This is a genomic window from Bacillus sp. JNUCC-22 (genome assembly GCF_018861275.1).
Classification (GTDB): Bacteria; Bacillota; Bacilli; order Bacillales; family Bacillaceae; genus Bacillus; species Bacillus velezensis.
The window spans coordinates 2,259,941-2,317,611 of sequence record NZ_CP076408.1 but is presented as its reverse complement, the minus strand read 5'-3'; the positions used below and the strand labels follow the sequence as shown (position 1 = coordinate 2,317,611).

At 48.9% G+C, this 57,671-nt stretch carries 46 protein-coding genes (2 of these 46 running past the window's edge); 36 read left to right on the top strand and 10 right to left on the bottom strand.

From position 1 onward, the window contains the following. The 7 genes from JNUCC22_RS11155 to JNUCC22_RS11125 form a co-directional block, all read left to right on the top strand. Positions 1-4,220, top strand: the final stretch of a protein-coding gene (locus tag JNUCC22_RS11155) for an SDR family NAD(P)-dependent oxidoreductase (protein WP_216061728.1). It extends 11,395 nt beyond the left edge of the window; 4,220 of the gene's 15,615 nt are visible here — the last part of the coding sequence; its start codon lies beyond the left edge, outside the window; its stop codon occupies positions 4,218-4,220. Between the two features lie 4 nt (positions 4,221-4,224). Then, positions 4,225-11,943: an SDR family NAD(P)-dependent oxidoreductase gene (locus JNUCC22_RS11150; protein WP_216061727.1), complete on the top strand. Its 7,719-nt coding sequence runs from the start codon at positions 4,225-4,227 to the stop codon at positions 11,941-11,943. A gap of 22 nt (positions 11,944-11,965) precedes the next feature. Then, a complete protein-coding gene (locus JNUCC22_RS11145) occupies positions 11,966-18,118 on the top strand; it encodes a type I polyketide synthase (RefSeq protein WP_216061726.1) in 6,153 nt (2,050 codons plus the stop codon). After that, entirely contained in the window at positions 18,115-24,330 is a 6,216-nt protein-coding gene (locus tag JNUCC22_RS11140; protein WP_216061725.1) for a beta-ketoacyl synthase N-terminal-like domain-containing protein, read from the top strand. Before JNUCC22_RS11145 ends, JNUCC22_RS11140 begins: the two co-directional genes overlap by 4 nt. A gap of 81 nt (positions 24,331-24,411) precedes the next feature. After that, positions 24,412-25,566, top strand: a complete 1,155-nt coding sequence (locus tag JNUCC22_RS11135) for a cytochrome P450 (protein WP_216061724.1) — start codon at positions 24,412-24,414, stop codon at positions 25,564-25,566. Between the two features lie 57 nt (positions 25,567-25,623). Then, positions 25,624-26,871, top strand: a complete 1,248-nt coding sequence (locus tag JNUCC22_RS11130; protein ID WP_007409381.1) for a hydroxymethylglutaryl-CoA synthase family protein — start codon at positions 25,624-25,626, stop codon at positions 26,869-26,871. A 59-nt stretch (positions 26,872-26,930) separates the two neighbouring features. Continuing rightward, on the top strand, positions 26,931-27,677 hold the full coding sequence (locus JNUCC22_RS11125) for a polyketide synthase (protein WP_015240152.1): 747 nt from the start codon (positions 26,931-26,933) through the stop codon (positions 27,675-27,677). 36 nt (positions 27,678-27,713) lie between these two features. On the opposite strand, the gene proC is transcribed toward JNUCC22_RS11125, so the two are convergent. After that, positions 27,714-28,553 carry a pyrroline-5-carboxylate reductase gene (gene proC, locus JNUCC22_RS11120; RefSeq protein ID WP_216061723.1) on the bottom strand — a complete coding sequence of 280 codons (840 nt, stop codon included), beginning with the start codon at positions 28,551-28,553 and terminating at the stop codon, positions 27,714-27,716. A 396-nt stretch (positions 28,554-28,949) separates the two neighbouring features. Here proC and JNUCC22_RS11115 point away from each other — a divergent pair, with 396 nt between their 5' ends. The 5 genes from JNUCC22_RS11115 (at position 28,950) to JNUCC22_RS11095 (ending at position 33,506) form a co-directional block, all read left to right on the top strand. Then, positions 28,950-29,909, top strand: a complete 960-nt coding sequence (locus JNUCC22_RS11115; protein ID WP_216061722.1) for an MBL fold metallo-hydrolase — start codon at positions 28,950-28,952, stop codon at positions 29,907-29,909. Positions 29,910-29,914: 5 nt separating this feature from the next. After that, the gene (locus JNUCC22_RS11110) at positions 29,915-30,691 is read left to right on the top strand and encodes an SDR family NAD(P)-dependent oxidoreductase (RefSeq protein ID WP_039063282.1); all 777 of its coding nucleotides are present in this window, start codon (positions 29,915-29,917) and stop codon (positions 30,689-30,691) included. A gap of 16 nt (positions 30,692-30,707) precedes the next feature. After that, positions 30,708-32,057, top strand: a complete 1,350-nt coding sequence (gene dsdA, locus JNUCC22_RS11105) for a D-serine ammonia-lyase (protein WP_039254614.1) — start codon at positions 30,708-30,710, stop codon at positions 32,055-32,057. A 75-nt stretch (positions 32,058-32,132) separates the two neighbouring features. After that, complete coding sequence (gene coaA, locus JNUCC22_RS11100) at positions 32,133-33,092, top strand: type I pantothenate kinase (protein WP_003153290.1); 960 nt, start codon at positions 32,133-32,135, stop codon at positions 33,090-33,092. Positions 33,093-33,116: 24 nt separating this feature from the next. Continuing rightward, on the top strand, positions 33,117-33,506 hold the full coding sequence (locus JNUCC22_RS11095; protein WP_029326115.1) for a VOC family protein: 390 nt from the start codon (positions 33,117-33,119) through the stop codon (positions 33,504-33,506). Position 33,507: 1 nt separating this feature from the next. On the opposite strand, the gene JNUCC22_RS11090 is transcribed toward JNUCC22_RS11095, so the two are convergent. The 5 genes from JNUCC22_RS11090 to JNUCC22_RS11070 all read right to left on the bottom strand — a co-directional run bounded on the left by JNUCC22_RS11090 (position 33,508) and on the right by JNUCC22_RS11070 (position 36,814). Beyond that, positions 33,508-33,675 carry a DUF4083 family protein gene (locus tag JNUCC22_RS11090; RefSeq protein ID WP_007612383.1) on the bottom strand — a complete coding sequence of 56 codons (168 nt, stop codon included), beginning with the start codon at positions 33,673-33,675 and terminating at the stop codon, positions 33,508-33,510. A gap of 98 nt (positions 33,676-33,773) precedes the next feature. Beyond that, positions 33,774-34,847 carry an AI-2E family transporter gene (locus tag JNUCC22_RS11085; RefSeq protein WP_216061721.1) on the bottom strand — a complete coding sequence of 358 codons (1,074 nt, stop codon included), beginning with the start codon at positions 34,845-34,847 and terminating at the stop codon, positions 33,774-33,776. Between the two features lie 73 nt (positions 34,848-34,920). Continuing rightward, positions 34,921-35,127: a YqzH family protein gene (locus JNUCC22_RS11080; protein ID WP_003153294.1), complete on the bottom strand. Its 207-nt coding sequence runs from the start codon at positions 35,125-35,127 to the stop codon at positions 34,921-34,923. A gap of 100 nt (positions 35,128-35,227) precedes the next feature. Continuing rightward, complete coding sequence (locus JNUCC22_RS11075; protein ID WP_007409390.1) at positions 35,228-35,572, bottom strand: YolD-like family protein; 345 nt, start codon at positions 35,570-35,572, stop codon at positions 35,228-35,230. A 15-nt stretch (positions 35,573-35,587) separates the two neighbouring features. After that, positions 35,588-36,814: a DNA polymerase IV gene (locus JNUCC22_RS11070; protein ID WP_216061720.1), complete on the bottom strand. Its 1,227-nt coding sequence runs from the start codon at positions 36,812-36,814 to the stop codon at positions 35,588-35,590. 215 nt (positions 36,815-37,029) lie between these two features. On the opposite strand from JNUCC22_RS11070, the gene JNUCC22_RS11065 reads away from it, so the two are divergent. From JNUCC22_RS11065 to JNUCC22_RS11045, 5 genes are all read left to right on the top strand, one after another. Continuing rightward, positions 37,030-37,500, top strand: a complete 471-nt coding sequence (locus tag JNUCC22_RS11065) for a GNAT family N-acetyltransferase (RefSeq protein ID WP_007612374.1) — start codon at positions 37,030-37,032, stop codon at positions 37,498-37,500. Positions 37,501-37,511: 11 nt separating this feature from the next. Continuing rightward, positions 37,512-37,856, top strand: coding sequence for an antibiotic biosynthesis monooxygenase family protein (locus tag JNUCC22_RS11060; protein WP_007409393.1), 345 nt, complete (start codon positions 37,512-37,514; stop codon positions 37,854-37,856). After that, a complete protein-coding gene (locus tag JNUCC22_RS11055) occupies positions 37,853-38,821 on the top strand; it encodes a GNAT family N-acetyltransferase (RefSeq protein WP_216061719.1) in 969 nt (322 codons plus the stop codon). Before JNUCC22_RS11060 ends, JNUCC22_RS11055 begins: the two co-directional genes overlap by 4 nt. Positions 38,822-38,892: 71 nt before the next feature. Further along, complete coding sequence (locus JNUCC22_RS11050) at positions 38,893-39,255, top strand: iron-sulfur cluster biosynthesis family protein (RefSeq protein ID WP_216061718.1); 363 nt, start codon at positions 38,893-38,895, stop codon at positions 39,253-39,255. Beyond that, entirely contained in the window at positions 39,230-39,469 is a 240-nt protein-coding gene (locus JNUCC22_RS11045; RefSeq protein ID WP_003153307.1) for a DUF2552 family protein, read from the top strand. The genes JNUCC22_RS11050 and JNUCC22_RS11045 overlap by 26 nt, the downstream gene beginning before the upstream one ends. 39 nt (positions 39,470-39,508) lie before the next feature. Here the strand turns inward: JNUCC22_RS11045 and JNUCC22_RS11040 are convergent, their stop codons facing one another. Then, positions 39,509-40,423 (bottom strand): alpha/beta hydrolase, encoded by a 915-nt coding sequence (locus JNUCC22_RS11040; protein ID WP_216061717.1) that lies wholly within the window; start codon positions 40,421-40,423, stop codon positions 39,509-39,511. A 122-nt stretch (positions 40,424-40,545) separates the two neighbouring features. Between JNUCC22_RS11040 and JNUCC22_RS11035 the strand changes: the two genes are divergently transcribed. Continuing rightward, on the top strand, positions 40,546-40,770 hold the full coding sequence (locus tag JNUCC22_RS11035) for a YqkE family protein (protein WP_007409396.1): 225 nt from the start codon (positions 40,546-40,548) through the stop codon (positions 40,768-40,770). A gap of 32 nt (positions 40,771-40,802) precedes the next feature. On the opposite strand, the gene JNUCC22_RS11030 is transcribed toward JNUCC22_RS11035, so the two are convergent. Further along, positions 40,803-41,723 (bottom strand): aldo/keto reductase, encoded by a 921-nt coding sequence (locus JNUCC22_RS11030; protein ID WP_032873204.1) that lies wholly within the window; start codon positions 41,721-41,723, stop codon positions 40,803-40,805. A gap of 62 nt (positions 41,724-41,785) precedes the next feature. Next, positions 41,786-41,908, bottom strand: coding sequence for a Z-ring formation inhibitor MciZ (gene mciZ / locus JNUCC22_RS11025; RefSeq protein ID WP_003153315.1), 123 nt, complete (start codon positions 41,906-41,908; stop codon positions 41,786-41,788). A 78-nt stretch (positions 41,909-41,986) separates the two neighbouring features. Here mciZ and JNUCC22_RS11020 point away from each other — a divergent pair, with 78 nt between their 5' ends. Both JNUCC22_RS11020 and JNUCC22_RS11015 read left to right on the top strand, forming a co-directional pair. Continuing rightward, a complete protein-coding gene (locus tag JNUCC22_RS11020) occupies positions 41,987-42,541 on the top strand; it encodes an NUDIX hydrolase (protein WP_003153317.1) in 555 nt (184 codons plus the stop codon). Then, positions 42,541-43,704: a TIGR00375 family protein gene (locus tag JNUCC22_RS11015; RefSeq protein ID WP_072589352.1), complete on the top strand. Its 1,164-nt coding sequence runs from the start codon at positions 42,541-42,543 to the stop codon at positions 43,702-43,704. Before JNUCC22_RS11020 ends, JNUCC22_RS11015 begins: the two co-directional genes overlap by 1 nt. Before the next feature lie 10 nt (positions 43,705-43,714). Here JNUCC22_RS11015 and JNUCC22_RS11010 read toward each other — a convergent pair whose 3' ends face one another. Next, on the bottom strand, positions 43,715-44,068 hold the full coding sequence (locus JNUCC22_RS11010) for a helix-turn-helix domain-containing protein (protein WP_063094863.1): 354 nt from the start codon (positions 44,066-44,068) through the stop codon (positions 43,715-43,717). A 176-nt stretch (positions 44,069-44,244) separates the two neighbouring features. On the opposite strand from JNUCC22_RS11010, the gene JNUCC22_RS11005 reads away from it, so the two are divergent. The 16 genes from JNUCC22_RS11005 to sigF form a co-directional block, all read left to right on the top strand. After that, positions 44,245-45,234, top strand: coding sequence for a type I asparaginase (locus tag JNUCC22_RS11005; protein WP_003153321.1), 990 nt, complete (start codon positions 44,245-44,247; stop codon positions 45,232-45,234). Between the two features lie 37 nt (positions 45,235-45,271). Continuing rightward, positions 45,272-46,699, top strand: coding sequence for an aspartate ammonia-lyase (gene aspA / locus JNUCC22_RS11000; protein WP_003153322.1), 1,428 nt, complete (start codon positions 45,272-45,274; stop codon positions 46,697-46,699). 141 nt (positions 46,700-46,840) lie between these two features. After that, positions 46,841-48,247 carry a Na+/H+ antiporter NhaC gene (nhaC, locus tag JNUCC22_RS10995; protein WP_216061716.1) on the top strand — a complete coding sequence of 469 codons (1,407 nt, stop codon included), beginning with the start codon at positions 46,841-46,843 and terminating at the stop codon, positions 48,245-48,247. 12 nt (positions 48,248-48,259) lie between these two features. Next, positions 48,260-49,573, top strand: a complete 1,314-nt coding sequence (locus JNUCC22_RS10990; protein ID WP_007409402.1) for an NAD-dependent malic enzyme — start codon at positions 48,260-48,262, stop codon at positions 49,571-49,573. Between the two features lie 112 nt (positions 49,574-49,685). Next, a complete protein-coding gene (locus tag JNUCC22_RS10985; RefSeq protein WP_003153325.1) occupies positions 49,686-49,976 on the top strand; it encodes a hypothetical protein in 291 nt (96 codons plus the stop codon). Between the two features lie 56 nt (positions 49,977-50,032). Further along, positions 50,033-50,260 carry a hypothetical protein gene (locus JNUCC22_RS10980; RefSeq protein WP_216061715.1) on the top strand — a complete coding sequence of 76 codons (228 nt, stop codon included), beginning with the start codon at positions 50,033-50,035 and terminating at the stop codon, positions 50,258-50,260. Positions 50,261-50,336: 76 nt separating this feature from the next. After that, complete coding sequence (spoIIM, locus tag JNUCC22_RS10975) at positions 50,337-50,981, top strand: stage II sporulation protein M (RefSeq protein ID WP_174737799.1); 645 nt, start codon at positions 50,337-50,339, stop codon at positions 50,979-50,981. A 112-nt stretch (positions 50,982-51,093) separates the two neighbouring features. Beyond that, positions 51,094-51,543 (top strand): ferric iron uptake transcriptional regulator, encoded by a 450-nt coding sequence (fur, locus tag JNUCC22_RS10970; protein ID WP_003153330.1) that lies wholly within the window; start codon positions 51,094-51,096, stop codon positions 51,541-51,543. Between the two features lie 115 nt (positions 51,544-51,658). After that, positions 51,659-51,886 (top strand): YqzK family protein, encoded by a 228-nt coding sequence (locus tag JNUCC22_RS10965; RefSeq protein WP_003153331.1) that lies wholly within the window; start codon positions 51,659-51,661, stop codon positions 51,884-51,886. Between the two features lie 7 nt (positions 51,887-51,893). After that, on the top strand, positions 51,894-52,784 hold the full coding sequence (xerD, locus tag JNUCC22_RS10960) for a site-specific tyrosine recombinase XerD (RefSeq protein WP_007612347.1): 891 nt from the start codon (positions 51,894-51,896) through the stop codon (positions 52,782-52,784). A gap of 167 nt (positions 52,785-52,951) precedes the next feature. Then, positions 52,952-54,136, top strand: a complete 1,185-nt coding sequence (gene deoB / locus JNUCC22_RS10955; protein ID WP_015240135.1) for a phosphopentomutase — start codon at positions 52,952-52,954, stop codon at positions 54,134-54,136. Between the two features lie 11 nt (positions 54,137-54,147). Continuing rightward, entirely contained in the window at positions 54,148-54,966 is an 819-nt protein-coding gene (locus tag JNUCC22_RS10950) for a purine-nucleoside phosphorylase (protein ID WP_003153340.1), read from the top strand. Positions 54,967-55,103: 137 nt separating this feature from the next. Further along, positions 55,104-56,273 carry a D-alanyl-D-alanine carboxypeptidase family protein gene (locus JNUCC22_RS10945; RefSeq protein ID WP_216061714.1) on the top strand — a complete coding sequence of 390 codons (1,170 nt, stop codon included), beginning with the start codon at positions 55,104-55,106 and terminating at the stop codon, positions 56,271-56,273. Positions 56,274-56,368: 95 nt separating this feature from the next. Further along, positions 56,369-56,722 carry an anti-sigma F factor antagonist gene (gene spoIIAA, locus JNUCC22_RS10940; RefSeq protein WP_007409411.1) on the top strand — a complete coding sequence of 118 codons (354 nt, stop codon included), beginning with the start codon at positions 56,369-56,371 and terminating at the stop codon, positions 56,720-56,722. Then, the gene (gene spoIIAB, locus JNUCC22_RS10935) at positions 56,719-57,159 is read left to right on the top strand and encodes an anti-sigma F factor (RefSeq protein ID WP_003153347.1); all 441 of its coding nucleotides are present in this window, start codon (positions 56,719-56,721) and stop codon (positions 57,157-57,159) included. Before spoIIAA ends, spoIIAB begins: the two co-directional genes overlap by 4 nt. 11 nt (positions 57,160-57,170) lie before the next feature. Continuing rightward, positions 57,171-57,671: the 5' portion of an RNA polymerase sporulation sigma factor SigF gene (sigF, locus tag JNUCC22_RS10930; RefSeq protein ID WP_003153348.1), read on the top strand. 267 nt of this gene lie beyond the right edge of the window; the window shows 501 of its 768 coding nt (coding positions 1-501); it begins with the start codon at positions 57,171-57,173; the stop codon falls past the right edge of the window.

Genomic DNA, 57,671 nt, shown 5'->3' with positions numbered 1-57,671 from the left:
CGTCACTTACTGCGCCGAATCCGCAGGCTCAGACGGATGTGCTGAAAAGCGCTTATCAAAAAGCCGGTATTCACCCGTCAACCATCACTTATATAGAAGCGCACGGAACAGGGACGGCACTCGGCGATCCGATTGAGATCAATGCATTGAAAAAAGCTTTCCAAACAGACGGGGCTCCGGGCGGATATTGCGGGATAGGCTCAGTGAAGACAAATATCGGACATTTGGAGCTCGCAGCAGGTATTGCGGGCGTTATCAAAGTATTGATGCAGCTGAAACATCGGACGCTCGCCAAAAGTCTGCATTGCGAGAACATCAATCCCCATATCAAATTGAAGGACAGCCCGTTTTACATTGTGACAGAAACAAAGGAGTGGGAAGCGCTGCGTGATGAAAACGGCCGGGTCCTGCCCCGCCGGGCGGGTGTAAGCTCATTCGGTTTCGGAGGTGTCAATGCGCATATCGTTATTGAAGAATACATGGGCAAAAGTGAGACGGAACAGCAGGAAACCCCTGAGAAAGCGTCATCTCTTTTTGTTTTGTCGGCTAAAAATGAAGAGCGGCTGAAAGAAAGAGCGCGTCTCCTTCGCGATTTTATCCAAAACGGATCATCCCGCCATATCGATCTTGCAGATGCCGCATACACACTGCAGACCGGACGGGATGCGATGGAAGCGAGGCTGGGAATCATCGCAGGCTCCGCAGAGGAACTGACTGAAAAACTGAACGCGTTTCTGTTGGGAAAAAACAGCGAAGATATCATCAGCGGCCGTAAAAAACGCGAGAATAACACGATTTCCATGTTCTCAGACGATAAAGACGCTGCTGACCTCGTCAGCGCCTGGCTTGAGAAAAAGAAATACAGGAAAGTGCTGCGGCTCTGGGCAAACGGATTTGACACGGATTGGGAGCAGCTGTATACGGACAGTAAGCCGCGCCGCATCAGCCTGCCCTCCTATCCGTTCAGAGCAGACCGCTATTGGGTGCCGAAACGGGAGCAGCTGCCGCTTTCGAATCAAAAAACAGTATTATTGCAAAAAACATGGAAACCGTGCGAGGCAGTGTCTTCATCCGAGCCGTTCAACAGCAAAATAGCGCTCATCGTCTCCGAGGATACAAAAGACCTTGCCGCCGAGGTGAAAAAACAGCTGAATGATGCTGACATTGTGCAGGAAAATCAGCTCATCTCTTTCTTACAGGATCCGAATGCGGCCATCTATTCGGGGTTTATTGACTTCACCGGCTGCGGCTCCCGACAAAAGCGGCAGGACATCAGCTGGGTGGCATCGCTGCAGCAGCTGATTGAATACGGCCGCGGACAAGAAAACATGAAAATGCTTTATCTTACAAAAGGGCTTGAATCCTTCAAAAATAAGGCGGCCGCTATGCATGGTATTGAAAAAGCGGGGCTTTATCGCATGCTGCGGCATGAATACAGCCATATTCTCACCTGTCACGCCGATATTGATCCTGAAGAGCCGCTGGAGCAGACAGCCGCTTTTATTAAACAAGAAATTGAATCAGACTTAACGGAATCTGCTGTTTGCTGCAGGGACGGCATGCGCTTCAGCTATGTTCTTCGGCAGACTGATCAGATTGAACCAGAAGCCGTGCAAACAGACCGGACTGCGTTACCAAAAGACGCCGTCCTGATGATAACCGGAGGAACGCGCGGACTCGGCGCTTTATGCGCCAAGCATTTCGTTTCCGCATACGGTGTGAAGAAACTGCTTCTGACAGGCAGAAAGGAGCTGCCGCCGAAAACCGAGTGGGATCTTGAGCAAACAGACCCTGTCGTTTCGGAAAAAATACAGCTTATCCGGCAGCTGGAATCACAAGGTGTAAAAGTGTGCGTCTCAGCAGTTGATCTGACGGATAAGCAGGCCGTCGGACGGCTTATAAAAGAGGTAACCACAACGCTCGGACCTGTCGGAGGCATTCTGCATTGCGCGGGAATTGCGGACCGTGAAAACCCTGCTTTTCTCCGCAAATCCAAAGACAGTATCGCGCGGGTGCTCGCGCCGAAAGCAGACGGCCTTCACAGTCTGTATGAGAGTGTAAAGGATGATGCGCCGGCATTTTTCGTCCTGTTTTCATCTGTCTCAGCAGCCGTCCCGATTCTTGCGGCGGGACAGAGCGATTATGCGATGGCTAATTCTTACATGGACTATTTTGCAGAAAACAATGAGAGCGGCATCATTAGCATACAATGGCCGGCATGGGATGAGACGGGCATGAGCAGGGATATAAAAAGCGGGATTTATGAGCAAACGGGATTGCTGCGGCACTCTGACGCTGAAGGTCTCAAGATGCTTGATTACATTTTAAGAGAAAGACCCGGAGCTGTCGTGCTGCCGGCACAAGTGAAACATGATTGGGACGCCAAAGCGCTGGAAAATGCCAAGCCAGCCGCCCATAAAGGAATGAAAGCAGCTTCCAAACCTCCTGAAACAAAAAAACGGGACCATAACCGGACTGATATTCAATCTTGGCTAAGGTCGCTTTTGGCAAAAGAGCTGAGTATCGATGAAACGCATATGGATATCGATGTGCCTTTTCAGGAATACGGAATGGATTCTATCTTTCTGGCGCAAGTGCTGACAAAGATCGATCAAAAACTGCCGTCCGTTTCAATTGATCCGACTGTCCTTCTGGAACACCCTACCATAGAACAGCTCGCGGATTATTTAGCCGTACATTGTCCGGAAGCTTTTTCGGCAGATGCAGCAGTTCCCGCGGAGAAGGTCCCTTTGCAGAAGACGCCGAAACGGAGCAAAAAAAAGGCAGATAAGCCCGGGAAACGGGGAAAGGTTGCGATCATCGGCATGGCCTGCCATTTTCCGAAAGCGGGGGATATAAAAGAATTTTGGAAGAATCTCCGCAGCGGAACGGATGCCGTCACTGAAGTTCCGCCGGACAGATGGAACGCCGGGGAACACTATCAGCCGGGTGAATATCAAGAAGGAAAAAGCATCAGTAAATGGGGCGGTTTTATTCACGATATTGATCAATTTGACCCGGAGTATTTCAATATTTCAGAAACGCTGGCACCGATGATAGACCCGCTGCAAAGGCAGTGGCTCGAAGTGAGCGCGGAAGCTTTGGCCGATGCCGGTTATCAAAAAGAGGATCTCTGGGGCCGCCGTATCGGCGTTTTTGCCGGTGCAAGGGCAGGTGCGTTTCATCAGAAATTCCAATATTTGCAAAAAGATGCGATTATTGGCGCGGGGCAAAATTTTATTACCGCACACATGGCGCACATTTATAACTTTACAGGGCCCAACCTGGTCGTAGATACGGCCTGTTCCAGTTCGCTAACGGCAATTCATTTGGCCGTACAGGCCATTCAAAATGGAGAAGCGGAAGCGGCCTTTGCGGGCGGGGTTGACATTTTGCTTGATGAAAAACCTTTTCTCACAATGAGCGCGGCGAGAATCTTATCGCCAAATGGCCGTTCAAAATCTTTCGATGCCGATGCGGACGGAACAGGAATCGGAGAGGGCTGCGGAGTGCTGATGCTGAAGCCGCTTGAAAAAGCGATAGAAGACGAAGATAAAATATACGGCGTTATTGACGGCTCTGCGATTAATAATGACGGCAGCACAATGGGCGTGACGACGCCGAATCCCCGGGCGCAGCAGGACTTGATTGAGCAGGCGGTTCAATCAGCGGAAATCGAGCCGGACACCATGACATACGTAGAGACGCACGGAACCGGTACATTGATCGGCGACCCGATTGAACTAAAAGGATTAACCAATGTCTTGTCTGCTTATTCCGATGAAAAACAATTTTGCGGTGTAGGAAGCGTCAAAAGCAATATCGGCCACTTGCTGAGTGCGGCGGGCGCGGCGGGAATCATCAAAGTTTTGCTGGCGATTGCCAATGAAGAACTGCCGCCGACTTTGCATTGCCATAAACCGAATCCCCGCTTTCAATTTAATGATTCGCCGCTTTATCCTGTGCTTGAGCTGAAGCGGTGGGACGGAAAAAAAGAGATACTCAGGGCCGGGGTCAGCGCGTTCGGTTTGGGCGGGAATAATGCCCATATCATTGTCAGCAACGAAGGAATACCGAAAGAGCGAAAAGCGACCATGGAACCGAAAGGCGGCCAGACAGTATACCGAAAACAGCGGTATTGGCCTGAAAAAGCACAGTTGCCTGAAGCGGAAGAAAATGAGGCGGGCACAGAAGCAATGTTTGAAATAAGCGAGGTGTGATAGATTGGCAGTTGCCACCGATCAAGTCAAAACGTTCCTGCAGAAAATCAGCCATACGAATTATATCGTCCGGGATCATCGCGTTCATCAAATCCGCGTTCTCCCGGGCGTGACTTTAATAGATATGCTGTATCGGCTCGCCGCCGGTTACCTCGGTGAACGGCCTATAGAATTAAGACAGATTATTTTTAAGCAGCCTGTTGTAACATCTGAAGAGTTTGATAAACACCTGTATGTGACCTTTACGCCGGCGCGTGACAGCTGGAAAGTTGAGATCACGAGCGAAAAAGCAAAAAACGGCACACCGCTTGGCGGAAACCGGGATGAGAATATGGAATGCCAGCTTTATTTGCAAGAAGACACGCCCCGGGCAAAAGAACTGAATATTGAAGCGTTCATGAAAAACGCAAGCCGAAAATGGGACATGCATGACATTTACGGAATTGCAAGAAGAAGCCATATTGAGCATGGCGAGTTTATGAAAAATGAAGGGGCCGTTTATCAGCTTCAGGATAAAGAAGAATTAATGGAGCTCACTCTGAGTGATTTGGCTGAAGGATTCCGGGAGAAATTTAAGGCGCATCCGGCTTTTTTAGATGCGTCCACCCTTGCCGGCTCTTCCTTTGCATTGTCGGCCCAAAAGCAGAATGACACACCTTATATTCCTTTTATGATCAATCGTTTTTGCATACATCAGCCGTTTCCGAAAACGATTTACACTTATTCTGCGAAAAACAGCCGCACTGAAAGCGGCGCATCAGACAGCGAACCTGATGTTTATTCGGCCGACTTCACGATTTACGACAGGGCAGGGAACGTATTGGCCGAATGTGAGAAACTGACAGTGAAAAGGGTCAGACAAGCGAATATGATTACCCATCTGATAGACAAAGAGAAGCCGCCTCAGCAGAACAGAAGCGGCCGTGGAGAGCCCGAAAGTCCTGTGGCCGCAGAAGACGTGCCTGAACAGCAAACGCCGGACCAAAACATGGTGACTTACATAAAGTCGGAAATCGCCAGGCTGATCAATCGTCCGGCACAGGATATTGATGTGCGGAAAGGCTTTTATGATATGGGGCTTGACTCGGCGCATTTGCTGAAGCTTGTAAAGATATTAGAGCAGACTTTTCAGCAGCAGTTTTATCCGACACTGCTTTTTGAATATTCATCTGTCCGCCGCCTTGCGGATTACCTTATCAATGAAGCGGGCTGTGTGCTGAAAGATTCGGCCGAAGAACGGCATACATCAGACGCTGACATTGCTGATGAGGTTCTGTTTTTTGAACCCGCCTGGAAAGATCAGCCGCTGGAAACGGCGGTGCAGAACGGGCAAAAACACACCCGTCATCTCATTATCGCTGCCGATGCAGGACCCCGTCTCACCGGTGAACTCGGCACATATTGCCCGGAAGCGGAAGTGATAGAACTGAAAAGGGAGCATGAGGCTGCAGATGAGCAGTTTGGAACAGATGCTGAGCGCATATTTCGTATGCTTAAACGGGAACTGACAGACCATCCGAAAGAACATACATTGATTCAGCTTGTATGCGCCGTTGAGAATGGAGCGGCATTGTCTTCCGCTCTCGGGGCTATGCTGAAAACGGCACATCTGGAAAATCCGGCTCTTTGCACTCAGGTGATCACCTTCTGTGACAAGAATGAGAGATTGCCAAGTGAGACGGCCGCAATCATTAGAACAGAAGCAGACTGCTCTTATGCAGGCTGCACAGACATTCGGTATAAAGACAATATGCGGCAGATCAGATTGTTCGAACGTATTGAGAAACTGGACGGGCAGACACAGTCTCCTTGGAAACAAAACGGCGTATATGTCATTACAGGAGGCCTCGGCGGTCTTGGATTTCTGCTTGCCCGTCACCTTGCAGAAAAAGAAAAGGTGAAGCTCGCACTCATCGGCCGTTCGCCGGAACAATCTGAGAAGATCAGCAGACTGAAAGCATTGGGCGCAGAAGTTCTTTACGTTCAAGCGGACATCGGCAATAAAGCCGAAACAGAGCGGGCATTTGCTCAGATTAGAGAAACTTTCGGCCGGCTGACGGGCATTTTTCATTGCGCCGGTGTTTTAAAAGATCAATTTATCATCCAAAAAGACAGTTCTGACTTGAAGCAGGTGTTCCTGCCGAAAATCAGCGGCCTGATTCATGCGGACGAAGCTTCACGGCATGAACCGCTTGAATTTTTCGCCGTTTTTTCCTCATTCTCGGCGTTGGCCGGAAATGCGGGCCAGACAGATTATGCCGCGGCGAACGCTTTTATGGATGAATATATGAAATATCGCGATTGCAAAGCGGAAAAAGGCGAACGGAACGGGGCTTCTATGACGATCAACTGGCCGCTTTGGGAAGATGGCGGCATGCAGGTTGACAGCTTGATGAAAGAGATCATGAATGATGCAACCGGCACCAGCCCGCTTCCGGCCGGGGAAGGGATGGCTTCACTTGAATATATGCTGCGTCTCGGCAAGCTGCAATCCGTTATTTTATACGGGAATGAGCCGGCTGTAACTGAAAGCATGGGCCGATTGGGTCCGGTGGCAGACAAGAACCGCTCTTCATTATCCCATGCAGCTGTCAAGAGAAGAAGCCGAAAACAAGAGAGACACACAGAAGAGCAAGATATTGCGGTAATCGGATTGGCGGGAAGATATCCGCAGGCGGGAAGCATTGATGAATTTTATCAAAATCTGCGCTCAGGTAAAGACTGCATCACAACAATGCCGAAGGACAGATGGAAAGGTTATCCTTTCTCATATGAAGCAGATCAGTTCTACCGTTACGGAGGATTTTTAGATCGCATAGACAGCTTTGATCCGCTGTTTTTCAATCTGACTCCGCGCCAGGCTGAAATGATGGACCCGCAGGCGCGGCTGTTTTTAGAGACGGCTTGGGAAGCTTGTGAAGATGCCGGTTTTTATCAGGACAGAACGGCGCGCGGGCCATCTTTCCAAAAGAGAAAACGCGTCGGGGTATTCGCAGGTGTGTTTTGGAGCCATTATGAGCTGTTCGGGGCTGAAATTACACAGCGGGGCACACCGCTGTCTATGGGCGTGACGCCTGCCTCTGTTCCGAATATTGTGTCTCACTGCCTGAACTTTACAGGACCGTCAATGGCTGTTGATACGATGTGCTCTTCTTCGCTCACATCCATACATTTGGCATGTGAAAGCATTAAAAGGGGGGAGTGCGAATTTGCCATTGCCGGGGGGGTGAATGCGGTCACACACCCGCATAAATATGCGTTTTTGGCGAATGCCGGATTTCTGTCTTCAGAAGGCGTCTGCAAAAGCTTCGCCGACGGCGGTGACGGCTATGTACCGGGAGAAGGCGTCGGCGCGGTGTTACTGACAACCGTTCAAGAAGCAGAAAGAATGGGCTGTCCGATATATGGCGTCATAAAAGGCTCCGCTTTAAACCATGTCGGAAAAACATCCGGTTTGACAGTGCCTGATCCGGCATCACAGGCGGAAGTCATTACAGATTCCTTTCAGAGTGCCGGCATTGATCCGGAGACACTGAGCTATATTGAAGCCCACGGAACAGGCACGTCTCTGGGTGATCCGATTGAAATTGAAGGGCTGAGCCGCGCATTCCGCAAATGGACAAACAAGAAGCGGTTTTGCGCCATTGGCTCTGCTAAATCAAATATCGGCCATTTAGAAGGAGCCGCCGGAATCGCCGGATTAACAAAGGTGCTTTTGCAGCTGAAGCATGGAGAAATCTTTCCGTCATTGCACACGGACACGCTGAATCCCCATATTCCGTTTCCGGACACGCCGTTTTATGTGGCGGACCGGCTGGAAGAATGGGAACGGCCGTCACATTCTGACCAGCCGAGAAGAGCGGGTTTAAGTTCTTTTGGCGCCAGCGGGAGCAATGCCCATTTTGTCATAGAAGAATATCTGCCGCCGCAGGCTGAAAAGAAATCGGTAAATATACGGGAAGACGAGCCGGTTCTGTTTCTGCTTTCGGCAAAAAATGAAGAACGCCTATTAGAATATGTCAAACGGTATGACCGCTTTTTACGGGAAAAAGAAGTCAACCTTAAAGACCTGGCCTACACGCTTCAAGCTGGCAGAGAAGCGATGCCTGAACGGCTGGCATTGATCGTTACATCCGTTTGCGGCCTGCAAGCGAAACTGAAGGATGTGCTTGAACGGAAAACAGAAATTGAAGGATGTTTCCGCGGACGTGCTCAAGATGATATTTCATCAAGTGGAATGGCCGAGCTGCTGAAAAACAAGCAATATTCCAGATTGCTCACTGAGTGGGCAAAAGGAGCCGCCGTTGACTGGAGCCTGTTATACGAAGGAGAGAAGCCGAAACGGGTCAGCCTTCCTGTATATCCGTTCGCGAAGGAGCGGTATTGGGTGCCTGTGCCCGCGGATATCCGGAAACAGACAGACGAACCGGCGGAAAACCAAAAGATCATTCTTCAAAAAGACTGGAAGCAGCAAGATCCGGCGGAATCTGAAGCATTATCAGGAACAGTAATGATACTTGCAACTGATAAGACGCGTCGATTGGCCGATGCTCTTTTTAAAGGAAACAGCCATATTGAAACGATCTGCTTCATCCATCAGGCAAAAGACGGCGCCGATTATTACGCCGCCGCATCGGGGCGAAACCTTTACGGCAGAGTGCGGGAGTCTCTTCAAAACAAACAGATACTCGGGGTCGTCGACATAACCGCATATGACGCGGAATATGAACGGCAGGAAGAGATAGAACACGGAAAGCTTGCCTTTTTACAGCAGGCTCTTGAATCATTCCGTCATAGCGGCGCTGTGTTCAGCCAAGTGACACACCGCCTCCAGCCTTTCAAGGAAAGTAAATCTCTGATGCAAGGGGCGAAAACGGCGGGGCTGTACCGGATGCTGGGCGCTGAGTATGCCAACATTCATTCTTTTACGATAGATAGCGATTGTGAGATTGAGCATACAGAAGAATTAAGCAGACAGATTGAGACTGAATTTTTACAGCCGCGGGCCAAAAGCGTCAGTGAATGCTGCTACAGGCTGAATCGTCGTTATGTGCCGTTTCTGAAGCAGGGTATGAATGTTTCGGCGGCGCCTGAGCTTTCCTATTCGTCTGATGATGTGCTGTTAATAACGGGCGGATCGCGCGGGATCGGCGCAATTGCGGCGGAGCATGCCGTTTCACGCGGATGCAGGAAACTGGTCATCATGGGGCGGGAGCCGCTTCCCGATTCCTCAAAGTGGGCAGACATGAAAAAGGATGGCATTCTCCCGGAAAAAGCCGAGCGGATGCAGAGGTTAGCCGAGCAGGGCGCGGAGATCCGCTATTACAGCGTTTCTCTTACGGATCAAAAGGGGCTCCGGAAAATGACGGACGGCATCCGCGGCACGATGGGACCGATTACCGGCATTTTTCATTGCGCGGGTGCAATGGGAGAACACCCCGCTTTTTATAACAAAACCGAAACTGAAATCGAAAGCGTTTGCAAGCCGAAAGTAACAGGGCTTCGCGGTCTCTATGAAGCTGTTCAGAATGAGCCGCTGTCGTTTTTTATTTTGTTCTCATCCGTTTCGGGCCTGATCCCTTCGCTTGCTGCGGGGCAAAGTGACTACGCGATGGCTAATTCATTTATGGACTCTTTTGCAAATCATCAAGCAGGTAAAGGAAACGTGTTTGTTAAAGCCGTTCAATGGCCCGTCTGGAAAGAAACCGGCATGGCTGAAGGCCTGCCGGAAACACCTGCTTATCAAAAATCAGGACTTTCCAGGCTGTCTGCCGAAGACGGACTGAAGTTTTTAGATTACATCATCTTAAACGGACAAAGCTGCGGAATTCCTTGTGTTCCCGAAGACAGTGAGCCTGATTTTGGTGATCTTCTGAAGGTGAAGAAATCTGAAGCTCCCGTGAAAAAAAGCACTGCCGGTGACCAAAAGGTGAAGGACATGATTCGTCAATGGGTGCGCACCGTTTTCAGCGAAGAACTGAAAATGACGGATGAGCAGATAAAAGATGATATGCCGTTTGATGAATACGGGATTGACTCAATACTCTTTGCGGAATTGGTTCAATCATTGCAAAAACGGATCAGCATTAAGTTAACACCGTCCTTAATGCTTCAATATCAAACGATTACAGAAATGGTTGACTATTTCGCAGCGCATCATGAAGCCGATTTTGTGACAAAAGAAAATGGTTTCGTTCAAGACAGGGACGTAGAGCCTGATTTAACCGCCGCTGCTGAAGAGGGAACATCCACGAAGCCGAAAGCGGATACCGAAGACGATATTGCCGTCGTCGGCATGTCCTGCAGTTTTCCGGGGGCGGGCGGAACGGATGCTTTTTGGGAGCTGCTGATGAAAGGAAACACCGCCATCCGGCCTGTCCCCGCATCGCGCTGGCATGCAACAGCAAATGCAAAGGATTATGCGGGGTGGATTGATGATATCGACATGTTTGATGCGGGCTTTTTCGGCATCTCTGAAAAAGACGCGGCAATTATGGACCCGCAGGCGCGGATCATATTAGAAGAAGCGGTTCATTCCGTTTATGATGCCGGGTACGGCCAAAAGGATTTATCGGGCCGGAAAGTCGGCGTGTACATCGGCGGCAGGGCGCAGCCTTCAGCCGGTATGGAACATATCCTGCAGGCGCCTAACCCGATTTTGGGGGCGGGGCAAAACTATTTGGCGGCCAACATTTCACGATTTTTGAATGTCACAGGGCCGAGCCTTGTCGTGGATACAGCATGTTCCTCAGGGCTGATCGGGCTGTCCTTTGCAAAAGACGCCCTTTTGGCCGGAAGGATTGACGCGGCCTTAGTCGGTTCGGTGAGTCTGCTCTTATCTCCGTCCGCGCACCGGTTATTCGGAGCGCGCCATATTTTAAATGAGAACGGCGTGTTTCATATATTCGACCGTGAATCAGCGGGAGAAGTGCTCGGAGAAGGAGCGGGGGCGGTTTTTATCAAACGATTGAGCGATGCGGTGCGGGACGGAGACCGTATTTACGGCGTCATAAAAGCCGTCTCGGTAAACAATGACGGCCGGACGCTCGGTCCCGGTTCACCGAATATAAGAGCGCAGAGAGACGCCATTCAAACTGCGCTTGACATGGCGGAAAAGTCGCCCGAAGACATTGGATATATAGAAGTGAACGGAGGCGGTTCCCCAATCGTTGATTCGGTGGAAATCAAGGCACTCTCAGATGTCTATCAGCTGAACCGGAAAACGCTTCTGCCCTGCCGGATCGGATCGGTGAAACCGAATGTAGGGCATTTGCTTCTGTCTTCAGGTCTTGCGGGCTTCATCCGTTGTGTGCTGAGCGTCTATCACAAGCGGATTCCGCCTTTCTTATCAGCGCGTGAGCCATTTGAACATTATGACTTTGAAGCGTCGCGTATTCATTTTAATCGTGAACCCGTTGATTGGCATTCAGAGAAGAAACCCCGCGTCGCAGCTCAGAGTTCATTTCCTGACGGCGGGACAAATGCTCATATCCTCGTTGAAGAATACAGAGGTGAAAGGCAGCGGGAACATCACCTGGCGCCTCAGCCGCCGGAATTCAGAAAAAAACACTACCCGCTTTTGGGCGGCTGGAACAGCACGGAGAATGAAGCGGAAAAAACAAGTAATGAAAAAACAGACATTGCGGATCTTTTAAAGAAATATGAGAAAAAAGCAGAGACAAGCACTGCACCTGCAGACTCGTTTTGGCAGGTGACAACGTGACGTTTTTAAAAGGGGACTAACCATGAAAAAAACAGTGAATCTGCGCCTGACGGCAGAACATCCCATTATGAAACACCATCTTGTTCACGGAGAATCTGTCATGCCCGGTCTGGCCTATATTGATATGCTGTATCAGCTGGCAAAGCAAAGCCTTGATCTTTCATTCCGTTCCATCTGTCTGAAACGGGTGACCATTTATCATCCTTTATCAGTGAAACGGTCAGAGCGGCTTGATGTGAGTGTCATATTCAGTAAAGAAAAGGAGTTCTGGACTGCCTCGATTTGCGGGGCGGGTTCCGGGACGGTTTTCTTATCAGCGGAGGTGCATGAAGGGGTTTTCTCATCAGATAAGCGCCTTGACGCGGAAGAGAAAAAACAAGTTGCGCTTCCATCAGTCTCCTTGCATACGGTTTACGAAGACGCGAGAAGCCGCGGACTGTCGCATGACGGGCTGATGAAGCCGGAGGGAGAGATCTATGCAAATGAAGAGGATTGTTTCCTTGATATTCGGCAGTCTGATTCATGCCAGGAAAATCTCCCCGGCGCTCTCTTTCATCCCGCGCTGATGGACGGTGCCGCCATGGCCTCCGGCGTATTGCAGACAGCTGCAGGCGCCGGTTTGTTTTTACCGATTTATTATGATTCGTTTATTGCCGCTGAAACCGTTACGGAGCGCTGTTACGCGGTGATTTCGAAAAAATCCGGCACGCCTTCTGAAATGGTGAAAATGGATATTGACTTTTACAACCTCAGCGGTGCGCATATTGCTTCACTGCTCGGCCTGACAGCCAAAAAGGTGCGGACAGACCGGCAGCTGATACCAGGCGTTCAGCAGATGGAGGAAACCTTATACCGCATTTTCTCAACATACGTAGGCCGTCCTGTCACAAGAAATGATGCGCACACCGTATTTTTTGAATTAGGCCTTGAATCGTCACAGCTTCTGGCCATTATTAAAGACATCGAAGGGGCGTTTGATCTGCGGCTGAATCCGACTCTTTTATTTGAGTGCAGCAGCATATCCGAACTGCTTGAAGACATAAAAACAAAAGGAACAGAAGAATCTTCCGGTCTTGTCGCGGATGCAGCACCGGTCTCTGAAACGCAATCAGTCAGTCAGACATTTACTTTCTATGAACATGAAGCATTCCTTCAGGATCATCTGGTTTTCGGCAAACCGGCACTGATGGGTGTAGTGTATCCGTGTCTGGTGCTTGAAGCGTCCGGAGCGTCTCATTCCGGCACGTATCCCGCCGAGCTGAAAGATATCCGCTTTACGGGCGGGCCCGTCACGCTGGAGCCGGGAGAGGCCGCACAGATTGACATTTCATTTGCGGCAGAAAAGAGTGCCGAACGCTTTACCGCAAGCTGCACTGTCTCCGGTAAAGAAAGCCGGAAGACGTGTGCCGAAGGAGAAATAAGCAGATATACAGAGGCACCCGTAAAAAAATCGTATGACGTTGAACAAATGAAGGCGCATGCACAAAAGGTGGCGCCGGATGTTATTTCCCGTCTGTACGATTCGGTTGCCGGCTTCACGATAGGCCCGATGCTGAAAATGGTAACGGCGGGATACAAAATGAGTGAGAGCTCCTTTTTATTGCAGCTGGACTTATCAGGAAAAAAAGAAAAAGGCGATCTGCGTCACTTTGCATTTGACCCGCTTATATTGAATTCTTGTTATATGTCGCTCGGTGAAGAAGAGTTGCAGCTGAAAAAGCGGATTCACGTCCCGCTCATGATTGAGAGGCTGACGCTTTACGGACCTGTCATGTCTGATACCGCCTATGTGGTGAATACAATCAAACATAAAAAAGACGGGTTTCTCTCATTTGATGCCGCAGTCCTCAGTCATACCGGGGAACAGCTGGCGGAATTGAAAAACGCGTCTGTGAAAGAAGTGCTTCAGCCAAATCGGCTTGAAAATGCGTCTTTTGCCCCGTCCGGGAATCAAAGCCGTCAGAAAACGAAAGGAAACCCGCTGGATATTGCCATTGTCGGAATTTCCGGCAAGTATCCGCAGGCCGATGATATCAATGCGTTTTGGGAAAATCTCAAACAAGGAAAGGATTGTATTACCGAAATTCCGAAAGACCGCTGGAAATGGGAACATTACTTTTCCGAGGACCGTACGGCGCCGGGAGCGATCTACAGCAAATGGGGCGGATTCATTGACGGGATCGCAGATTTTGATCCTGAGTTCTTTAAGATTTCCCCCCGTGAAGCGGAACACCTTGATCCTCAGGAACGGCTGTTTTTAATGCATGCGTGGATGGCGATGGAGGATGCGGGATATACGAGGACATCACCTGAACTGGGCCGTCAGGTAGGTGTGTATGCCGGTGTCATGTATCAGGAATACCCGCTATTCGCGGCTGAAGCGGGAGTGAAAGGACGGCATATCGGGCTCCCCGGCGGGATTTCATCCATTGCTAACCGTGTCTCCTATTTTTGTGATTTTCAAGGGCCGAGCATTTCGGTCGATACGATGTGTTCGGGTTCTCTGACTTCATTGTACATGGCGTGCCGGGATCTGCGGGATCATCGAATTCGCGCGGCGCTTGCCGGCGGAGTGAATCTCACCGTTCATCCTAACAAGTACTTCATGCTGAGCCAGGGGCAGTTCATCTCATCTAAAGGACACTGCGGGAGTTTCGGCGCCGGGGGTGACGGCTATATTCCGGCAGAAGGAGTCGGGGTGCTGCTTCTTAAACGTTTAGAAGACGCCGTACAAGACGGAGATCGGATTTACGGCGTCATTAAGGGAGCTGCCATTAATCACGGCGGAAGAGCGAGCGGTTACACCGTACCGAACCCCAAGGCGCAAAGCGAAGTCATTTCTCAAGCTTTACAGGAAGCGGGGGTATCTCCGGGCCAGATCAGCTATGTGGAAGCGCACGGGACAGGGACAAAATTAGGCGATCCGATTGAAATCCGGGCTTTAACCGATGCATTCGGTGATGTTCCTGAAACATGTCTCATCGGGTCTGTCAAATCAAATATCGGACATGGGGAATCGGCAGCAGGCATCGCCGCTGTCACAAAAGTGCTGCTGCAGATGAAGCACAAACAAATCGCCCCATCTTTGCATGCGGATGTTTTAAATCCGAATATCCAATTTGACGAAGGGCCGTTTTCCGTCTGCCGGGAATTAACAGATTGGAAACGGATTGCCGCAGACGGAGAAGAACAGCCGCTCAGGGCGGGGATCAGCAGCTTTGGTGCGGGCGGTTCTAACGCGCATATCATTATTGAAGAATATGAGGCTCCGGTAAAACAAGCAATCAGCAGCCAAGAGCCGGCTGTCATTCTGCTGTCTGCGAAAAATGGGGAGCGTCTGACAGAATATGCGGAGCGCCTTCTTGCTTTTCTTCAAAAGAAGCATACGGATAAGCCGGACTTATTTGATGTCGCATATACTTTACAGGCGGGGCGGGAAGCGATGGATGAGCGGCTGGCTCTCATTGCGGACTCCCTTAAGGAGCTGGAGGACAAGCTCAGATCGTACTTGGAAAATGAAAACGCACCGCATCTTTACAGGGGGCGGGCGAAGCGAAATCATGAGACAGTGGCTGTGTTTGAATCTGATGAAGATTTGCAGGAAGCCATGGTCAAATGGCTGAAAAAGAGAAAGTACGGTCATTTGCTGAACATGTGGGTGCAGGGAGTCGATGTGGACTGGAACTTGTTATATTCGGGACAAAAACCCCGGAGAATCAGCCTTCCCGCCTATCCGTTTGCAAAGGTCAGATGCTGGATTCAAGATGAAGCCGAGGCGGTTTCAAAAAGGGATGACGGCAAAACGGTGATCCATCCGCTGCTTCATGAAAACACATCCGATCTGTGGGAGCTGAAATTCACCTCTGTTTTTACAGGACGGGAATTCTTTTTCACTGACCACACAGTTAATGGGGAGAAGGTGCTCCCGGGAGCCGCCGTGATCGAAATGGCCAGGGCGGCCGTTGAGCGTGCCGCATACGATGTGCCGGACGGACGTAAAGGAATGTATTTGAAAGATCTCATATGGATGAGGCCTGTCGTTCATAAGGGGACGGATGTAGAAGTCCATATCAGCCTTATCCTTAAGGAAAATGAAGACATTGAATTTACGATTTACAGCCTATCGGAAGAACCCGGGGGAGAACGGATTTTATACAGTAAAGGCACCGCGGTATCAGGAGAGATAGCAGCGGTTCCGTCAGTTCACTTAGAGGGCTGGCTGTCCGGCTGCAGCCAATCGGTTATGACGTCTGATGAGGTTTATCAGGCTTTCCGGCATGCGGGTATGATATACGGGCCGAGCCATCAAGGAATTGATCAGCTGATGATCGGAGAGAGGGGCGCTGCAGCCCGGCTGTCGCTGCCGGAATCGGCAGACAGTACCGCCGATCAGTTTGTCATCCACCCGAGTCTTTTAGATGCCGCGTTTCAGGCGTCATTGGGTGCCGGTTCAGATACTGCCGGAGATACTCCGATGCTGCCGTTTTCCCTGAGGCAGGCAGAAATATTTCAGCCGACTCAGAAAACGATGTGGGCGCTTGTCCGCAAACAGAGCGATCGGTCAGATAACGGAGCGCTGACGCTGGATATTGATTTATGTGATGAAAACGGCGCTGTTTGTATGAGATTAACAGGATTTTCCTGCCGGGCGGTCCGGCAGACAAACCAAACCGAAAGCAAACGGCAGGAAGTACAGACGGCGATGCTTGCCCCTGTTTGGGACAAAACTTTCTTTTCCCTGGAAGAAAATCGAGCGGTTGATCAGGAACAATTGCTGATCATCGGAAAGCCGGGAAATACCATAAAGGCCGTGGCAAAAATGTGGCCCCGCGCCCATCTGGCGGAGACGCCGGATCATTCAAGCGAGCAAACATTACGTGAATTGACAGCCGGGTATCAAGATATCCGCCATTTCTTATGGATTGCGCCGGATCGTTTCGCACCCGCATCCGCCAGTCAGGAAATGCTTGATGAGCAGGAGAATGGGGTGATTCAATGTTTCCGTTTCATCAAAGCGCTGCTGTCACTCGGATATGGAAACCGAAACATCAGCTTTACGGCGGTCACCCGGCAGACACAGTGCGTGTATCCGGGGGATCTGCCGCAGCCTGAGCATGCAGGCGTACACGGTTTGATCGGTTCATTGGCAAAAGAATATCCGAACTGGGACATCAGGCTGATTGATGCAGAAGAAGACAGTGATTCGTCTGAAATGAAAGACATCTGGCGCCTCCCTCCAGATCCGGACGGAAATGCTGCCGCGTACCGTAACGGAGCTTGGCACAAGCAAAAAACAGTCCGGGTGCTGACAAGTTCTGCTCCGCGTATGTCGTACAGAGAAGGCGGCGTTTATGCTGTCATCGGCGGAGCGGGCGGCATCGGAGAAGCATGGAGCAAATACATGATCACCCGTTACAAGGCACGGATGATATGGATCGGCAGGCGGCCGAAGGATCAGGAGATTCAGAGCAAAATAGACAGGCTGGCGCTATCAGGCCCCGCGCCGCATTATATACAGGCTGATGCTCAAGATGCCGCAGCGCTTAAGGCTGCCGTCCGTTCCGTAAGAGAGCAATACGGCAATATAACGGGAGTCATCCATTCCGCGATAACGCTTGCCGACAAAAGTATGGCGAATATGGATGAAGCTTCTTTCAGAAACGCTTTTTCAGCTAAGGTGAATACGAGCGTCCGAATGATCGAGGCGTTTAAGGGAGAACCGCTTGATTTTGTGCTGTTTTTCTCATCCGTTAATTCTTTCACAAAAAATGCCGGGCAAAGCAACTATGCGGCAGGGTGTACATTTCAAGACGCCTTTGCCCGCCATATCGCTTCCTTGCTTGATTGTGAAGTGAAAGTCATGAATTGGGGATATTGGGGCAGTCTGGGCGTTGTATCAGACCCGTCTTACAGAAAACGGATGGAGGCGTCAGGGATCGGTTCTATTGAACCCGATGAAGCAATGGAGGCGCTGGAAGTCTTACTATCAGAACCGTTCAGCCAAGCGGCATTCATTAAAGCTGCTCCGCACGGCTTAGCCGCGCTGACGGATCAAGATGCAATATCGGTTGTATCCGGACCGAAGCCTTCATTTATGGAAAGCGTCAAGCGGCAAAATCCGGATCGGAATGAACGGCTTGAGACTTTAAAACGAGAAATGGAGTTGCGCATATGAACAGCCTTCTTTGCAAACTGCTCTTTTACCAATTACAGTCAATCGGCTTTTTCAGCGAGCCTGTCACTACACCTGCAGCATCCATGCGGAGCGCCGGCGTGATCGGCACATACGGCAGATGGCTGGAAGAAAGCCTGAATCTATTAAAAGAAAACGGATATATCGCGTATGACGGATACACGGTCACTCTTCTCACGGATCAGCGCCCGGACGGCCGCACAGTCTGGAATGAGTGGAATGCCCATAAACGCCTGCTTCCCAATGGGGAGCTTGCGCAAGCTGAATTGGCCGAGGCGACGATAAAAGCGATGCCTTCCATTTTAAAAGGGGAACGTCCGGCTACGGATATCGTATTTCCCGATTCATCAATGCGGCTCGTTGAAGGTGTTTATAAGCATAATCCTGTCGCGGATTATTTTAATGAAGTGTTAGCAGATTCCGCGGCCGCTTACCTGAAAGCCTATCTTACAGAACACCCCGATGCCCGCATCAGGCTGATAGAAGTAGGGGCCGGGACGGGCGGAACGAGCGCCATGCTGTTTACAAAACTGAAACCATTCGCAAAACAGATTGCGGAATATTGTTATACGGACGTTTCTAAAGCTTTTTTAATGCATGCCGAACAGGAATACGGACCTGATGTGCCGTATTTGACAACAACCTTGTTTAATGCGGAGGAGCCTTGCGAATCACAAAATATCAAAACGGGTGTTTACGATATTGTCATCGCCGCCAATGTGCTTCACGCCACTAAAAATATCGGTTTGACACTGCGCCGGCTGAAAGCGCTCCTGAAATACAACGGGATGATTCTGATAAACGAAATCAGCGATCGTTCTGTTTTTACCCATTTAACCTTCGGGCTGCTTGACGGCTGGTGGTCCTATGAGGATGCTGAGCTTCGGATTCCGGGAAGTCCCGGCTTATATCCAAAATCGTGGGAGCGTGTGCTGCATTCGGAAGGATACAGAGCAGTTTGTTTCCCTGCTGAAACGGCTCATGATTTAGGTCAGCAGATTATCGCAGCTGAAAGTGACGGACTCGTCCGGATGCAAGGGATCAGAGACGGCAGAAAGCCATACGCCGCCCCGGCCGAAGTTTTCCGAAAGCCCGCACAGCCTGTTTCCCGCAGCCGCGCGCCAGAGGAGCATCAAGCTGTTAAGGCTGATGGGGAATCGGTCGTTTCCCATGTCCGCTCAGTCATCAAAACAAGTATTGCCGATGTATTAAAAATGAAAGAAGAGGATATTCAGGAAGAACTGAATTTCTCTGAATACGGCATTGATTCCATTTTGGCCGTCAATGTGATTAACGAGATTAATAAGCGTTTGAATCTTACACTGCAGACAACGATTTTATTTGATTACTATCATGTGAAACTGCTGACCGGTTATATCTCGGAAGAATACGAAACCATCATAGCCTCATCTCTGGAGACCGAAAGAGCGAAAATCCGCCCGGCGCTTCAGGAAGAACGGCCTGCTGAAAAACCTCTGCAGACGGAAAGAAAGGAAAACGGTTATCAGAAACCGAAACAAGAACGTATGCCGCCTTCTTTCACAAAGTCCGATGACTCGGGAATGTTCCGGGTTGTGATTGACCGTCCGGGCGGCATTGAAGATCTGATGATTGCCCGCAGTGAAGTGCCCGAGCCAAAAGATGACGAGGTTCAAATAGCCGTCCGCGCCTTTTCTTTAAACTTCGGAGACTTGCTTTGTGTCAGAGGGCTGTACCCGACGATGCCGCCTTATCCGTTCACTCCGGGATTTGAAGCAAGCGGCGTCGTGATCAAGACAGGGAGGCATGTAACATCCGTCATTCCAGGTGATGAAGTGATTGTCGGTATGGGAGAGGAATTTGGATCTCAGGCGAATCTCATCACATGTAAAGAACATCAAGTCTATCATAAACCGGCCCGGCTGACCTTTGAAGAAGCATGCGCTCTTCCCACCGTGGCGGTGACAATGATAGACGCCTTCCGGAAAGCCGGACTTAAAAAAGGCGAAAAAATATTAATTCAGACCGCGACGGGAGGAACGGGGCTGATCGCAGTGCAAATGGCCCGGCATATCGGCGCGGAAATATATGCAACGGCCGGATCACAGAAAAAAATTGAGTATTTGCATTCGCTCGGGGTCCGCAATACCATTTGCTATTTAGAAGAAGATTTTGAAACGGAAATCATGCGAATGACCGGCGGCCGTGGGGTGGATGTTGTCATTAATACCCTGGCCGGTGATGCCATGCAAAAAGGAATGAATTGCCTGGCGCCGGGCGGAAGATATATCGAAATTGCAATGACTGCGCTGAAATCCGCTAAATCAGTCGACTTGTCCGTCCTTCATAACAATCAATCGTTTCACAGCGTGGATTTACGGAAGCTGTCCCTTCAAAATCCGGATCAGGTCAAGGATTATCAATTGGAACTTCAGCGGCTGGCGGAAGAGGGAGTCATTCAGCCTGTCATCTCAAAAATCTTTTCCTTTGAAGACATAAAAGAAGCGTATCACTGTCTGGATGACCGCGGAAATATCGGGAAAATCGTCATCAGCGTTTCTGAGCCGTATCAAATGACGTACCGCCCCGAACAAAAGGATCCGGCCAATACAGTAAAATCAGCAGCTGTGTTACTTGAAAAAGAACCGATCGCGATTATCGGGATGAGCGGGCGGTTTGCTGAATCGGAGAATGTCCATGAGTTTTGGGAACACTTAGCCGCCGGACGGGATCTGATTAAAAAAGCAGACAGATGGGATGTCTCTGACAGCCAATGCCAGTATGGCAGTTTTATAGAGGACATTGAATGTTTTGACCCCGTTTTCTTTCATATATCGGGACGTGAAGCGACCTATATGGACCCGCAGCAGCGGCTGTTTTTGGAAGAATCATGGAAAGCGCTTGAAGATGCGGGATATGCGGGAGACTCGGTAAGAGGCCGGGAATGCGGCGTGTATGCCGGCTCCTGCGGCGGAGATTACCAGGCCATTTTTAAACAGCAGGGGCCCGCGCAGGCTTTTTGGGGCAATCACAATTCCGTCACTCCGGCAAGGATCGCCTATCACCTTAATTTACAAGGCCCGGCGATCACTGTTGATACAGCATGTTCCAGTTCGCTGACAGCCATTCATTTGGCATGTCAGGGGCTCTGGACGAAAGAAACGGAAATGGCGGTCGCGGGCGGGGTTTTCATTCAATCCACTCCCGCTTTTTATCAGTCGTCAAATAAGGCGAATATGCTGTCACCGACCGGACGCTGCCATACGTTTGATCAAAGCGCGGACGGGTTCGTGCCGGGGGAAGGCGTGGGAGCGGTGGTGCTGAAACGTCTTAGCGACGCCGTTAGTGACGGAGATCATGTGTACGGCGTCATAAAAGGCTCTGCAATGAATCAGGACGGCGCTACAAACGGAATCACCGCTCCAAGCGCGCTATCTCAAGAACGATTGGAACGGCATGTCTATGATACTTTTCACATTGATCCGGAAACCATTCAAATGGTGGAAGCTCACGGAACGGGCACTGCACTGGGCGACCCGATCGAATTTGGCGCCTTAACGCGCGCTTTCCGCCGCTATACGGATAAAAAAGGATATTGCGCCATCGGCTCTGTAAAAACCAATCTCGGACATGCCGCTGCGGCCGCGGGGATGGCCGGACTGTTTAAAATCCTGCTGTCGCTGAAGCATCAGCAGATTCCGGCTTCCCTCCATTTTCACCAAGCCAATCAGCATATTCAATTTGCGGACAGCCCGTTTTTTGTGAATGAAAAGCTGATACCGTGGGAACGGAATCCGAATGCACCGCGCAGAGCCGCCATCAGTTCATTCGGATTCAGCGGAACAAATGCCCATCTTGTGATTGAAGAGGCGCCGCAAACTGTGCGCCGGTCACCGGCAAAACCGGCCTGCCTCATTCCTTTATCTGCGCGGACGGAGCGTCAGCTGGAAATTCAGGCAGAACGCCTGCTGGATTCACTCAGCAAGAACAAAGACAGCGATCTGGGAAATATAAGTTATACGCTCCTGCTCGGCAGAAAGCATCTACATCACCGGTTTGCCTGTATCGTAAGCAGTGCGGACGAACTGAAGCGGGTATTATCGGAGTGGCTTGTAAAAAGAGAGCTTCCGGGTGTGTTTGTGTCCAATTTGAAGGATCAGAAGCCGGCAGAAGAAGCCGGAATGAAAACATTCGGAATGGAATGCATTGAACAGTGCCGCTCGGCGGCTTCGCCCGCACAGTACAGAGAAAGCCTGGCACATATCGCTGACCTTTTTTGCAGAGGGTATGATCTTCCTTTTACACGGCTTTTTGACGGAGGGCAATATTATAAAACGCCGCTTCCTGCCTACCCGTTTTTAAAAGAAAGGTATTGGGCGGCTGATGTAAACAGTTCTTTACCAGGTCAAGCCATGAAAAAGTCTGAAACGCAAACCGTTCTCCCGTCTTCGCCGCAGCCTGAACATGAAGGGCTGCTTTCTCTGACTCCTTTAACTGAGATCGAAATGAGAGCGTTTGAACCGGAGACATTGCAAAAACCGATCGTGTTACAGCCTTTGGATGGTACTGTTTCTGTCCAGCAGCCAGAAAAAGCCGTTTTCGAAGACAATAGAACATTGCTTGAAGAATTGAGGATAAGCCTGGCAGATATTTTATTTTTGTCACCGGAAGATATTGACGCTGATGAGCCTTTCATCGACATGGGGCTTGACTCCATTATCGGGGTTGAATGGATACAAACAGTAAATAAAACGCACCACACTGAGATTACTGCCAATAAGGTGTATGAACACCCGACGCTTAAGGAGCTTGCGGAATATATAGCGGGGCAAATAAAGAAACCCGAGTATGCTGAAGCGGAGGAAACAGCGGTACGTCCGCAAATCCCGGAAGCAGAAACTCCCCTTGCCGGCATCTCTGACGGCACTTTGCGCAAAGAGCTTAAAGAAAGCCTTGCGGACATCCTGTTTCTGAAGCCGGAAGATATTGATGAGCATGAGGCATTCATTGAGATGGGGCTGGATTCTATTATAGGTGTGGAATGGGTTCAGTCCATTAATAAAGCCTATCAAGCGTCTATTACGGCAAATCTGGTCTATGAATATCCGACAATCGCAACATTAGCCGGGTATCTGACCGGTTCTGTCCAAAAAGACACTGAGGAAGTACATGGGGAACATACGAAACAAAACGATATATCAGAAGAGGCAGATGATCAAGAACCGCCCGAGCTGATCTGTCTTAACCCGGGTGGAAAGGGAAGACCGATTTTCTGGTTTCATTCCGCGCTGGGAGCAGTGGAGCTGTACCAGCCTGTTGCCGAACGGACCGGGCGTCCTTTTTACGGAATTCAGGCAAGAGGATGGATGACAGACCGGGAACCGATCCGCGGCATTAAAAACATGGCCGAATATTACGTTAAGCTCATACGTACCGTGCAGCCCCGGGGTCCTTACGATGTAGGCGGCTATTCATTAGGGGGCATGCTCGCTTATGAAGTCACACGGCAATTGCAGCTGGCTGGAGAAACCGTTGAGTCAATCGTCATGCTCGACTCCTTTGACTCAGCGGGTGCGAGGGAAATAAACATTCCTGATGAATTATTTGATAAAAATATGATGCTGCAGACGGTGAACATGGCTTTATTTGCACCGATCTATCAACATCCGGAACGCATATCTGAAACCTTGATTCATCGTGATGAACTGAATGCCGATCTTCATGAAGACATATTTTTAGAGCAATTAATAGCAAAAGCCAAACAGCGGGGGTTAACGAAGACGGACGCGTTGGTGAAAAATCTGATCAGGCAGAATATAAATGTTCAGGACGCTTACGAAATCACTGATTACGAACTCCTGCCGCTTCCGGATCCGAACGGGGTGACATGCTATTATTTCCGAAATAAAAACGGTATTTTCTTGGGTGAGCTTGATCCGTATTTTACAATCAGGTCTGATATTTTATCCGCTGATTTTGTCAACTATTGGAGCCAGTGGGAAGAGCATATGACAAACATCGCCATCATGGATGTGGCGGTATCCAACCATATGACGTTATTGGCTGAAGACAGCGCAGCCGAAACGATTTCTGAATTTTGCGGCGTTTTATATTCGGCAGACGGAATGACAGAACACAGCTTCCTGCAGCTGCAGGAAAAGATACTGAACGTGCATGGTGAGATGCTGAAGCAGCCCGCCAAAACAAGACCGTAAATTCACATATCCGCCCGCCGGGTTTACTCGTAAGCTTTGGCGGGTCATTTCAAATCTTGATCACATCTTGGAGGAATGAAAATGACCAGTTTAACAAAAATCAGACAGCAGCAGCCGTACAAGTGGTACCAAACGATGAGAGAAACCTCTCCCGTTCATTACAATGAAAAGGAAGATTGCTGGGAAATCTTCACCTATGATGAAGTGAAACGGGTGATTTCTGACTACAGTCATTTTTCTTCCGATCATAAATACTTAAGTGCGGACAAACAGGAAAAAATGATTCGGCATATTAACAAAGACAGCCTTTTGAAAATGGACCCGCCTGAACACACCGTCTTCAGAAAATTGGTCAATCAGCCGTTCATGCCGAAATCGGTTGAGTCTCTTGCACCGCGTATAGCCGCTATCGCTGATGACCTGCTTCAGGCCGTCCGTTCAAAAGGCAGGATGGACATTATTGAAGATTACGCATTTCCGCTTCCGATTATCGTGATCGCAGAGCTTCTAGGATTTCCTCCGAAAGACAGAGATATCTTTAAAAGCTGGGTCGACCAAAGCCAGAATGTAAAAGATGAAAAGAAAATGAATGAAGTACAAAAGCAGATGATCGGATACTTCATGCAGTTTATTTTACAGCGGAGAAAACAGCCGCAAAATGATTTAATCAGCCATTTAATTTCAGCTGATTTAGACGGAGAGCCGCTGTCAGACAAGCAATTAATCGGTTTTTGCGGCTTGTTGATTGTCGCGGGGCACGTAACGACAGAAAATGTGATCGGAAATTCATTTCTCAGTCTCAAGGAGTTCCCGCACATTCTGCCCCGGCTGCTTGAAAACAAGGCGCTCCTTCCTGACTTTATTGAGGAAGTCATCCGCCTCAGATCTTCCATTCAGCGGGTAACCCGCTACACCGCGGTTGAGAGCGAGATTGGCGGAAAAACGATTCCGGCCGGAGAAAAAGTGTATGCGTGGATTGGATCGGCGAACAGAGATGAAAAGAAGTTTGAAAATGCCGATCAAATTGACTTGGGACGAAAGCCGAATCAGCATCTGTCATTCGGTCAGGGCAGCCATTATTGTTTAGGAGCGCCGCTGGCCCGGCTTGAAGCGAAAATCGCGCTTTCCCACTTTTTTGAACAGGTGCCCGCATGGCGTTTTACTGAGGATCAAGAGCCGAATCTGGTTCCGAGCCCTGTATTTCACGGCGTTGACAGGCTGCTTGTTGAGTTTTGAACGGAAAAATAAAAGAGGCTTCCACAGGAAGCCTCTTTACTCTGGGGGCTTGGAGAAATGAATGTAGGAATCGAAGCGATGAACGTGTTTGGCGGAACCGCGTATGTAGACGTCATGGAGCTTGCGGAACATCGGAACTTGGATAAAAAAAGGTTTGAGAACCTGCTGATGAAAGAAAAAGTGGTGGCGCTTCCGTTTGAAGATCCGATTACGTTCGCCGTAAATGCCGCAAAACCGATTATCGACTCTCTGTCAGAAGAGGAACGGAATCAGATTGAAATGGTCATCACCTGTACGGAATCCGGGATTGATTTTGGCAAATCCATCAGTACATACGTCCATGATTATTTGCAGCTGAAGCGGAATTGCCGGTTATTTGAGGTGAAACAGGCTTGCTATTCTTTAACGGCCGGGTTTCAAATGGGCGTGAATTTCATCTTATCGCAAACATCGCCGGGAGCGAAAGCGCTCATCATCGGAACGGATATTTCCCGCTTTTTAGTGGCTGAAGGCGGTGACGCGTTGACGGAGGAATGGTCCTATGCCGAACCGAGTGCGGGGGCGGGAGCTGTGGCGCTTTTAGTCAGCAGCACCCCTCATGTCTTTTTGCTTGATCAAGGCGCAAGCGGGTATTACGGGTATGAAGTCATGGATACCTGCCGCCCGATTCCGGATAGTGAAGCGGGGGATGCTGATCTGTCGCTCATGTCTTATTTGGACTGCTGTGAAAAATCATTTCAGGAATACCGAAAGCGTGTGAGCGGGGCGGATTATAAGAATACATTTCAATACCTTTCTTTTCATACTCCGTTTGGCGGAATGGTAAAAGGAGCGCATCGGACGATGATGAGAAAATTGGCAAAGGCTAAGCCGCAAGACATTGAAGCGGATTTTCAGCAACGCGTGCTGCCTGGGATTCAATACTGTCAGCGCGTCGGCAACATTATGGGGGCCACCGTATTTTTATCTCTTGCCAGCACGATTGATAACGGCTCTTTTGAAACGCCGAAACGAGTCGGCTGTTTTTCATACGGTTCGGGCTGCTGCTCTGAATTTTACAGCGGTGTCGTTATGCCGCAAAGCCGTACGCGGCAGAATCAATTTCAGATCAGCCGGCATTTGGATGAACGCGTCCGTTTATCGATGGCTGATTATGACCGGCTGCTCCAAGACAGCGGCATCGTAAAATTCGGCACAAGAAATGCCGCGCCCGCAGCAGACATCCCGAATGCGCATCAAGGAAAAACGCGATTGGTGCTGACTGAAATAAAAGAGTTTCACAGAAAGTATGAATGGACGACTTAATATCAGAAACACTCAGAGCCGGAAAGGCTTGAGTATTTTTAAAGAAACGGAGAATAAACATGAATCCGATGATTGATGTACAGGAAACAGAACCGGGCATTGTGCAGGTCACAATGCAGGATACGGCAGGGAAAAACGGGCTGTCAGAAGAGTTTGTCAGAGAGCTGCACCGGGTATTCCAAGACATCAATGCCCATCCGTCCTATAAAACCGTCCTTCTGACGGGTTACGGAAATTATTTCTGCACGGGAGGAACGCAGGAGGGGCTTTTGACCATTCAGAGCGGAAAGCTCCAATTTACAGATTTAAAGCTTCACAGTCTTTTATTGGATTGCAGGATTCCCGTGATTTCTGCCATGCAGGGGCATGCGATCGGAGCCGGCTTTACGATCGGTCTGAGCTCGGATTTCGTGATTTTAAGCAGAGAGAGTTTTTATTCTTGTAATTATATGAAGTACGGATTTACACCGGGAATGGGCGCGACGTATATTGTGCCTGAAAAACTGGGAATTGTCCTCGGGGAAGAAATGCTGTTTACGGCCGCGAATTTCAGCGGCGCCGCTCTGGAAAAACGGGGAGTTCCGTTTGAAGTGCTGCCGAAAAAAGACGTCCTTCAAAGAGGCCGCGAATTAGCCCGGCTGCTGGCGGATAAACCGAGAGCCTCACTGGTTGCGCTGAAAACCAATGTGACGGCACGGATCAAAAGAGAGCTGACAAAAGCGGTTGAGGAAGAGGTGAACATGCACGAAGCCACATTCCATCTTCCTGAAGTAAAAGAGAGAATCAGCCGCTTATACGGCAGTTAAACAGAATGAAAAAAGCATGGGAAGCCCCATGCTTTATCACTGGTCCGTCTTTTGCAGAACGGAGCCTGCGAATTGTTCTTTAATTTCGGCGCTCCGGGCTGCGGTTTCTGCGATGCAGTGCATGATGGCTTCTTCAAAGCGGCGCTCTTCTAATGCGCGAAGGCCTGCTTCAGTCGTGCCGCCCGGGCTTGTGATTTCCTTGCGCAGGCGTTCAGGCCGTTTGCTGCTTGTTCTGAGCATTTCCGTCGCCCCGGCCATGGTTTGTAAAATCAGCTCTTTTGCCGTTTCTTCCGGCAGGCCGGCTTGAAGGGCGGCCTTTTGCATTGCTTCGACATACCGGTACACATAGGCGGGACCGCTTCCGGCAATGGCTGTGACGGCGTCAAGGTGTTTTTCTTCAAAGCGCGTCGCTTCTCCGATTGTTTCCAGAAGCTCTTTTGCCGTCCGGATTTCAGCTTCACTCGCCTCTGAGCTTGCGGAAAAACCAGTCGCCGATTGCTGAATGGCCGCAGATGTATTCGGCATCGCCCGGATGATGGTGAGCTTTCTGCCGAAATATTGCTGAATCGTGTGAATCGTCAGCCCTGCGATGACAGAAATCACAAGCTGATCTTTCACGTATTCGCGAATGTTCTCAATGCTTTCTGCCGCATCTTTCGGTTTAAAGGCGAGAACGAGAATGTCGGTATTGCTGAAAAACTCTTCTTTATCCCGGCACGGTTTTACTCCGTACGTTTTTTGGAGCTCTTCAAGCCGGCTGTCATTTGACCGGTTTGTCATATATATATGTCCGGGGGCTGTCATTCCGCTTTGCAGCAGTCCGTTCACCATTGCTTCCGCCATTGATCCGGCCCCGATAAAACCGATTTTCTTCATATAAATCCTCCTTCTTCTCAAAACACAAAAAAACCTTCCCGTCAAAAAGGACGAAAAGGTTTCGCGGTACCACCTTACATTAGCACGAATCAGCCGTGCTCAGCTCAAATCCCGTAACGAGGGGATACGTTTAGGTTTTCCTAACCGCTCTGAGGGCAGGTTCTGTAAACAAGAGGGCCGCAATGTCTTTCAGCCGGGGACATTGCTCTCTGCTGCCGTTGTTTATATACTAGTTCCTCGTCATCGCGTTCCGTGTTTTCTAGTTTGTTGTTCATTATGCTATGCGCAAGAGCGGGATGTCAATCTTTTTTTCCGATATGCGGCAATAATGACACAGTGAAAAGAAAACGCTAAAATATGATTATTCAGGAATGAAAAGAACGAAGGAGCGTAAACATGGCAGCGAGAAAGATCATTCCGATACGTGTGCCGACTCCGTTTGCAGTCGGCGACGTTATCGTTTATTTAGTAAAAGATGAAGCCTTAACCCTTATTGATTGCGGCCCGAATACAAAGGAAGCGGCTGAATCGCTCTCATTGCAGCTTAAGGAACACGGGGTTTCTGCGGCGGATATAGAACAGGTGGTGCTCACTCATCATCACGCAGATCATTCAGGTCTGCTGCACCTTTTTCCTGAGGATACGGAAGTGATCGGGCATCCGCTGAATGACAGGTACATTACTCAGGATCAGTCGTATATCGCCCGGCAGGAGGACTTTTTTCTGTCGCTTATGACGGAAATGGACGTTCCCCTGACGCCTGAAGACATACATAAAACAGTTCAGCTGTCATACTTATTTTCTGCAAACCGTCCGTTAACGAAAACAGTGGGAGAAGGCGGAAAAATCGACGGGCTTAACGGCTGGACGGTGCTCGAAATCCCGGGTCATGCCGCTTCTCACATTGCGCTCTACCATGAAAGAAGCGGTGAAATGTTCAGCGGCGATCTGCTTTTGTCCAACAGCTCCACCAATCCGATTCTGGAAGCTCCGGAAAAGGGGGGCGTGCGCGCGGCCCCGATGCTCGACTACTTGAACTCAATGAAGCGGCTGTATGACGTAAACCCGTCCTTTTTATATCCGGGACACGGCGATCTGCTGACAGACGTAAAGCCTGCTTTTGACAGGCGGCTTGAAAAACAGAGAAGTCGGTCGGAATATGTGCTGCGCCTGTTGTCAGAGGAAACGCTGACGGCTTTCCAGGTATGCCGGCGGCTGTTTCCGGCTGTGTATGAAAATGAATTGTTTTTAACGATGTCAGAAACGATCGGCCATCTTGACGTGCTGGCCGCCGAAGGGAAGGCTGTATCCTTTCAGTCGGGGAACACTCTGAAGTTTAAAGCTGTGAAGGGGTGAAGGAAATGGGCAGATTAACGGATAAGCGGATTTGGATCACCGGAGCATCCGGCGGACTCGGAGAACGGCTTGCATATTCCTGCGCGGCAGAAGGGGCTCATGTTTTTTTATCCGCCAGGCGGGAGGACCGCTTGCAGGAAGTGAAAAAGACGATTACCGCGCGCGGCGGACAGTGTGATGTCGTTCCGTTTGACGTCCGGCATGCAGAAGAGGCTGAAAACGTAAGGCGTTTGATCGGTCATGTTGACGTATTAATCAACAACGCCGGCTTCGGCATTTTTGAAACGGCCGCTGATTCATCTTTGGATGATATGAAGGCAATGTTTGAAGTCAACGTCTTCGGATTAATCGCCTGTACGAAGGCCTGTCTTCCTGTGATGCTTCATGCGAAAAGCGGCCATATTATCAATATCGCCTCACAGGCCGGCAAATTGGCGACGCCGAAATCAAGCCTTTATTCCGCAACGAAGCACGCCGTGTTAGGGTATTCCAATGCGCTGCGGCTTGAGCTGGCCGGTACGGGTGTAGCCGTGACAACGGTTAATCCCGGTCCGATCAAAACAGACTTCTTTACAATTGCAGATAAAGAGGGCGGTTATGTGAAAAGCGTCGGCAGATGGATGCTTGATGCCGACCATGTGGCAGAGCGCATTACATCCGTGATTCTGACGGATAAACGGGAAATGAATCTTCCGCGATGGATGAGCCTCGGGACGAAGCTGTATCAGCTTTTCCCATCGTTTACAGAAAAACTGGCCGGCCGCGCATTAAAGAAAAAGTAACAAGGGGGAAAAAGGAATGTCCGACCGGGATATACACAAGGCATTGATGGCAGAGCCTTTAGTCAGGCAAATGGCGGAGGCGCGTGAAGTATTTTGGATCAATCCGCATAAAACCGATGATCCAGTAAAGCATGGCGCTGAATGGAAAAAGGAGATTGCCGAAGCGGAAGAAAGGCTGCGCCGGTTTGCGCCTTATATCGCGTCGGCTTTTCCGGAGACGGAAGCGGAGGGAGGCCTCATTGAATCTCCGCTTGTCTTGATTAATGAAATGAAGAAGCATCTGGAACACAGCGCCGCTCAGGCTTTCCCCGGGCGTCTGCTTTTGAAATGCGACGACGAACTTCCGATTTCCGGTTCCATTAAAGCGCGCGGCGGGATTTACGAAGTGCTGAAGCATGCCGAAGATCTCGCGGTAAAAGCGGGAATGCTCTCAGCAGACGACGATTACAGCATATTGACTGAAGAACGGTTTACCGCTTTTTTCTCAAAATACTCTATAGCCGTCGGCTCTACGGGCAATTTAGGTCTGAGTATCGGCATAATCGGCGCGAAGCTCGGCTTTTGTGTGACCGTTCATATGTCCAGTGACGCAAAGCAGTGGAAAAAGGAGCTGCTCCGGGAAAAGGGGGTTCGCGTCATCGAATATGAAGCAGACTACAGTCTGGCTGTCAAAGAGGGGCGCATGCAGGCGAAGCAGGACCCTTATTGTTATTTTATTGATGATGAGCATTCCCGGGATCTGTTTTTGGGGTATGCCGTTGCGGGAAGCCGTGTGAAAAAGCAGCTCGACCAAATGAACATAAAGCCTGATGCAGATGAACCGCTTTTCGTTTATTTGCCGTGCGGGGTCGGAGGAGGCCCGGGCGGCGTCGCGCTTGCGCTAAAGCTGATCTATGGCGAGCATGTCCATATTTTTTTCGGTGAGCCGACGCATTCACCGTGTATGCTGTTAGGACTGTTTTCCGGCTTGCATGACGGAATCAGCGTGCAGGATATCGGTCTTGATAATCAAACGGCCGCCGACGGACTCGCGGTGGGAAGGCCGTCCGGACTGGCCGGCCCTCTGATGGAGCCTATAATCAGCGGCTGTTATACCGCCGATGACGGCACGCTTTTTTCGCTGCTTTATCAATTAAGGGCGGCCGAGAATAAGAGCCTTGAACCCTCTGCACTCGCCGGACTGGCCGGGGCCGTCAAGGTCGTTCAGACCGAAGCCGGAAACCGTTATATAAAAGAGCGGGGGCTTGAGATGGAAAATGCCGTGCACCTTGTGTGGAGCACCGGCGGAAGCATGGTTCCGGAGGAGGAAATGGAAGAGTACAGCCGGATCGGTTCCTCATTTTTGAAAAAAATGGGCAGACAGTGAAGCGGTTTTCCGTTACAATCTTTGTAAGCGTTTGTTTTTTTATCGGAAAGCCATACAGAGAGATTGGTGTGAATTGTGAAAAGTAAAGAATTGAACTTACATACATTGTATACGCAGCACAGCCGCGAGTCGTGGGCCGGATTCGGCGGCCATCTTTCCATTGCCGTTTCAGAGGAAGAAGCCAAGGCGGTAGAGGGGCTGAATGACTACCTGTCGGTGGAAGAAGTAGAAACGATCTACATTCCGCTTGTGCGCCTTCTCCATCTTCATGTCACGTCTGCCGCAAGACGGAATCAGCATGTCAATGTGTTTCTTAAGCATCCGCATTCAGCGAAAATCCCGTTTATCATCGGAATCGCGGGCAGCGTCGCCGTCGGCAAAAGCACGACGGCGAGAATTTTGCAAAAGCTTCTTTCCCGTCTGCCGGACAGGCCGAAGGTGAGCCTGGTGACAACCGACGGTTTCTTGTATCCGACGGCGGAATTAAAAAGGAAAAACCTTCTGTCCAGAAAGGGATTCCCGGAAAGCTACGACGTGAAAGCGCTGCTTGAGTTTCTGAACGATATAAAGTCGGGGAAAGAGAGAGTGGAGGCGCCCGTATATTCCCATCTTACGTATGACAGGGAAGAGGGCGCCGTCGAGGTTGTCGAAGGTGCGGATATCGTTATTATCGAAGGAATCAATGTCCTGCAGTCGCCGACCTTAGAGGACGACAGGGAAGATCCACGGATTTTTGTATCGGATTTCTTTGATTTTTCGATCTATGTGGATGCCGAAGAAAGCCGGATTTTCACGTGGTATTTGGAGCGTTTCCGCCTCTTAAGAGAAACCGCTTTTCAGGATCCGGCTTCTTATTTTCATAAATTTAAGGATTTGTCTGATGCAGAAGCGGATACTATGGCCGCCTCCATTTGGGAGAGCGTCAACCGTCCGAATCTGTATGAAAATATCCTGCCGACAAAATTCAGATCCGATTTGATTTTGAGAAAAGGTGACGGCCATAAAGTTGAAGAGGTGCTGGTAAGGCGGGTGTGATGTGAGGAGGAAGCGAATATTATGATGCATCATATTGAATTGTATGTATCTGACTTGAAAGCCTCCGCCCGGTTTTGGGGATGGTTTTTAGGTGAGCTCGGTTATAGGGAATTTCAAAATTGGGACTCCGGCATCAGCTGGAAAAACGCAGGATTTTATGTTGTGCTTGTACAGACAGAGGAGCGTTTTTTAACACCGGAGTACCACAGATGCCGGGTCGGGCTGAACCATCTGGCTTTTCATGCTGCATCAAGAGAGCAGGTTGACGAGATGACAGAAAAGCTGCTTGCCAGAGGATGCCCCGTGCTTTACAGGGACCGCCATCCATATGCAGGCGGAAGCACGCATTACGCCGTATACACGGAGGACCCGGATCGGATAAAAGTGGAGCTCGTTGCTTCTGCTTCTGAATGAACTATAACTTTTCGTTTTTTTCTTCGCGCAGCGCGTCGAGTTTCTTTTCGATTCTGTCCAATTGTATGCGGCGCTGCTTCAAGCTTCTGAATACGTATATCACGGCAAACAGGAAAACCGCGGCTGCAATAAATGAAATCAATTGAAAAATGACATCACCGATGTTCATCTTTTTTACCTCCGTGTGCGGCGGGCTTCTTCAGCCCGCCGTTTTTTCATTTTGACCGATGTGAAGACATGGGGGATGAATCATTTCTCATTTCTCTCTTAGCTTTGTTTTTTTCTGAGAATGAATAGTTTCTGCATGTGGCTTATGACCACTTTTGCGGCCGCATATCCCGGAATGGCCAGCAGCATCCCGGCAATTCCTGAGAATTTACCGGCGGCAAGCAGAAGAAAAATAATGGTCAGCGGGTGAATGTCCAGCTTCCGTCCCATAATTTGCGGGGAAATCAGCTGGCTTTCAAGCTGCTGGACAATGACGACGACCGTAATCACCAGCACCGCCTCGGTCGGTGAATCGAACAATTCGACAATGACTCCGGGAAATGTGCCGATCCAAGGCCCGATAAACGGAATCAGGTTTGTCACCATGGCGAACGCGCCCAGAACGAGCGGATAATCGAGCCCGATTATAAAATAGCCGATTGTGACGAGTACGCCGACACAAAAACTGACGAGCAGCTGTCCTTGTATGTATGAACTGAGAGCTTCATCCATGTCCTGAAGGATTTGTTTTCCTTCTTTTTGATGTTTTTCCGGAAGAAGCCGCAGCAGTCGCCGGGGGGCTTTGTTTCCTTCTTTTAACATGTAATACAGCGCAAACGGAATAATGGCGGCGGTGATGGCGGCATTGGCAGCCGTACCGGCCAGGCTGCTGAGAGAATCAGCGATTGAACCGGAATAATTTGCGGCTTTGTCCGCTAATTTTTTAAAGGAATCCCCATGCTGAAGCCGGGAAAACCATTTGCTGTCCTGAAGATGCCCGATCCAATTTTTTTCAGCTTTTGCGGAAAGCTCCGGAATATGATCTGTGAAGGCTGTAAACTGTTTTTGAACGGCAGGGCCCGCCGTATAAAGGAAGAGGACAAAAAGGCCGGCTGTTCCCGCATAAATCGTTAAAATCGCGATTCCTTCGGGCAGCTTTAATTTCGCATGCAGCAGTCTGACGAGCGGGCGGCACAAATAGTAAAGGACGCCCGATAATACAATAGGCGGAAACAAGGTTTTAACCGTAATCACAACAGGCTGGAACAAAAAGTCTATTAATGTTCCGAGATAAATGATGAGAAATAACAGAAGAACGGCATAGCCGATCCTGAAATAAGGCCCGATAGGCATATCCTGCACCACGCAATCTTTAAGGGTTTACTCTCGGACGTTTCCCTTATCGCCCGGTGCATAAACGTCCGTGTCAGGAAAACTGCCCCTGATTGGTGACGTAATCGTAGATAATATCTTCTACATGGGCATGGAGATCCTCATCGGGTTCTTCATTCCTTCTTTCTTCTAAAGCTTTTTTTAAACTCTGTTTTTCATAGGGGCTCAGCGGATCTGTCGACACATTCCGTCCATACTGGCGGAGGGCTTGTCCCAGCATTTTTTCTATAAATTGATCCATCGTATATTCTCCTATTCTTGTCATTCATCTTTATTCTACTAAATATCATGTGATCCTCCCACTCTTCTATCATATTTTCTGTCAGGCCGGGGTAGGATTTTTATTCCAATTCAGCTGAGAGAATACGATGAAACGGCAGCGTTAACGCATCTTCATCGTTTATGATTTTTAAACGTTTTTCGTCATGCCTCACTTGTTTTACCCATCCCCAAAAGCGGCGGGGGCCGTGTGCTGAAGCGTAGGTGACCGAGATGGCCCTGTCTTCTTCAATCGACGCCGCAATGATGCGGTTCATGTCGTTCAGTTGCTCTTCGCTCAGTTCCGGAGGCCGGAATTCCCGTTCTTTTCGTTTTTTTGCAAGCAGCTGCTCCCGATGTTCGGGCAGCATCATCCGGCTTGATTCCCACATGACATTATACCCGGGTGTTAATTTGTTCGGATTCATGTATATCACCTCAAATTATTTGTAGTGCCCGCCGATTTTTTCAGCCCGGTAAAAGGCTTGGCCTGCCTCTGTCAGTGAAGCGGCATGGAGGAGCGACGCAGGGCCGTACCGCTCATGAATATCATCCAATACTTTGCCGAGACTGATCTTTTTTTCCTGGGCATCGAACAGGCTCAGCTGAACATAATCACAAGGCTCCAGCTGGGAAAGGGAGACGCCGGCGCTGCGGACGGGCTCACCGTTCCAATGCTCTTTGAAGAGCTTGACCGCTGCTTTAAAAATATCCATTCCGAAATTAGTCGGAGACACCAGCTTTCTCTGTCTGTGAAAACCTGAAGGGAATTCAAAATCAGCGCCTCTGATGCTGACCGAAACCGTATGGCCGATGTATTGTTTGAAACGGGCGCGGCGGGCCACTTCTTCGCTTAACTCCAGCAGCACGACTTTGATATCCTCAAAGCGGCTGTAGTCTCTCGGGAGGGTCATGTTATGGCCGATCGCTTTTTGCCGGCTGTGCGTGTTGACGGTGACCGGAGAGGGATCGATGCCGCGGGCTGTCCGCTGAAGCAATTCGCCGTTAATGCCCCAGCGTTTTTTCAGCAATTCGGCGGGGTGCCCGGCAAGCCCGCCGATTGTGCTGATGCCCATCCGTCTTAAATGATGCTCCATCCGTTTTCCGATGCCGAATAATTTTCCGACCGGCAGCGGCCACAGATCCTGCCTGATATTTGACATATCCAATCTGTGGATGCCGGATGCGTTTTTTTTGGCAAAATGGTCGCAAGCCATTTTCGCGAGCGCCTTATTCGGCCCGATGCCGACACGGGCATAAATTCCGAATTCACGCATAATCGCTTGCTGAATGCTTTCGGCAATTGTAAAAGGATCACCGAACAGCCGCCTGCTTCCGGTCACGTCGAGAAACTGCTCATCGATGGAGTAGGGTTCTACAAGATCGGTATACCGTTCAAACAGTTCGGTAATCATGACGGATACATCAATATACCGCTGCATCCTCGGACGGACAATAACGGCGTCGGGACATTTGGCCTGCGCTTCCCACAGCCGTTCGGCATTTTTTACGCCGTATCGTTTGGCGAGCGGACAAGCCGCAAGCACGACGCCGCTACGTCTTTCGGGATCTCCCGAGACAATCACGGGCCGGCTTTTGAGATGAGGCGCTTCCGCTTTTTCCACAGACGCATAAAACGATTGCATATCAACAAGAAGAATATCAGCCATAAAAAAACCTCCGGGAACGTTTGTTCTGTTTTTCATTGTACCCGAACAATGATTACGTTTATACTGGTAAATCATTCCCCGGCTGGAAGACGTGCTGATTCGTTTGCTTGAAAAGAAATCATTTACAATTGCAAACAACCCACATATAATTTTTTATATTCCAATGAGAAGAGCTGACATTCATTTTGCCGGACGAAAAGGAGAGTCAATCGATAATGGATATTCGAACAATTACCTCTGAAGACTATGAAATGGTTACGTCTGTTTTGAATGAATGGTGGGGCGGCAGGCAGATGAAAGACAAACTGCCGCGCTTGTTTTTTGAACATTTTCAGGACACAAGCTTTATCACGTACGGGCCGGAGGGAATGACCGGTTTTTTAATCGGTTTTCAGTCACAATCAGACCCTGAGACAGCCTACATTCATTTTTCGGGTGTGCATCCGGATTTCAGAAAAATGCAAATTGGAAAACAGCTCTACGACCGATTTATGGAGACGGTGAAGAAAAGGGGCTGCACAAAAGTCAATTGCGTGACGGCACCTGTCAATAAAGTATCAATCGCTTATCATACAAAATTAGGCTTTGAAGTTGAAAAAGGAACCAAAACCGTAAACGGAATCCCTGTTTTTGCGAATTATGACGGTCCGGGAGAAGACCGGATTCTGTTTGTGAAATACATATGAGGGGGATGAATATGGGTTTTTTAGCTGACACGCCCAAACCGCCCTATTATGCGGTCATTTTTTCATCAATAAAGGGAAAATATGATGAGGAATATGAACATACGGCAGAGCGCATGATGAATTTGGCAGGCGGACAGCCGGGCTTTTTAGGCGCGGAAAGCGTTCGGGAGGAAAACGGCTGCGGCATCACGGTTTCCTACTGGGACAGCCTGGAGGCGATTAAAAGGTGGAAAGATCATACTGACCACCAGGCGGCAAAACAAAAAGGAAAAAGCGCCTGGTATGAAGCGTACGCGGTCCGCATTACGAAGACGGAGTCACAGCGGATGTTTGCGTCAAAAGGGGCGGAAGATTGATTATATTTTTACAGCATACACAAGAACAGACCGCGCGGGAAATTGCGGCGGTTCAGCGCTGCTCTTATCAAAAAGAAGCAGAGCTGATCGGCTTTTTCGGCATTCCCGCCCTGCATGAAACACCTGATGATATACAGCGGTCACGGGAGACGTTTGCCGGTTTCAAGGAAAAAGATCAGCTTGCAGGCGTCATTTCGTATGAAAAAAAGGGATATGACCTTGTCATATGCAGGCTGACGGTGCATCCTTCAGGCTTTCGGAAAGGAATCGGACGGGCGCTTCTTCAATTTGTGATAGACGAGAACCGGGACGCCCAAAAAATAGAGGCGGCTACCGCCAGCCAAAACGTTCCGGCAGTCTCTCTCTATTTAAAAACCGGGTTCACGGAAGCCGGACAGATAGAGACGCCGGAAGGGCTGACCCTCTCGTTTTTTCATCTTTATCCGAAGAGGAAAGCGGAAGTTGTTCCGTACAAGCCGGAATGGAAAGAAATGTTTGAAAGAGAGAAGACAGACTTGATCCGAATCTTCGGCCCAGCACTTCATTCTGTCAGCCACATCGGCAGCACCTCCATCCCGCAGATGGCCGCCAAACCCGTCATCGATATACTGGCGGAGGTCAAAGATATTTCGGATGCCGACCGATTCAGTCCGCAGCTGGAAGCACTCGGCTATGAGGCGAAAGGGGAAAACGGGATAGAGGGCCGGCGTTTCTTTCAAAAAGGCGGCAGCAAGCGCACACACCACGTCCACATATACGAAACAGGCCATCCGGACGTGAAGCGTCATCTGCTGTTCCGGGATTACCTCACCGCAAAGCCTGAAAAAGCGGCTCAATACATGGAACTGAAACGGCACCTCGCTAAGACATACCCATACGATATGGCAAAGTATAGTGAAGGGAAAAATGACTGGATCAAGGCGGCTGAACAAGAGGCAAAGGACTGGGAGAGCGGGCTGCTGTAAAGAAAGCAGAAACAATGCATACAGCGGCTCGGTATGCTACAATGGCGAAAATGAAAAACGGAGGATCATCTATGCAAATACATGTGACGGATGCGGCGAAACACACACTTCAGCAGGCGATGGACGCCAACCCGGGGAAAAAAGCGCAGCTCCGCTATGACGCAGAAGGCTGCGGGTGCGCGGTGAGCGGTGTGCCGACCATCTGGCTGGCGGGCGAATTAACGGGACAATGCGAAGCCATTGAAACCAACGGACTTCCGCTTTACATCCAGACCTCACAAAAAGTGTTTTTTGACGAGGAAATGACAATCGATTACAATGAAAAGGCAAAAACGCTCGTCTTAAAAAGCCCGGCAGAGATGCTGAGCCCGAGAATGAGCATATTAGTAAAGCAGGGAGAAACGGAAAGTGAATCAAAAGCTGAAAGCCATTAAACAGACGGCACAGCATAAAACGTGGGTATCCTTTCTGAACAACAACCACCCGTACAGTCTGCTGCACTGGTCCATCGGAGGCGCTGAATCCGTTCAGAAGGATGTCTGGCTGCTTCAGGATGAGATGACCTTCAAAGCGCAGGAGTTTACGACAATCGACCTCGCCATTGACTGGATCGGAGAAAATATGGACGGGATTACCGACGTTTTATGACGGGAAAGCGAAAGAACCAGCATACGTTCTTTCGCTTTTTTACGTTTGCGTCATGGTATCTAAAAAGGTTTGAACGGCTTTACGGTAGCTCTCCGGATTTTTGGTGTACGACATGGCATGCCCGCCCGATTCGGCCAGATAGAGCATCTTAGGGCCGCGTTTTCTGCGGTGCAGCAATTCGGAAGAAGCGGAAGGTATATAATCATCTTCCTTACTGTGAATAAACAGCACGGGCTGCCGGATTCGGCTGATAACCGATAGAGGCGATACATCACGGATACGGTATCCTTCTCTCATCCGCAAAAAGAAATCAGCCAAAGGCAGAAGCGGCCACGGAGGCAGCCGGAACTCCCGCTTCAGTCTGTAGGCGAGCTGATCGCGAAAGCTTGCGAACGGACAGTCCGCAATATAAAAATCAGCGCCGTTTTCATCCTGATGCCCGCCCGCGTATAATAAGGCCGTCACCGCTCCCATCGATTCGCCGTGTATGCCGATTTGACCGACGTCTCCGGTTTTGTGTCTCACCCAATTCACGGCTTCTTCCAAATCATCTTTTTCAAAATAGCCGTAGCTCGTCGTTCTGCCGCCGCTTTTTCCGTGCCCGCGGTGGTCATATACGAGCACATTCCAGCCTAAATCTAAAAATAAATCCATGTATTTCAATGAATTGAACGAATTTACGGTAACGCCGTGACAAATAATCATGGTGTTTGCCGTATGATGCGGGGCGACGTAAAAGCCTTTGATCTCATACCCGTGGCGTGACAGGATGACGGCCTCTTCTTTTTCCACGGCCTGAAAGGAATCAAATCTATCATGCCCGTCCGCCGTTTCTTTTTTCATGATATCTTCATCCGTCTTTTTCTTCATAAACATAATCAGATTCGTAAAAGCGAATCCGGCAGCCAAAAAGACTGCGCAAGCCGAACCGAACACCGCCAGCCATTTTTTCACACAGGCACCCTCCTTTAATATGAAAAATCCTTCCTCCGGCTTTTCAGGACCGTGAACGTTGCCGGCCTCCAGCGCTCCGTGGTACACTTGCTTCACCATATTCAGATACGGGGGGCGTAATGATGAAAAAGCAGCTGCCTAAAGAAAAACACAGCTTAAAAGACGATCTGGAGGAAGATCTGAAGGCCAGGCTTTTGCAAATGAAAAGTGAGCTGAAGGAAGAAGACGAGAAAAAACAGGCGCAGCAAAAGGCGGAACAAATCAGAAAACGAAAAGAAAAAGAAAAACATAAAAGCTTTGAAGAGCTGCTGAATGAAAGCAGTCTCGATTGGCACAAATATAAATAAACCGGCATCTGAAAAGGTGCCGGTTTTATTGTTTAAGAACGATGGGCTTCGTATACGTCCCGTTTTGTATGGTATTGCAGAGCTTTGATTTCCCGGCTGCTTAAACGACGGGCCTCTGCAGCCGAACAGTTTTCTCTCAGCTGCTCAAGTGAGCTGGCTCCGGTGATGACAGAAGCGACGGCCGGCTGTGACAGTAAGTATTGAAGAGAAAGCTCCGTCATGCTCAAGTCAGGTGCGGCAGCGCTGATCGCTTTTTTGGTTTCTGCCAGTTCTGCAAAAGAATATGTTAAATAGCCGTTCTCTTTTACGCTTGCGGCCGCTTGATCAAGCGGTTTTTCCGTAAGAAGCCCTTTAGCGACAGGCCCTCTTGCGACTACGCTGATTCCGTTCTCCTCTAAAAGGGGGAGCCACTCCTCGGGACGCCGGTCCAGCAGGCTGTATTGCATCATAACGCTGGTGATATTTGATTTTTTCACATATTCTTTAATAACATTCGGACGAATCGAGGAAATGCCGTAATACCGGATGACACCTTCCTGTTTTAAGTCCTCAAAAGCTTCGATCGTTTCGTCAATATGATCTTCCATCGTGCCGCCATGCAGCTGATAAAGGTCGATATAGTCCGTTTTCAGCCGGCGCAGGCTGTTTTTGACCGCTTCTTTTATGTATCCTTTGGAAGCGTCCCAATGCCAGCCGTCTTTATCATCATTCCAGCGGTTTCCGGCTTTCGTGGCTAAAATGATGTCGTGCCTGCGGTTTTTGACGGCCTCCCCGACAATTTCCTCATTTCTGCCGAAATCATAAAGATCAGCGGTATCTAAATAATTGATTCCAAGCTCGATCGCTTCATCCAAAATAGACAGCGCTTTAGCTTTATCCGTGCCCAGCGACATACAGCCGAGCCCGATTTCGCTTATTTCTAAATCAGAATGTCCCAGTGTGCGTTTTCTCATCGTTTCGCTCCTTTTTATAGTCTTTTATTGACCGTAATATAAAGGCGCGAAGTTTTCAACTGTTAAGGCCCGGTGATCCAATCTCCGACATAGCGGAATGTCCGTCCGTATTCTTTCAGTTTAGCCCGCACTTCCCACGCCTTTCCGACCAATACGATACTCTTATCCTTCCGGTACACCTTCAATCGAAAAGCACCTCCCTCTCATGCATGTATGATAAAATATATGAGGCATAATAGAGAGACAGAACGGGAGATGACATGATGAAACATTTAGAAGAAAAAACACTTGCGAAAAAAAAGCTGTATGACGGGAAAGTCATAGATCTTTACTTAGAGGACGTAGAGCTCCCGAACGGAAAAACAAGCAAGCGGGAAATCGTCAAACATCCGGGAGCGGTGGCCGTACTTGCGGTAACCGAAGAAGGAAAAATCATTTTGGTGAACCAGTTCAGAAAGCCGCTGGAACGGACAATCGTTGAAATTCCGGCCGGGAAGCTTGAAAAGGGGGAAGAGCCGGAACATACGGCGTTAAGAGAGCTCGAGGAAGAAACGGGATATACGGCGGAAACCTTGACGAAAATCACCGCTTTTTATACATCACCCGGGTTTGCTGATGAAATCGTGCATCTCTTTCTTGCGGAAGGGCTTTCGCCGCTGGAAGAAAAACGAGAGCTGGATGAGGATGAATTTGTCGAAGTCATGCAGGTCACGCTTGAAGAGGCCGTGAAGCTGATTGAATCCCGCAGGGTGTATGACGCAAAAACGGCGTACGCGATTCAGTATCTCCAGCTGAAAGAAGCGCTGAAGGAAAAATGATGAAAACCATCTATGCGGATCTGCATATTCATGTCGGCCGCACCTATACGGGAAAACCGGTCAAAATCACCGGGGCCAAAACGTTGACGCTGCACCGGATTTTAGAAGAAGCCAGTGAGGGGAAGGGAATTGAACTATTGGGCATCATCGACTGCCATTCCCCGGAAGTCATAGAAGAAATCGAGCGCGGAATTGATGAAGGCAGATACCGTGAGCTGAAAGAAGGCGGCATCCGGTATCGGAATACGACGCTTCTGTTGGGCAGTGAGCTTGAAATCTATGATCACACATGCCGCGGGCCGATTCACGTTCTCGTCTTTATGCCGTCTCTTGCCGAAATGAAGATGTTTTCTGAGTGGCTTGCAAAAAGGCTTAAAAATATCCATCTCAGTTCCCAGCGCATTTATGAAACCGGTTTGAATCTTCAAAGGAAAACAAAGGAATTGGGCGGGCTGTTTATTCCCGCCCATATGTTCACCCCGCATAAAAGCCTGTACGGAAAAGGGGTCAGATCTTCTTTGACAGAGGTTTTCGACCCGTCGCTCATTGACGCGGCGGAACTCGGGTTAAGCTGTGACACCGACATGGCTTCGCGGGTAGCAGAACTTGATCCGTATACATTTTTAACAAATTCTGATGCGCATTCCTTAGGAAAAATCGGCAGAGAATATAATGAAATGCTTCTTAAAGAAGCGAATTTCACGGAATTTTCGCTGGCTTTAAAAGGGAAGGACGGAAGAAAAATCACGGCGAATTACGGGCTGAACCCGAAGCTCGGGAAGTATTACCGGACGGCTTGCGACCGCTGCGGCAGCCCGGTTGAAAAAGGAGCTACCGTATGTCCGGAGTGCGGGGGGAAAACAAAGACAAAAGGGGTCAGTGAACGGCTGGAGGAACTGAGCGGCCCGAAAAAAAGCCGCGTGCCGCGGCCGCCGTATATTCATCAAATCCCGCTGCAGTTCATTCCCGGGGTCGGGCCGAAAACGTTAGAAAAACTGAAGCGGGCTTTCGGGACGGAGATGGCGATTCTTCATCAGGCGCAAGAAGAGGAATTGGCGCGTGTCGTCCAGCCTAAAATAGCGGCTGTCATTCATAAAGCGCGCACCGGGCAGCTTGTCCTTGAGGCCGGGGGCGGAGGGACGTACGGCAGAATCAAGCCGTAAAAGCCGGTTTTTAGCGGAGCTCCTCCTGCACCTTCTTTTTCGTGCGGACAAACGCAATCAATTCGATGATTTCATCCTGGTTAAGCGGCTGTCCGTCAACGGTCAGTATGCCGCGGCCTTGTGCGGCGTTTGTTAATTCGATGGTCTGGGCAAACGGCTCCGCCTTTTTTTCAGTGCGCCCCAGTAAATCGTCGCACGTCGTGTCAAACAGATCGGCAAGCGTGCCCAGCGCCTCGAATGACGGACGCCGGTATCCTGATTCATACCCGGCGTACGTGCTTTTGGCGATGCCGAGACGGTCAGCCGTATATTGAAGAGACCAATTTTTCTTTTTTCTCAGTTCAGTTAAACGATCTAAATTCATATTCAAAACCGCTCCTTTTCACTTGAGCAAATTATATCATATCGATATGCAAAAGTGTACGCGAATTGAATAATAATCACTTGATTAATTTCATTCGTCTGTCTATAATTTGATTAAAAGTATGCGAAAAGCGAATGCTTAACACATCTTGAGAAATGGATGAAGAGGTGCAGGGTATGAAAAAATTATTGCTGTTAACAACCGGAGGAACAATCGCCTCAGTCGAAGGAGAAAACGGGCTTGCACCCGGGGTGAAAGCAGACGAATTGTTAACCTACGTATCAAAACTTGATAACGATTACACGATGGAAACCCATTCGTTAATGAACATCGACAGCACAAATATGCAGCCTGAATACTGGGCCGAAATCGCAAATGCTGTCAAAGAAAAATATGACGCATATGACGGGTTCGTCATTACGCACGGAACAGACACAATGGCCTATACATCAGCGGCACTGTCTTATATGCTTCAGCATGCTGATAAACCGATCGTCATTACGGGTTCGCAAATCCCGATTACATTTCAAAAAACCGATGCCAAAAAAAATATCACGGACGCGATCCGCTTCGCATGTGAAGGAGTGGGCGGCGTATACGTCGTATTTGACGGCAGAGTCATTCAAGGCACACGCGCCATTAAATTAAGAACGAAAAGCTATGATGCATTTGAGAGCATTAACTATCCGTATATCGCGTTTATTACCGAAAACGGAATTGAATACAACAAACAAGTGCACATGCCAAAAGACGATGCTTTTACGGTCAATACTTCACTTTGCACGGACGTGTGCCTGCTCAAGCTACACCCGGGGCTGAAACCGGAAATGTTTGACGCATTAAAGGGCATGTACAAAGGAATCGTCATTGAAAGCTACGGCAGCGGCGGCGTGCCGTTTGAAGGAAGAGACATTCTCGCCAAAGTCAATGAAATGATTGAAAGCGGCATTGTCGTCGTCATTACGACACAATGTCTTGAAGAAGGAGAGGACATGAGCGTCTATGAAGTCGGCCGAAGAGTTAATCAAGATCTCATTATCCGCTCCAGAAATATGAACACGGAAGCCATCGTGCCGAAATTAATGTGGGCGCTCGGCCAGTCTCACAACTTGGCTGAAGTCAAAAACATTATGGAGACACCGATCGCAGACGACGTTGTACTGTAAAAACATGACTACCACAAAGAGAAAGTAGGGTTTTAGCATGACAAACGCGCAAAAAGAATATCGTCAGGAAAAAGATTTCCTCGGAGAAAAACAAATTGAAGCTGATGTGTATTACGGAATACAAACGCTGCGCGCGAAAGAAAACTTTCCGATTACCGGCTACCGCATCCACGAAGAAATGATTAATGCGCTCGCCATCGTCAAAAAAGCGGCGGCGCTTGCCAACATGGATGTAAAACGGCTGTATGAAGGAATCGGAAATGCGATTGTACAGGCCGCAGATGAAATTCTTGAGGGAAAATGGCATGACCAATTTATCGTCGATCCGATCCAAGGGGGAGCCGGAACGTCCATGAACATGAATGCCAACGAAGTAATCGGCAACAGGGCTCTTGAAATCATGGGGCATAAAAAAGGTGAATACATTCACCTCAGCCCGAACACACACGTCAACATGTCACAATCGACGAACGACGTGTTTCCGACGGCAATCCATATTTCAACCTTGAAACTTTTGGATAAGCTCCTTGATACGATGGCGCATATGCTCAGTGTCTTTAAAGATAAAGCGAAACAATTTGATTCTGTCATTAAAATGGGGCGCACACACCTTCAGGACGCTGTGCCGATCCGTCTCGGACAGGAATTTGAAGCATACAGCCGCGTGCTTGAGCGTGACATAAAGCGAATTAAACAATCCCGCCAGCATCTGTATGAAGTAAACATGGGGGCAACGGCCGTAGGTACGGGACTTAACGCCGATCCGCGCTACATAGAACAGGTTGTGAAGCACCTGGCTGACATCAGCGGACTGCCGCTTGTCGGCGCCGGCCATTTGGTTGACGCCACACAAAACACTGATGCGTATACGGAAGTTTCAGCCGCGTTGAAAGTATGCATGATGAACATGTCTAAAATCGCCAACGATCTGCGCTTAATGGCTTCGGGTCCGCGCGCGGGACTTGCGGAAATTTCACTGCCCGCCCGTCAGCCGGGATCATCCATTATGCCTGGGAAAGTCAACCCTGTAATGGCAGAGCTGATCAACCAAATCGCCTTCCAGGTCATCGGGAATGACAATACGATCTGCCTCGCTTCAGAAGCGGGCCAGCTGGAACTTAACGTAATGGAGCCGGTACTCGTATTTAACCTGCTTCAATCCATCAGCATCATGAATAACGGGTTCCGTTCATTTACCGATCATTGTCTGGCGGGAATTGAAGCCAACGAAAAACGCCTGAAGCAATACGTGGAAAAAAGCGTCGGCGTCATTACAGCGGTCAATCCGCACCTCGGGTATGAAGCGGCTGCGCGAATTGCCCGTGAAGCAATCATGACGGGGCAATCTGTAAGAGATCTTTGCCTTCAAAATGATGTACTGACAGAAGAAGAATTGGATATCATTTTGAATCCGTATGAAATGACAAAACCGGGGATTGCCGGAAAAGATCTATTAGAAAAATAAATTTTAAAGCAATAACAGCCGCCTTTTCACGTTTTTTAGTGAATAGGCGGTTGCCATACAAAGGGATGAGGCAGTATAGTATAATTTGTTATATCATTTGATGAAAGCGTTTTAGCTTTTTTCTTCTAGGGGGATTTTCTTATGAAAGAGGTCAGATTGCCGAATTTATTGGAAATTATTATCTTATTATTCGGGTTTTTAGCACTTGTCTTATCGTTCACAGTGTTTTTAGACTTGCCGATCCAGCTAGCTCTATTAATATCCTGGTTTTTCGCTATTATTCTCGGAGTCAGGCTGGGATATTCATATAAAGACTTGCAGGCTTCGATTGTCACCGGGATATCAAACGGTCTTGAAGCGGTGTTGATTCTTGTTTCGGTCGGTGCGCTCATCGGGACATGGATTGCCGGCGGCGTTGTGCCGACGTTAATTTATTATGGTTTAGAGTTTATTAATCCTCATGTTTTCCTGCTTGCTACACTGGTTATTTGTTCCGTTATGTCCGTTGCGACCGGAACGTCGTGGGGAACCGTGGGAACCGCGGGAATCGCCATGATTGCCATCGGAGAGGGAATGGGTATACCGCTTCCGATCGTAGCGGGAGCCGTTTTGTCCGGCGCTTACTTCGGAGACAAGCTTTCACCGCTGTCTGACAGTACGGTGCTTGCCTCCACGCTTTCTAAGGTGGATGTGCTGTCACACGTCAGAGCGATGATGTATCTGTCAATTCCGTCCTATATTATTACGGCCATTCTATTTACCGTAACGGGATTTATATACGGCGGAAAAAATATTGATCTCGACAAAGTGGAATTTTTAAAATCTTCATTGCAGAAAACGTTTGACATTCATATATGGATGCTCATTCCGGCTGTTGTCGTCGTTGTCCTTCTGATTTTGAAAAAGCCGTCTATGCCCGTTATTATCATCGGTGCTTTGCTTGGCGCAATCTGGGCTTCCGTCTTTCAGGGAATGAATTTTGCCAGTGCCATCGCGACTGCTTATAATGGTTTTTCTATTAAAACGGACGTCGAATTTTTAAACGGCCTGTTAAACCGCGGAGGCATTACCGGTATGCTGGATACGTTAGTCGTTATCCTGTTCGGTCTTGGTTTTGGAGGAATTCTTGAGAAGCTCGGCGTATTAAAAGTGATTGTCTCAACTTTTGAGAAAAAGCTGACCACACCGGGAAATGTAACGCTTTCGACATTGATCGTCGCCCTTTTAGGAAACATTTTCGGCTGTGCGATGTACGTGTCATTGATTCTGACGCCGAAAATCATGGAGAACAGTTATGATAAACTGAAACTTGACAGAAGAGTTTTATCCCGGAACGCAGAGGTGGGCGGCACGCTTACTTCAGGGATGGTGCCGTGGTCTGATAACGGTATCTATATGGCCGGCATTCTCGGCGTATCCACATTTTCTTATCTGCCGTTCATGTGGCTCAGTTTTGTATCTATCGGACTGGCAATATTGTACGGATACACGGGGAAATTCATTTGGTACACGAAAGAAAAATCCTTGCAATCTCAAAAATTGGGTTAGGAGGTTCATTTCATGATTACAAAGCATATGATTCGGACGTTAATGATTGAAACGCCGACTGTTCCCGGAAATCTCGGAAAAGTGGCAACCGCCATCGGAGTGATGGGCGGAGATATCGGGGAAGTTGAAACCGTTAAAGTCGGCCCGAACTACACAATGCGCAACATTACGGTGCAGGCTGAAAACGAAGAGCAGCTGCAGGAAATCATTCAAGCCATTGAAGCTCTCGGTGAAGGCATCCGTCTTCATACAGTCTCAGATGAAGTGCTCTCTGCTCATGAAGGCGGCAAAATTCAGATGAAAAGCAAAATGCCGATCCGGACATTGGCTGAGCTTGGCCGTGTTTATACGCCGGGTGTCGCCGATGTGTGCAGACTGATTGAAAACGAGCCAGAAAAAGCGTCCATCTATACGACAATCAGCAATTCTGTCGCCATTGTCACCGACGGCACGGCGATTCTCGGCCTCGGCAATATCGGCTCTGTCGCCGGAATGCCCGTAATGGAAGGGAAAGCCGCGCTTTTTGACCAGCTGGCGGGTATCAGCGGAATTCCGATTTTGCTCGATACCTCTGATCCGGAAGAAATCATTCGCACGGTAAAACATATTTCTCCGGGGTTCAGCGGAATTCTGCTTGAAGATATCGGTTCGCCTCACTGCTTTGACATTGAAGACCGCCTTAAAGAAGAACTGGACATTCCGGTTATGCACGATGACCAGCACGGCACGGCGGTCGTCACGCTCGCCGCCGCCATTTCCGCTTGTAAAAGCGCCGGTCTTGATTTAAAAGAAGCGAAGGTCGGTCAGATCGGTCTCGGCGCGGCAGGCGTCGCCATCTGCCGCATGTTTATGGCATACGGAGTCAAAGCGGTCTGCGGAACGGACAAATCAGAAGACGCAATGAACCGCCTCGCTCAGTACGGAGGTCAGCCGCTTGGAAGCATCAAAGAATTAATGGACACGTGTGACATTGTGATCAGCACCACAGGAGTTCCGGGTCTCATTAAAAAAGAGGATGTCAGAAAAGGACATGTCATTTTGGCCTTATCTAATCCGAAGCCGGAGATTGAACCGGAAGAGGCATTACAAGCCGGAGCCGCTTATGCAGCTGACGGCCGTTCAGTCAATAATGTTCTCGGCTTCCCGGGGATTTTCCGCGGCGCGCTGAACGCCAAAAGCAAGAAAATCGACCATGAAATGCTTGTGGCGGCCGCAGAAGCCATCGCCTCTTGCACGAAACACGGCGATCTCGTGCCTCAGCCTTTGGATGCGGACGTGCATCAAGCCGTATCAGCAGCCGTAGAACGGGCCGCGGCAGGAAAATAAACAACTCTTACAGTACCGGACATGTGCCGGTGCTGTTTTTTTATCATGAATAGGAAGCGGAATTCTTAGGCAGGCTAACAGATAGCAAAAGACGGAATAAAGAGGTGTCGATGTGGATTATTTTCCGCTGATCCATACAAATATTTGGGATGCTGTGATCGGCGTGCCGGTCGTCTTATGCGTCACACAGCTGATCAAAGTGTTCTGCCGGGTTCCAGGCATATTCGTTCCCACGATTGCCCTTGCTGCCGGAAATGTTGTGTCTATCGTTTTCGGTCATCATGAACACGTGTATGCGGGGATTTTTATGGGTTTTTTTTACGGATACGCCGCAATGGGGAGCTATTCATCTGCGAAAACGTCTCTGCGCGCTTACCGGTCGAAACATGAGCCGTATTCATGAACACATCTGGATTTTTTTGTTATGATAAAGAAAAGGGAAAAAGGAGCGATTGGCACATGGCGAAGAGCAAAACGAAAAAAATGCGGGAGCATCTCAAAAGAAACGGGATGCGTGACGCAGTCTTGTCAAGGGGGACGTCGCCGTCTTTCAGCACCCATGAAAGAGTGACGAAAACCAAAAAAGACAGGCTTGAAAGAATAAAGCATAAAAAAAGGGACCCCTATGATCACCGGAGTGATGACGGGGGTTCTTTTTTTATGCCCGAATCTCGCGCCTTTCTATGATTTCTCTGTCATGTTTTCTCTTTTCTTTCATACAATCTACTAAATCAAGTCAATAGATTAGCGGGAGGAAAGCGGTATGAGAAAACAATCGTACAAAGAACTGTTTTTTCGCCATGTAAAGGATCATCTGTCACTTTATATATTTGTGTTCGTCTTGTTTTTGATGGGGGTCATTTTCGGGGCGATCATCGTCAACAGCATGACCATCACGCAGAAAGAAGATCTGTATTACTATTTAAGCAAGTTTTTCGGACAGCTGTCTGACGGAAAACATGCCGGCGCTTCAGAAATGTTTTGGCAGGCCGTCTTTCATGATGTGAAATATTTGGGGCTGATGTGGATCCTCGGTATTTCCGTGATCGGTCTTCCGGTTATTTTCATTATGGTGTTTTTAAAAGGAATCGTCGTCGGCTTCACGGTCGGTTTTTTAGTGAATCAGATGGGGATGAACGGGTTTTTCCTGTCATTTATTTCGGTTCTGCCGCAAAACATCGTTCTCATTCCGGCATATCTTGTCATGGGGACATGCTCCATCGCTTTTTCACTGAAACTGATCCGGCAGCTGTTTGTCAAACGCAGCCTTCATGACGCGCCGATCCAATGGTTCGGACGCTATGCCTTCGTGCTGATTCTCATCGTTTTCTTCTCGGTTATCGCTTCGCTGCTCGAAGCATACGTGTCTCCGCTGTTTATGGAAAAGCTGTCATCACGCATATTTTAGAATGATTATCACAAGATAATACTTTTATTTATCAGTTTATAATAATTATAGTTGGAACTCTGCGCGTATTTTGTTATAATGAGTCATGGAATGCGGCGTAGGAGGGAAAGACATGGAAAACCGTATTGATCGAATTAAAAAGCAGCTGCACTCGTCAAGCTACAAGCTTACGCCACAGCGGGAAGCAACGGTAAGAGTGCTGCTTGAAAACGAAGAAGACCATTTAAGCGCAGAAGATGTATACCTCCTCGTAAAAGAGAAATCTCCTGAAATTGGTCTCGCTACAGTATACCGTACATTAGAATTATTAACAGAGCTAAAAGTCGTTGATAAAATTAACTTCGGGGACGGCGTATCCCGCTACGACCTTCGCAAAGAAGGCGCGGCTCACTTTCATCACCATTTGGTGTGCATGGAGTGCGGAGCCGTCGATGAAATTGAAGAAGATCTGCTTGAAGACGTTGAAGAAGTGATTGAACGTGATTGGAAATTTAAAATTAAAGATCATAGATTGACTTTTCACGGAATCTGCCACCGCTGCCGCGGGGATGAAACAGAGTAAAAGCCTACGAACCTTTTCTGCCAGGAAAGGGTTTTTTGCTGTTTTTATGTATAAAAGCCTTTGAAATTGGCATAAGGTGTACTAACAGCCGCCAACAGAAAGGGTCGATCGAAAGATGGGCAGATTCCTAAAAACAGCCGCGGATACGATCAAAGTGTTTATTCTGTTCACAGGTTTTACCGCGCTGTTCTATTATGCTATGATATGGGTGAATTCAGAGTATGAAAACTATCATCGGTACGATAAACCGGAAGGCTCCGCCGTCAAAGTGGCCAAAACGGAACATGAGGAGAAAGACGGCTGGTTCGGCCGATTGATCTTTTTTTACCAAAACGGGGAGTAGATCAAGAGTGAAGGATCAAATTAAGGATTTCATCCATTATGTGAGGGTTGAAAGAGGGCTGTCCCAAAATACGATGATGTCCTATGAGCGTGATCTGAAAAGTTATTCTCTCTTCTTAACTGAAAGCCTTCAGATCACTTCATGGAATGATGTGACCCGTCTTCATATTATTCAATATTTAAAGCATATAAAGGACTCCGGGAAATCCGGCAAGACGTCTGCGAGGCATTTGGCGTCAATCCGGTCTTTTCATCAATTTCTGTTAAGGGAAAAAGCCGCGGATAAAGATCCTTCGGTACATATTGAAACACAAAAAACAGAGCGGACGCTTCCGAAAGTATTGGCGCTTCACGAAGTTGAGCGGTTATTGGACACGCCTAAGCTTGACAGCCCGTTCGGTCTCAGGGATAAAGCCATGCTTGAACTGCTGTACGCAACCGGCATCAGGGTCAGCGAGATGATCGAGCTGAAATTATCCGACGTCCATTTGACGATGGGATTTGTCCGCTGCTTCGGAAAAGGGCGGAAAGAGCGGATTGTGCCGATTGGTGAAGCCGCTTCTCATGCGATAGAAGCATACATTGAAAAAGCCAGAGGGAAATTATTAAAGAAAAACGTAACCGAAGCGCTTTTTCTGAATCATCACGGCAGGCAGATCAGCCGTCAGGGATTCTGGAAAAACCTGAAAAAAATCGCACTTGAAGCGGGGATTAAAAAAGAGCTGACACCGCACACGCTCCGGCACTCTTTTGCAACGCACCTGCTCGAAAACGGCGCGGATCTGCGCGCCGTGCAGGAGATGCTCGGACATGCCGATATTTCCACCACGCAAATTTATACGCATGTGACGAAAACAAGGCTGAAGGACGTGTACAAACAGTATCATCCGCGCGCTTAGGAGCCGCTGCCAGAGGGGCCGCGGCTTTTTTGCCGGATTGGCGGAATACAGAGAAGGTTCTAATTATTTGAATCGGCATTGTCAGCAAGAATGTAAACGGTTTATACTTGAGTTGTCTGACCTCTGTAAGCTACAATGGACAGATGGAAGAAAAGGAGGCTTTTATGATGTCTGAATACAAATATAACCGGGTATTTTTGATCGTAATGGATTCTGTCGGAATCGGTGAAGCGCCGGACGCCGCCGATTTTAATGATATAGGCGCAAATACGCTCGGACACATCGCAGAGCACATGAACGGCTTACATATGCCCCATATGGCGCAGCTCGGTCTCGGACTGATCGGAGACATTAAGGGCGTGGAAAAAACGGAGCACCCTCTTGCGTACTACGGAAAAATGCAGGAGGCGTCAAACGGGAAAGATACGATGACGGGGCACTGGGAGATTATGGGCCTCTACATTGAAAAACCGTTTAAAGTGTTCCCGGAAGGATTTCCGGATGAACTTCTTCAGGAACTTGAGCGGCGTTCAGGACGGAAAATCATCGGAAATAAGCCGGCTTCAGGCACGGCGATTCTGGATGAGCTCGGAAAAGAACATATGGAAACGGGTGCGCTGATCGTTTATACATCAGCAGATTCCGTGCTGCAGATTGCGGCTCACGAAGATGTCGTTCCGCTTGACGAACTGTACAGCATCTGTGAAACGGCCAGAGAACTGACGCTTGATCCGAAATACATGGTCGGCCGGATTATCGCAAGACCGTTCGTCGGAGAACCGGGCAGCTTCAAACGCACGCCGAACCGTCATGATTATGCGCTCAAACCGTTCGGCCGCACGGTAATGAACGGAATGAAAGACAGCGGATTAGACGTCATTTCCATCGGCAAAATTTCTGATATTTATGACGGAGAAGGCATTACATCTTCCCGCCGCACGGTATCTAATATGGACGGCATGGACAAAGTGATTGAAACGCTCGGTGAAGAGTTTACGGGTCTGAGCTTTGCCAACCTCGTTGATTTTGACGCGCTGTACGGACACCGCCGCGATCCGGAAGGGTACGGTAAAGCGCTCGAGGAATTCGACGCGAGGCTTCCGGAAGTGTTTGAGAAAATGAAAGAAGACGATCTGCTTATCATCACTGCGGATCACGGCAATGATCCTGTCCATCACGGCACGGATCACACGCGGGAGTATGTGCCGCTTCTTGTGTACAGCAAAAAGCACAAACACACTGAACAGCTGCCGCTTGCGGATACATTTGCCGATATCGGCGCAACCATTGCGGATAATTTCAAAACGGAAAAGCCGAAATACGGAAAAAGCTTTTTATCAAGATTACAGTAGGGGGACTTTTTTTGAAACAAAAGATCGAACGTGCTGCTGCATTTATTAAAGAACACGTGAAAGAAACACCAAAGATCGGTCTGATTTTAGGGTCAGGGCTCGGCGTATTGGCCGATGAAATTGAAGGAGCTGTCAAGCTTACATATGAAACGATCCCTGATTTTCCGGTCTCAACGGTAGAAGGCCATGCCGGCCAGCTTGTGATGGGAACGCTTGAAGGCGTGCAGGTCATCGCGATGCAGGGCCGCTTTCATTACTATGAAGGCTACTCAATGGATCAGGTCACATTTCCCGTCCGCGTGATGAAGGCGCTCGGCGTTGAATCTCTCGTCGTGACGAACGCAGCCGGCGGTATCAACACTGAATTCCGCGCCGGCGATCTGATGATCATTACAGACCACATCAACTTTACGGGCACCAACCCGTTAATCGGGCCGAACGAAGCTGAATTCGGAGCGAGATTCCCGGACATGTCAGAAGCCTATGACAAAGAGCTGTCAAGCTTGGCTGAAAAAACGGCCGATGAGCTGGGCATTCCTGTTCAAAAAGGGGTGTATACAGCTGTTACGGGGCCGTCTTACGAAACGCCTGCTGAAGTTCGGTTTTTAAGAACGATGGGTTCTGACGCTGTCGGCATGTCGACAGTGCCGGAAGTCATCGTCGCCAACCACGCGGGGATGCGCGTGCTCGGCATCTCATGCATTTCCAACGCGGCGGCAGGTATTCTTGACCAGCCGTTATCCCATGAAGAAGTAATGGAAATGACGGAAAAAGTAAAAGGCGGCTTTTTGAAGCTTGTAAAAGCCGTAGTCGCACGTTCTCAAAAATAAGTCAGCATCAGTCAGCTGTTTCTTCGGAAGCAGCTGTTTTTTTTGTGCCCTCAACACGGAATATTTTCCAGATAAGGCGTATAAAACCACCGGATTTGGAAAAAATAAAAAGGATTATGAAATGGAGGGCTTTGGAGATGAAACGTCTTATATCCACTTTGTTGATTGGCATTTTATTAACGGCATCAGCACCGTCCGCTTTTGCAAAGCCGGACGGAAAACATACATCGGAGCTCGCTCATGAAGCCAAAAGCGCCGTGCTGATTGAACGCGATACGGGAAGCATTCTTTATAACAAGAACAGCCGGGAGCGTCTGGCGCCGGCAAGCATGACAAAAATCATGACCATGCTTTTAATCATGGAAGCGCTTGACAAAGGGAAAATAAAGATGAACGATAAAGTCAGGACGAGTGAACATGCCGCGTCCATGGGCGGATCACAGATTTTCCTTGAACCCGGAGAAGAAATGACGGTAAAAGAAATGCTCAAAGGAATTGCGATAGCTTCCGGAAATGACGCATCTGTCGCAATGGCGGAGTATATCGCCGGTTCAGAAGAGGATTTCGTCAGCCGGATGAACAAAAAAGCAAAAGAATTGGGATTGAAAGATACCTCCTTCAAAAACCCGACGGGACTGCCCGAAAAAGACCATTACAGCTCTGCTTATGACATGGCGAAAATGGCGAAGGAATTATTAAAGTATGATAAAATCACTCAATTTACAGGAACGTATGAGGATTATTTAAGAGAAAATACAGACAAAAAGTTCTGGCTCGTCAATACAAACCGGCTGATCAAATTTTATCCGGGTGTAGACGGCGTGAAGACGGGCTTTACAGGCGAAGCAAAGTATTGTTTAACCGCCACCGCTAAAAAAGGAAATATGAGGGTCATTGCTGTCGTTTTCGGAGCCAGCACTCCGAAAGAAAGAAATGCCCAAGTGACCAAAATGCTTGATTACGCCTTCAGCCAGTTCAAAACACACCCGCTGTACAAACGGGATCAAATCGTCGGAACGGTAAAAGTGAAAAAAGGAAAACAGAAACTGATCAAGCTGACCACATCTGAGCCGATTTCTCTTCTGGCCAAAAAGGGAGAGAACATGGACAAAGTAAAAAAAGAAGTGAAAATCAACGGCAATGTAACGGCTCCGGTTAAAAAAGGAGAGGTGCTCGGCAGCCTCGTTCTGAAAAAAGACGGAAAGGTGCTCGTTGAAAGCCCGGTCACGGCAAAAGACGACATGGAAAAAGCGGGTTTTCTCACTTTTCTGAAGCGGACGATGGGAGATTGGACTAAATTTAAATAATCGTGGCGAACGGGCACTAGTTTTGTCATAGTGAAGGAATTGCTTTCCCGAAAATCGAAACACTCATTATCCGATCATATCAAGGAGGAATGAGCATGAGCCTTGGAATTGACTTTCATGTCAAAGAATCCGTGCTTTGTATTCGATTAACAGGTGAACTCGATCATCATACGGCAGAATCATTAAAACAAAAGGTTACTGAATCGCTGGAGGCTGACGGCATCCGTCACATCGTGCTGAACCTTGAAGATCTTACCTTCATGGACAGCTCCGGCCTCGGCGTGATTTTAGGGCGTTATAAACAAATTAAACAGCTCGGCGGAGAAATGGTCGTGTGTGCGATTTCGCCCGCGGTGAGACGTCTGTTTGACATGTCCGGCCTGTTTAAAATCATCAGGTTCGAACAATCAGAACAAAAAGCGCTTTTAACGTTGGGGGTGGCATCATGAAAAACGAGATGCATCTTGAATTTTCAGCCCTCAGTCAGAACGAATCGTTTGCGCGCGTAACAGTTGCTTCTTTTATCGCACAGCTCGACCCGACGATGGATGAGCTGACGGAAATCAAGACCGTCGTATCAGAAGCGGTAACAAACGCGATCATCCACGGCTATGAAGAAAACTGCGACGGAAAGGTGTACATCTCCGTTACGCTGGAGGATCATGTCGTCTATCTGACCATACGTGACGAAGGCCTCGGGATCACGGATCTTGAGGAAGCGCGCCAGCCGCTCTTTACGACAAAACCCGAGCTTGAGCGCTCCGGAATGGGCTTTACCATTATGGAAAACTTCATGGATGATGTCACGATTGATTCCTCGCCGGAGATGGGAACGACGATACGCTTAACAAAACACCTATCAAAAAGCAAAGCGCTTTGTAATTAAGGAGATTTGTTATGGATGTGGAGGTTAAGAAAAACAGCAAAAACGCACAGCTCAAGGACCATGAAGTCAAAGAATTAATCAAAAAGAGCCAAGAGGGCGACCAGCAGGCAAGAGACCTCCTCATAGAAAAAAACATGCGTCTTGTGTGGTCCGTCGTTCAAAGGTTCTTAAACAGAGGCTATGAGCCGGATGATCTGTTTCAGATCGGCTGTATCGGATTGTTAAAATCCGTTGATAAATTCGATTTGTCCTATGATGTCCGTTTTTCAACTTATGCCGTGCCGATGATTATCGGAGAAATCCAGCGCTTCATCCGCGATGACGGAACCGTCAAAGTTTCAAGATCTTTAAAAGAGCTCGGCAATAAAATACGCCGGGCGAAAGATGAACTGTCAAAAACATACGGAAGAGTGCCGACCGTCCAGGAAATCGCGGACCATTTAGAAATTGATGCGGAGGATGTGGTGCTTGCGCAGGAAGCGGTGCGGGCGCCTTCATCCATTCATGAGACC

Coding starts and splice junctions, on each gene's coding strand:
- deoB (WP_015240135.1), top strand. CDS start 52,952: ATGTCTGAATACAAATATAACCGGGTATTTTTGATCGTAATGGATTCT.
- JNUCC22_RS11110 (WP_039063282.1), top strand. CDS start 29,915: ATGGGCAGATTAACGGATAAGCGGATTTGGATCACCGGAGCATCCGGC.
- JNUCC22_RS11140 (WP_216061725.1), top strand. CDS start 18,115: ATGAACAGCCTTCTTTGCAAACTGCTCTTTTACCAATTACAGTCAATC.
- JNUCC22_RS11015 (WP_072589352.1), top strand. CDS start 42,541: ATGAAAACCATCTATGCGGATCTGCATATTCATGTCGGCCGCACCTAT.
- JNUCC22_RS11005 (WP_003153321.1), top strand. CDS start 44,245: ATGAAAAAATTATTGCTGTTAACAACCGGAGGAACAATCGCCTCAGTC.
- JNUCC22_RS11085 (WP_216061721.1), bottom strand. CDS start 34,847: ATGCCTATCGGGCCTTATTTCAGGATCGGCTATGCCGTTCTTCTGTTA.
- JNUCC22_RS11135 (WP_216061724.1), top strand. CDS start 24,412: ATGACCAGTTTAACAAAAATCAGACAGCAGCAGCCGTACAAGTGGTAC.
- aspA (WP_003153322.1), top strand. CDS start 45,272: ATGACAAACGCGCAAAAAGAATATCGTCAGGAAAAAGATTTCCTCGGA.
- spoIIM (WP_174737799.1), top strand. CDS start 50,337: ATGAGAAAACAATCGTACAAAGAACTGTTTTTTCGCCATGTAAAGGAT.
- JNUCC22_RS11075 (WP_007409390.1), bottom strand. CDS start 35,572: ATGAATCCGAACAAATTAACACCCGGGTATAATGTCATGTGGGAATCA.
- JNUCC22_RS10990 (WP_007409402.1), top strand. CDS start 48,260: ATGATTACAAAGCATATGATTCGGACGTTAATGATTGAAACGCCGACT.
- dsdA (WP_039254614.1), top strand. CDS start 30,708: ATGTCCGACCGGGATATACACAAGGCATTGATGGCAGAGCCTTTAGTC.
- JNUCC22_RS11010 (WP_063094863.1), bottom strand. CDS start 44,068: ATGAATTTAGATCGTTTAACTGAACTGAGAAAAAAGAAAAATTGGTCT.
- JNUCC22_RS11090 (WP_007612383.1), bottom strand. CDS start 33,675: ATGAACATCGGTGATGTCATTTTTCAATTGATTTCATTTATTGCAGCC.
- spoIIAB (WP_003153347.1), top strand. CDS start 56,719: ATGAAAAACGAGATGCATCTTGAATTTTCAGCCCTCAGTCAGAACGAA.
- JNUCC22_RS11020 (WP_003153317.1), top strand. CDS start 41,987: ATGAAACATTTAGAAGAAAAAACACTTGCGAAAAAAAAGCTGTATGAC.
- fur (WP_003153330.1), top strand. CDS start 51,094: ATGGAAAACCGTATTGATCGAATTAAAAAGCAGCTGCACTCGTCAAGC.
- JNUCC22_RS11125 (WP_015240152.1), top strand. CDS start 26,931: ATGAATCCGATGATTGATGTACAGGAAACAGAACCGGGCATTGTGCAG.
- JNUCC22_RS10980 (WP_216061715.1), top strand. CDS start 50,033: ATGGCGAAGAGCAAAACGAAAAAAATGCGGGAGCATCTCAAAAGAAAC.
- JNUCC22_RS10965 (WP_003153331.1), top strand. CDS start 51,659: ATGGGCAGATTCCTAAAAACAGCCGCGGATACGATCAAAGTGTTTATT.
- JNUCC22_RS11080 (WP_003153294.1), bottom strand. CDS start 35,127: ATGGATCAATTTATAGAAAAAATGCTGGGACAAGCCCTCCGCCAGTAT.
- spoIIAA (WP_007409411.1), top strand. CDS start 56,369: ATGAGCCTTGGAATTGACTTTCATGTCAAAGAATCCGTGCTTTGTATT.
- JNUCC22_RS11095 (WP_029326115.1), top strand. CDS start 33,117: ATGCATCATATTGAATTGTATGTATCTGACTTGAAAGCCTCCGCCCGG.
- JNUCC22_RS11050 (WP_216061718.1), top strand. CDS start 38,893: ATGCAAATACATGTGACGGATGCGGCGAAACACACACTTCAGCAGGCG.
- nhaC (WP_216061716.1), top strand. CDS start 46,841: ATGAAAGAGGTCAGATTGCCGAATTTATTGGAAATTATTATCTTATTA.
- JNUCC22_RS11030 (WP_032873204.1), bottom strand. CDS start 41,723: ATGAGAAAACGCACACTGGGACATTCTGATTTAGAAATAAGCGAAATC.
- JNUCC22_RS11035 (WP_007409396.1), top strand. CDS start 40,546: ATGAAAAAGCAGCTGCCTAAAGAAAAACACAGCTTAAAAGACGATCTG.
- JNUCC22_RS11130 (WP_007409381.1), top strand. CDS start 25,624: ATGAATGTAGGAATCGAAGCGATGAACGTGTTTGGCGGAACCGCGTAT.
- JNUCC22_RS11060 (WP_007409393.1), top strand. CDS start 37,512: ATGGGTTTTTTAGCTGACACGCCCAAACCGCCCTATTATGCGGTCATT.
- JNUCC22_RS11065 (WP_007612374.1), top strand. CDS start 37,030: ATGGATATTCGAACAATTACCTCTGAAGACTATGAAATGGTTACGTCT.
- JNUCC22_RS10945 (WP_216061714.1), top strand. CDS start 55,104: ATGAAACGTCTTATATCCACTTTGTTGATTGGCATTTTATTAACGGCA.
- JNUCC22_RS11070 (WP_216061720.1), bottom strand. CDS start 36,814: ATGGCTGATATTCTTCTTGTTGATATGCAATCGTTTTATGCGTCTGTG.
- JNUCC22_RS11145 (WP_216061726.1), top strand. CDS start 11,966: ATGAAAAAAACAGTGAATCTGCGCCTGACGGCAGAACATCCCATTATG.
- JNUCC22_RS11115 (WP_216061722.1), top strand. CDS start 28,950: ATGGCAGCGAGAAAGATCATTCCGATACGTGTGCCGACTCCGTTTGCA.
- proC (WP_216061723.1), bottom strand. CDS start 28,553: ATGAAGAAAATCGGTTTTATCGGGGCCGGATCAATGGCGGAAGCAATG.